Consider the following 55,633-nt stretch of genomic DNA (forward strand, 5'->3'; position numbering starts at 1 on the left):
GCCCACCTCCCCGCCGCCCCGGGGGGGCGCCCCCCCCCCCACCCCCCCCCCGCCCCCCCCCCCCCCCCCCCCCGCGGGGGGGGCGGGCCGCCCCCCCGCCCACCGCAGTGAGGCACCCGGGGCAGGAGGCGGTCAGGCCTTGACGACGGACTCGGCGGGGGCCGGTTCGTGCGAGGCCGCCGCCGGGGCGTGGGACGCCGGCTTCGACTTCAGGGCGACCTCCTTGATGAACACCACCAGGACCAGTCCGAGCAGCGCGAACGGGGCGGCGTAGAGGAAGACGTCGCCGACGCCGTGCCCGTACGCGGACTCGATGACCTCACGGAACGGAGCGGGCAGCTTGTCGAGGTCGGGGATCCCGCCCCCGGCGGTGCCGCCGTGGCCGAGGGCCGCGGCCTTCGGCCCGAGGGCGGCGAGGCCGTCCTGGACGTAGTGCGTGACCCGGTTGGCCATGACGGCGCCCAGTGCGGAGACGCCCATGGCGCCGCCGAGGGAGCGGAAGAAGGTGACGACCGAGCTGGCCGCGCCCAGGTCCTCGGGGGCCACCTGGTTCTGGGTGGCGAGGACCAGGTTCTGCATCATCATGCCGAGACCGAGGCCGGTCACCGCCATGTAGATCGCGATGTGCCAGTACGGGGTGTCGTAGCGCAGGGTGCCCAGCAGACCCAGACCGGCCGTCAGCAGGACGCCGCCGGAGACGAGCCAGGCCTTCCACCGACCGGTCTTGGTGATCACCTGACCGGAAACGGTGGAGGAGACGAAGAGGCCGGCGATCATCGGAATCGTGAGGATTCCGGACATCGTCGGGGACTCACCGCGGGCCAACTGGAAGAACTGGCTGAAAAACACGGTCCCCGAGAACATCGCGATGCCCACGAACAGGGAGGCCGCCGAAGCCAGGGTGATGGTCTTGTTGCGGAACAGCCGCAGCGGGATGATCGGGTCGCTCGCACGGGACTCGACGAGGACGAAGAGCAGGCCGAGCAGCACCGCGCCGCCCGTCATAGCCCAGGTCTGCCAGGAGATCCACTCGTAGGAGTCGCCGGCCTGCGTGACCCAGATCAGCAGCAGCGAGACCGCGCCGCTGATCAGGGAGGCGCCCAGCCAGTCGACCTTGACGTCGCGGCGCACGACCGGGAGGTGCAGGGTGCGCTGGAGCACGATCAGGGCGATGATCGCGAACGGCACGCCGGCGTAGAAGCACCAGCGCCAGCCCAGCCACTCGGTGTCGGTGATGACACCGCCGAGCAGCGGGCCGCCGACGGTGGCGACGGCGAAGACCGCGCCGAGGTAGCCGCTGTACCGGCCGCGCTCGCGCGGGGAGATCATCGCGGCCATGACGATCTGCGCCAGGGCCGAGAGGCCGCCGACGCCGATGCCCTGGACCACGCGGCAGGCGATCAGCATGCCGGTGTTCTGGGACAGGCCGGCGACCACGGAGCCGAGGACGTAGATCACCAGGGATATCTGGACCAGCAGCTTCTTGCTGAACAGGTCGGACAGCTTGCCCCACAGGGGGGTGGCCGCCGTCATCGACAGCAGGGCGGCGGTGACCACCCAGGTGTACGAGGCCTGGGTGCCGCCGAGGTCGCTGATGATCTGGGGCAGGGCGTTCGAGACGATCGTGGACGACAGGATCGCCACGAACATGCCGAGCATCAGCCCGGACAGCGCCTTCATGATCTGGGGGTGGGTCATGGTCACGGAGGTGGCCACGGACGCGGGTGGGTTGTCGGTTGTCGTCTCCGACTGGGCCATGTCTTTCCTTACCTCTAGAAGCTCGATCGGAGTCGGGCCAGCAGGGTGTTGAGTACGTCGATGTCCTGGGGGGACCAGTCGCGGAGGGCTCTCTCCAGCGAGGTCGTGTACCGGTCGCCGAGCTCGGTGAGGAGCGCCCGTCCGGCCGGGGTGAGCCGCAGGATGCGGCAGCGTCCGTCGACCGGGTCGGTCTCGCGCTCGATCCAGCCGCGGTCGGCGATGTGCGTGACGTGCCGGCTGGTCACGGAGATGTCGACGGCCATGAACTCGGCCAGCCGGCTCAGCCGCATCTCACCGTGCCGGTCGAGCACGGTGAGGACGGCGGCCGCGCCGGGCGGGCAGTCCGGGGGGAGGCTGCGGGCGAGCTCGCGCTTGACCGCGCCGATGCCGGTGAGCTGGCGGGCCAGCTCCGCGTACGGGGTGGTCGCAGTCGTCGGAGTGCGCTGAGTCGGCGGTGCCGTCTGCGGTGCCGCTTGCGGTGCGGTCTGCGGTGCGGTCTGCACGGTCACCGGGTTCCCCCATCTTGTTGCTTGAGGCAACCATAGAAGCGAATGGTTGCTACAGGCAAATTAATCCGGGGGTGGGGCGGTAAAGGAATCGGAAAACCGGCTAGGGTCCTGCTCCATGGCTGACAACCACAACTCACAGGTCCCCGAGGGCAACTACGACCCCGCGGGCAGCACGCAGATGTTCAAGGCCTTCGTCGAGGAGGCCGCCCCGGCCCGGCAGGCGGGTCCGGGAGCGCGTCAGCAGCGCCGCGCCGAGCAACAGCAGCGGTCCGGTTCCTCGAACCCGGCCCTGAAGATCGGGCTGGCCCTGGCGGTCGTGCTCGTGATCGGCGTGGCCGCCTGGATGATCCTCGTCTGACGGTGCCCGGGAAAGGCCTTCAGGTCCCTCAGGCGCCTCAGGCGGCTCAAGGGCCTCAAGGGCTCAGGCTCCCCGGGCACCTCAGTTCCAGGTCGCGGTGACCTTCTGCGTGTCCACGTGCATGCCCAGCGGTACCCGCCAGGCCTCCACGCAGACCGTGTAGGTCTGCGTCTTCGAGGCCCCGCCCGCCAGGGGCGCCGGCAGCGGCTGGGCCGTGGTGATCGTGGCCCAGTCGACGCCGAGGGCGCCGATGATGTGCGTCGCGAAGCTGACCGTGCCCGCGCGGGCCGCGGTGGTTCCGGTGTTGGCGAAGGTCACGGTGACCCGCTCGCACCAGCGGTCGGCCGCGGCCGACCTGACCGGCGCGGACAGTGTGATCCGGGCCGGTGTGGAGGCGGGCGGTGCCGGCGGCGTCGTGCCGGGTTTGGTGGGCGGGCTCGTCGGTGTGCCCGGTGGGTTCGGCGCGCTCGGTGAACCCGGCCCGCCCGGCGTGCTGGGTGTGCCGGGGGACGGTGGGGTCCGGCCCGGGCCCGCCGGGGTGCCGGGGGCGTTCGCGGAGCCGCCGGGGCCGGTGGTCGTGGCTCCGCCCGGGGTGGAGCCGCCAGAGGTCCCGGATCCCGCGGGACCGGACGTCGTACCGGAGGACTCGGAGGACTCGGTGGATCCGCCCGCCGCGTCCTGGCCGCCGAGCTGCTGGAACTCCACCTGACCCCGCGGCGCCACGTTCTCCCCCGCGCCCCGTTCGGGGCCCGGGGCCGCTGCGCCCACGGCGACGTAGCCGTCCCGCGCCGGGCCGCCGCAGCCGGTGAGGGCGGCGACGGCCGTGCAGCACACGGTGAGCAGGGTGGTGGCGGCAGCCGCTCGCGATCCCTTTCGCATCGCGCCAGTTTTCCTGACGGAGCGTCAATTGGGAAGCGGGAGGCGCCGGATCACTCCCCGATGAGGCCTACGCGCAGTTGCGCGAGGGTGCGGGTCAGCAGCCGGGAGACGTGCATCTGGGAGATGCCGACCTCCTCGCCGATCTGCGACTGCGTCATGTTGGCGAAGAACCGCAGCATGATGATCTGCCGCTCCCGGGGCGGGAGTTTGGCGAGCAGCGGCTTCAGGGACTCCCGGTACTCGACGCCCTCCAGCGCGGTGTCCTCGTAGCCGAGGCGGTCCGCGAGCGAGCCCTCGCCGCCCTCGTCCTCGGGGGAGGGCGAGTCGAGCGAGGAGGCGGTGTAGGCGTTGCCGACGGCGAGACCGTCGACGACGTCCTCCTCCGAGACCCCGAGCACGGCGGCGAGCTCCGGCACGGTCGGCGAGCGGTCCAGTTTCTGGGCGAGCTCGTCGCTGGCCTTCGTCAGCGCCAGGCGCAGCTCCTGGAGCCGGCGCGGGACGCGCACGGACCAGGAGGTGTCCCGAAAGAATCGTTTGATCTCGCCCACGACCGTCGGCATCGCGAACGTCGGGAACTCGACGCCGCGTTCGCAGTCGAAGCGGTCGATCGCCTTGATCAGGCCGATGGTGCCGACCTGGACGATGTCCTCCATCGGCTCGTTGCGGCTGCGGAATCGGGCGGCTGCGTAGCGCACGAGAGGCAGGTTCAGCTCGATCAGGGTGTCGCGTACGTACGCCCGGTCGGGGCTGTCCGCATCCAGGGCGGCAAGTCGCTGGAAGAGGGAGCGGGAGAGGGTGCGGGTGTCGATGGCTTCCGAGCGGTCAGACGCTACAGGTGCTGTCGGCGCAGGCGCGCTCTTGACGAGCGTGAGCACCTTGGAGCTGCCCTGGTCTACGGACATGCCACCCCCTTGAGGTCGCGGACGGTCGCGTACGGCGCGCCCGTCGGAGGAACGCAGCCTCCACCTGAATACCGGAGGCGGGGCTGCGGCAAACGCGGTTCCAGCAGAATGTCACATGTCGGCAACGCGCTGTAGCGCCATGTCGACATATATCTCCAGCGACAGAAGAGGTCAGAGGCCGATCAGCCCGATCTGTCGGGAAACGCGTGAATGATCTCCACTCGTTCCGGTTACGCCTCGATCCTGTTTGCGGATCTCAGTCGGGCGAAGCTCCGGGCGAGGAGTCGGGAGACGTGCATCTGGGAGACGCCGAGCTCCACGCTGATCTGCGACTGCGTCAGATTGTTGTAGTACCGCAGGAGCAGGATCCTTTGCTCACGTTCGGGCAACTGTACGAGGAGATGGCGGACGAGGTCGCGGTGCTCGACCCCGGCCAGCTCCGGGTCCTCGTAGCCGAGGCGGTCCAGCAGCCCGGGCATGCCGTCGCCCTCCTGGGCGGCCTCCAGGGAGGTCGCGTGGTAGCTGCGCCCGGCCTCGATGCAGGACAGCACCTCGTCCTCGGAGATGCGCAGCCGCTCGGCGATCTCCGCGGTGGTCGGGGTGCGGCCGTGGAGGGTGGTGAGGTCCTCGGTGGCGGCGTTGACCTGGACCCACAGCTCGTGGAGGCGGCGCGGCACGTGGACCGTGCGGACGTTGTCGCGGAAGTACCGCTTGATCTCGCCCACGACGGTCGGCATCGCGAAGGTCGGGAACTGCACGCCGCGGTCCGGGTCGAACCGGTCGATGGCGTTGATCAGGCCGATGGTGCCGACCTGGACCACGTCCTCCATCGGCTCGTTGCGGCTGCGGAATCGGGCGGCCGCGTACCGGACGAGCGGGAGGTTGGCCTCGATGAGGGCCCCGCGCACCCGGCTGTGCTCGCTGGTGCCCACCTCCAGGCCCTTCAGCTGTCCGAAGAGCACCTGCGTGAGCGCCCGGGTGTCCGCGCCCCTGCTCGGAGGTCTCGGCGCGACCGGGGGCTCCTCGGGGGGCTCCTGGCGGGGCTCCTGGAGGTGTTCCCGCGGGGGCTCCGGCTGGGGCGGTACCTGGGGGTCCTGCTGGGGTGGTACTTGAGGTGCAGTACTGGCCGGCACGGTCACGCCACCCCTTCAGTCAACTCATCCATCAAAAGCGGTCATAGCATCACAAGAGATGTGCACTGTGTGCAAGCACCGTATATCGCCGTGTTGAAGGCAAGTTGGGCATAAGGGGGCATTATGCCCAGTGGTGGGTATGCAAAAAGCCCCCCACCCGTCGGAGTGGGGGGCCGGAAGTCCGGGAACCGCTTCAGCGTACGGGTCAGCGCACCAGTTCGGTCATGAACTCGCCGATGCCGGAGGCGGCATCCGATATCCCCTGGAAGCCTATTTCCACGATCTCGGCCGCTCTCTTCGGCTGGGTGATGATCACGAAGAGGGCGAACACGGTGAGGGCACCCGTGATGAGTTTCTTGGTGTCCACGAGCGGGCGGCCTCCCCAACCGGTCCTTGCAAGTCGGGTGAGTCTAACCGGTCAAGATTGGACACTCACCTGCCCTTTAAGGACCAATGACCCGGTACTCCGGGCCCTTTGCCGTGGCGTGGGGGGTTGCGGCGCGCGCAGGATTGGTGTGAGCCCACCGGTTCTGGCAGGAAACCGGTGGGTGAGGGACAGGGCCTCACTGCAGGGTCCGGGCCGCCGGCTTCCCCCTGACTGCGGCCCGGACCGGCAGGTCCGTCCTCATCGGGGAAGTGGCTTTGTCCCCCGATGCCGCTTCCCCCGTCCAGCGTCGAAGGTCCCGGCCCACCGGTCGGGGCCTTCTTCGCGTCGTCCCAGGGGCCTGCGGGCCCACGGGCGCCTATTCGAGGCCGCCGGCCAGGTCCGTGAGGGGCTGTACGGGCGCGATGACCGGGGCCAGATGGTTGGGCAGCTCCATCAGCGCGTTGAGCTGGTTGGCGCCGGCGCTGAGCTGCGACCCGATCTCCTGGACGGACGCGGGCTGCGCCCCGGCCGGCATCCCCGGGGCGGCCGCCGGCAGGTCCGGGAGGGTGAGGGGGGAGATCGGGGCGGCCGAGGCGGCGGGTGCGGCGAGGCCCGCGGCGGCCCCCGCGAGGGCGATGGCGGCGAGCATGCGCTGGGTCTTGGTCATGCCGTGACAACGGCCGAGGGGGCGGCCGGTCACGCGCGTGTCCTCCGGAGAGCCGATCGCCGGCGGCCCGGAACCCGCCCGGAACCCGCCCGGAACCCGCCCCGGAACCCGCCCCGGAACCCGCCCGGAATACGCCGAGAGCCCCGACCCTTGCGGGGCGGGGCTCTCGATCGAAGCGGTAGTGGAGGGATTTGAACCCCCGATGGGTTGCCCCATACTCGCTTTCGAGGCGAGCTCCTTCGGCCACTCGGACACACTACCGAGATGGATCCTAGCCTAAGGAACCCCATCCGCCGAAATCGGTGAGTCCGGTGCCGCCGCAGCGCCCGTACGCAGGGCTTTCCGGGCCAACCCGGGCGCCCGGAAGGCGCCCCGCCCGGAGCCCGCCCGGCTCCCGCCCCGGCTCCCGCCCCGGCTCAGAGGTCGCGGAAGAAGTCCGTCAGCTGCCGCGCGCACTCGTCCGCGAGGACGCCGCGGACCACCTCGGGGCGGTGGTTGAGCCTGCGGTCCCGTACGAGGTCCCACAGCGACCCCGCCGCGCCCGCCTTCTCGTCGTCCGCGCCGTAGACCACCCGGGCGACGCGCGACTGCACGAGCGCGCCCGCGCACATCACGCACGGCTCCAGGGTCACCACGAGGGTGCACCCCGGAAGCCGCCATTCCCCGAGTGCGGCGGCCGCCCGCCGCAGCGCGACCACCTCGGCGTGCGCCGTGGGGTCGCCGGTCGCCTCGCGTTCGTTGTACCCGGTGGCGAGGACCTTCCCGTCCGGGCCCAGCACGACGGCGCCGACCGGCACATCGCCGGCCGGCACCGCCCGGGCGGCCTCCTGGAGCGCCAGGCGCATGGAGTCCCGCCACGGGCCCCTCACGGGATCGTCGGTGTGCGCAGGGAGCACTAGCGGACGGCCTCCAGTACCTCGGTGGCGCCGAGGGACTCGGCGATCTCCGAGAGGGCGTCCCCGTCCAGGGTCATCAGTTGTTTGTTGGTCACCCCGAGATCGTCCAGCAGCAGGGGGTCGCCGAGCGGACCGGCCGGTACCGGTTCCGCACCGGCCCCGCCCACCTCGTCCTCGTCGGTGTCCTCGTCCGTGAACGCGGCGACGGCATCCTCCTCGCCGTCCTCGGTGCCGTCCAGGTCCAGGTCGTCGAGTTCGTCGTCCTCCTCGTCGCTGCCCAGCAGCTCTTTGGTCAGCATCGAGCCGTAGGAGCTGCGGGAGGCCGCGGAGGCGTTCGACACGAAGTACCGCGGGTCCTCCTCGCCGTCCACGCGGACGACGCCGAACCAGGCGTCCTCCTGCTCGATGAGGGCGACCACCGTGTCGTCGTCGACAGCGGCGGACCGGGCGAGATCGATCAGATCACTGAGGGACTCGACGTCGTCGAGTTCCATGTCGCTCGCTTCCCACCCGTCTTCGGTGCGCGCGAGCAGTGCGGCGAAATACACCGTGACTCTCCCACTGGTCTTAGGCGTGCCGGTTGGAGGTCCCCCCGGCCGGAGGTTGGGGCAAAGCGGCCGTGCTGCTCGCCGCCCGTACCCCGCCCAATCGGCATCGTGGCAGAAACAGCGGCTCTGCGAGAGGTCTTCCGCGCTTGCGTCGTGCCGCGCCGTGCCCTGGCAGGGGGTGTGCGGGGTTGCGGCGCGGGGGCGGCGGGGCCGTGCCGGGGTGTGTGGGGCGGGCGGTGCGTCCCGGACGTGTCGCGGCGTGCGTCCCGGACGTGTCGCGGCGTGTGGCGCTGCGCGTGTCACGGCGTGCCGGGGCCGGAGGCCGCAACGGACACGTCTGCCGGGCGGTTCCGGCCCGCGCGGCCGGAACGCTTCCGCTTACCAGCGGAAGGTGCGCATGCGCATCTGCTGGCGCATTCGGGCCGCACGGGCGCGGCGGGGCTGGACGCGATCGCGCAGCTCGCGCGCCTCCATCAGGTCGCGCAGGAACTGCGCGCGGCGGGCTCGGCGCTGCGCCGCGGTCTCCGGCGCGTCGTCGCTCGGCTGCGTGTCGGGCATCGGCCACCACCTGGGCTGGTCGGTCGTCCCCCCTGCACCCACCTTCCCCCGTCCGGGCCGTTTGATGCCACCCCGCCGCAGGTCAGGCGTCGTCCGTGAGGGTCGGGACCACGGCGACCGGGCCGTGCGCGTGGTGGAGCACGGCATGGGCCACGGAGCCGATCAGCAGGGACATCGCGGTGCGCCGCGGGTGGTGGCGGCCCACCACGACCAGCGCCGCCGCCCGGGAGGCGGTGACCAGCCGGCCCGCCGGGTCCCCCGGCACCGCGGCCTGCTCGACGGGGACGTCCGGAAACCGCTCACGGAAGGGCGCCAGCCGCTCGGTCTGCGACCGCAGCATCTCCCTTTCGGCCGGTACGCCGTCCCCCTCGTCGGCCAGCCCCTCCGGCGGGATCACCGCGAAGGGGGCGTCGATCATCAGGTTCGGCGAGGGCGGGATGGCGTACGCGGAGACCACCTGGACGGTGGTCCCCCGCACGGCCGCCTCCGTGAACGCGAAGGTCAGCACGTCGTCGGGGGTCTCGGCGGCGTGCAGCCCGACCACCACCCGCCCGGCCGACTCCTGCGCGTCGACGTCGGGGTCGGCTGCGGCGCTGCGTTCCTCGTGCGGGACCACCACCACCGGGCAGGGGGCCGTGCTCGCCACGGCCCGGCTGTTCGAGCCGAGGAGCAGGCTGGCGAAGCCGCCGCGGCCGCGGGAGCCCATCACCAGCATCCGGGACTCCGCCCCGATCACCCGCAGCGCCTCGGGTACGGAGCCCTCCAGGGCCTCGTACGTGACTCCCTCGGGCAGTGCGGAGCCGTCGCCGAGCAGGGACCGGATCCAGTCGCGCACGGGGTCGGCGAACTCCGCCGGCTGCGACGCGTCGTGCAGCGAGGCCCGGCGCCCGGCGTACAGCTGGGCGTGGTCGGGCAGGACGTGGGCGACCAGCAGTCCGCTGCCGTGCCGGGCGGCCTCGGCCCGCGCCCACTCCAGGGCCTTGAGGCTGTGTTCCGATCCGTCGACGGCCGCGATCACCGGTGTGTTGCTCATCAGTCCAGCCTGCTCGGCGTCCGTGCGGGCCGCATCCGCAGGTCCGCGGCGGGCGTGGCCGCGGCTTCGGACGCGAAGGGGGCGCGTCAGCGCGTAGCCTTTTGGGTGCAGGTCGCGTCGTGCGACCGTTTTTGCCGGTCGCAGGCTGAGTTTTGGAGGATGTTGTGCGTTTGCAGGTCGTCGATCACCCCTTGGTGGCGCACAAACTCACCACCCTGCGCGACAAGCGCACCGACTCCGCCACCTTCCGGCGGCTCGCCGACGAGCTGGTGACCCTGCTCGCCTACGAGGCCACCCGGGACGTGCGCACGGAGCAGGCCGACATCGAGACCCCGGTCGCCCCGACCACCGGCGTGAAGCTCTCGCACCCGCGCCCGCTGGTCGTCCCGATCCTGCGCGCCGGCCTCGGCATGCTCGACGGCATGGTGCGGCTGCTGCCGACCGCCGAGGTGGGCTTCCTGGGCATGGTCCGCAACGAGGAGACCCTGGAGGCCTCCACGTACGCGACGCGCATGCCGGAGGACCTCTCGGGACGTCAGGTCTACGTCGTCGACCCGATGCTCGCCACCGGCGGCACGCTGGTCGCGGCGATCCAGGAGCTGATCAAGCGCGGCGCCGACGATGTCACGGCCGTGGTGCTGCTGGCCGCGCCCGAGGGCGTCGAGATCATGGAGCGCGAACTGGCGGGCACGCCGGTGACGGTGGTGACGGCCGCGGTGGACGAGCGGCTCAACGAGCACGGCTACATCGTGCCGGGCCTGGGTGACGCGGGTGACCGGATGTACGGCTCGGCCGAGTAGGAGAGCCGTACGGCGGTCCGGCGCGCCGGGTGCGCCCCGCGCGGTGGAGCGCGGTGCGCGTCCGTCGGGTCAGCAGTTCTTGGGCGCGGGCACGGGGTTGGCCAGCAGGGCCAGCGCCTTGTCCGCGCTCTCCTTCGTGTTCAGCTCCTTGAAGGCGTCGCCCAGGATCAGGTCGACGTCCGCGCTCTCGCGGGTGTCGGTCTGCTGGGTGGTGCCGGCGAGCTGCGTGCCGAGTACGGAGAAGACGGCCTTGTCGGTCGTGGGGGAGCCCAGCAGTATCCCCGTGCCGGGGACCTTCTTGTCGAAGGTGGCGGGGGCGTTGCCCACGTTGCCGATCACGAAGCCGCGTTTGGCCAGCTCGTCACCGACGGCCTTGGCCAGACCCGCGCGCGGGGTCGCGTTGTAGACGTTGACCGTGATCTCCCCGGGAGGGGGGAGCACGACCGCGGGTTTGGCGGCGGCCGAGGCCGTGGAGGCGGCGGCGGGGCCGCCCTTGGAGGCGGCCTCGGGAGGCGTCGTCGGGCAGTCCTTGGCACCCGCAGCCGTGTTCCGCTTGGGGCTGTCGCCCCGGAACACGTCGATGAGCTGCAGGGCCCCGTAGCCGACCAGGGCCAGCGCAAGGATCGAGCCGAGCACGGCGAGGATGATCCGAGGACGGCTCCGCTTACGGCTCATACGGGGGTAGGCAGCTCCCGTGACGCGGTACTTTCCGCCCATGCCGGGGGGAGTGAGCATGCTCATGGGCGCAGCGTAGTGCGACCCGGTGTCGATGCCTACTAAATGATCTGCTGATAGGTCAATGGTGACCCGAAAGGCGCAATCCAGACGAACTCGTCAGTCCATCTCGAGGACCCGCGCGTGCAGAACCTGGCGCTGCTGCAGGGCGGCGCGCACGGCGCGGTGCAGTCCGTCCTCCAGGTAGAGGTCGCCCCGCCACTTCACGACGTGGGCGAACAGGTCGCCGTAGAAGGTGGAGTCCTCGGCGAGCAGCGTTTCGAGGTCCAGCTGCCCCTTGGTCGTCACGAGCTGGTCGAGCCGGACCGGGCGCGGCGCGACGTCCGCCCACTGCCGGGTGGTTTCCCTGCCGTGGTCGGGGTAGGGCTTTCCGCTTCCGATGCGCTTGAAGATCACACGGAAAGCCTACCGGGCCGGTGCGTGCGGGCGCAGCCTCGCGACGGTGGTGCAAAAGTGGCGAACAGCGCTATTTGGGGAGTGATGCATGAGCGAGAGCACCGACCCCGCCGTCCCGGCGGACCAGACGGGCCCGGCCGGGGAGATCGCCGCCGGGTACGCGTTCACCGGACCCGCGCTCGACCTCGGGGCCCTCCTGTGGGACGGCGACTGCCTGCCCGACCGTCAGATCCGCATCCCCCTGGCGATGCTCAACCGCCACGGACTGGTCGCCGGAGCCACCGGAACCGGCAAGACGAAGACGCTCCAGCTCATCGCCGAACAGCTGTCGGCGGGCGGCGTCCCCGTCTTCCTCGCGGACGTCAAGGGGGACATCTCGGGGATCTCGGCGCCCGGGACGGCCAACGAGAAGGTCGGCGAACGGGCCCGGGACGTCGCCCAGTCGTGGGAGCCCACCGGATACCCCTGCGAGTTCTACTCGCTGGGCGGGATCGGCCCCGGGATCCCGCTCCGGTCCACGGTCACCAGCTTCGGCCCGGTGCTGTTGTCGAAGGTGCTCCAGCTCAACCAGACGCAGGAGCAGTCCCTCGGCTTGATCTTCCACTACGCCGACACCAAGGGCCTGGAGCTGATCGACCTCAAGGACCTGCGCGCGGTCGTCGCCTTCCTCGTCTCCGACCAGGGCAAACCCGAACTCAAGGGGATCGGCGGACTGTCCACCGTGACGGCCGGGGTGATCCTTCGGGCGCTGACCGCCTTCGAGCAGCAGGGCGCCGCGGAGTTCTTCGGCGAGCCCGAGTTCGACACCGGCGAGTTCCTGCGGACGGCCGCGGACGGGCGCGGACTGGTTTCCGTACTGGAACTCCCGGCGGTTCAGGACAAGCCGCAGCTCTTCTCCACCTTCCTGATGTGGCTGCTGGCCGACCTCTACAACGACCTGCCGGAGGTCGGCGACCTGGAGAAGCCCAAGCTCGTCTTCTTCTTCGACGAGGCGCACCTGCTCTTCAACGGGGCCTCGAAGGCCTTCCTCGCGTCCATCACCCAGACGGTCCGGCTCATCCGCTCCAAGGGCGTCGGCGTCTTCTTCGTCACGCAGACCCCCAAGGACGTGCCGGCGGACGTGCTCGCCCAGCTCGGCAACCGGGTGCAGCACGCGCTGCGCGCCTTCACCCCCGACGACGCCAAGGCGCTGAAGGCGACCGTGAAGACCTTCCCCCACTCCGCGTACGACCTGGAGGAGCTGCTCACCGGGCTGGGGACCGGCGAGGCGGTCATCACCGTGCTCAGCGAGAAGGGCGCGCCGACCCCGGTCGCGGCGACCCGGCTGCGCGCCCCGCAGTCGCTGATGGGGCCGATCGCGGCGGCGGACCTGGAACAGGCGGTGAAGTCCTCGCTGCTCCACGCGCGCTACGCGGAGCCGATCGACCGCGAGTCGGCGTACGAGAAGATCAGCGCCGAACAGGCCGCCGCGGAGGCGCGGGCGGAGGCCGCCGCGGCCGAAGCCGAGGCCGAGAAGCAGGCCGGGGCAGCGGAGAAGGAGGCGGCGCGGGCCGCGCGCAGCGCCCCGAAGCCGGATCCGTCGCTGGCCGAGCAGGTGGTGGGGAGCGGGCTGTTCCGCTCGCTGGCCAGGTCGATCGGGACCCAGCTGGGCCGGGAGATCTCCCGCTCGATCTTCGGGACTGCGCGCAAGCGCAGGTGACGCGGTGACAGACTCGGGTGCATGCGGACCGAACTCACCGACACCACGTCCAGCAAGGTCAACCGGGCCCTGCTCGAAGCCCGCCGGGCGATAGGCAGCCCGACCATGGGGCTGGTGCTGACCCTTGTGATCGTCACCGACGAGGAGAACGCCTACGACGCCGTACGCGCGGCCTCCGAGGCCTCGCGCGAACACCCGTGCCGCATCATCGCGGTGATCAGGCGGACTTCGCGCGGCCCGCTCAAGCTCCGCGCGAACCGGGTCGACGCCGAGCTGCGGGTCGGTTCGGACGCCGGGACCGGAGAGATCGTGCTGCTGCGCCTGCACGGGGCGCTGACCGGGCAGGCCGGCTCGGTCGTCCTGCCGCTGCTCCTGCCGGACGCTCCCGTGGTGGCCTGGTGGCCGGCCGACGCTCCCACCGACCTGGCGGGCGACCCGCTGGGCGCGCTCGCGCAGCGCCGGATCACGGACGCTGCCGCCGCCGCCGACACGATCGGCGTGCTCGACGAGCGGGCCGCGGGCTACCAGCCCGGTGACACCGACCTGGCCTGGACCCGCATCACGTCGTGGCGGTCGCTGCTGGCCGCCGCCCTGGACCAGAAGCCGCTCCCGGTGACCGGCGCGACGGTGGAGAGCGAGCCCGACAACGCGAGCGCGGAGCTGCTGGCGCGCTGGCTGGAGGACCGGCTGGGGGTGCCGGTGGCCCGGATCGCGAGCGAGGGCCCGGTGATCACCCGGGTCGGTCTGCAGACCACGGGCGGGGAGATCCGGGTGGACCGGCCCGCGGGCGTGCTGGCCACCCTGAGTCTGCCGGGCAGCCCCGACCGCAAGGTGGCCCTGAAGATCCGCAGCAGCGCCGAACTGATCGCGGAGGAACTGCGCCGCCTCGACGCGGACGTGGTCTACGGCTCGGCGCTGCGGCGGCGGCCGCTCCAGGCGGAGCTCTCCGCGTAGTGGTTGTCGTAGGTCGCCGAGCTGTCCTTGATGTCCTGCACGGTGGCCTCGCCCGCGTTGACCCGGCCCAGGAGCCGGTAGTAGTCGAAGCGGCCCATGCCGGGGGTGAAGCCGACGAAGACGCTCGCGGTGTGACCGGCGGCGGGGGCGAAGGCGTGCTTGACCCCCGGCGGGACGGCGATGAAGTCGCCGGCCTCCAGCGTGTGGATCTCGTCGTCGACGAGGACGTCGAGCCGTCCGGCGGTGACGTGGAAGAACTCGGTGGCCTTGGTGTGGAAGTGCACTGGGGCGCCCGCCGCGCCCTCGTCGAAGGCGGCGGTGTTGCAGGTGAGCTCGGCGGTGTCGGTGAGCAGGGTGATGAGGCTGCCGGGGGCGTCGTAGATGGCTTCGGCAGTGGCGGCGCGGGTCGCGATCTCGTTCATGTCCACCAATCTACGGTCCCGATAGACCGCAATCAGGGGTCAATCCGCGGCCTGAATCGCCGGTCAATTCGGCGCCGCTCCACCGCCTGACCAGGCAGGAACTAGCCGGCCTTGTCCGCCTTGGCGGCCTTGGCCGCGGCCTTCATCTCCTGCTTGTGCGCCCGCACCCTGGCCAGGGACTCCGGGCCCGTGATGTCGGCCGCCGAACGGTAGACGTTCGCCGGGCCGTACCCGCCGGCCGCCTCCCGCCAGCCCGTCGGACGTACGCCGAAGCGCTTGCCCAGCAGGGCGAGGAAGATCTGTGCCTTCTGCTCCCCGAAGCCCGGCAGCGCCTTGAGGCGCTTGAGCAGTTCCCGACCCGTCGGGGCGTCGGCCCAGACCGCCTCCGCGCTCCCGCCGTAGTGCTCCACGAGGTACGCGCACAGCTGCTGGATCCGCGTCGCCATCGACCCCGGGTACCGGTGGACCGCGGGCTTCTCGGAGAGCAGCGCGGCGAAGGCCTCCGGGTCGTACGCGGCGATGGTGTGCGCGTCGAGGTCGTCGGCGCCCAGCCGCCGGGCGATCGTCCAGGGCCCCGAGAACGCCCACTCCATCGGCACCTGCTGGTCCAGCAGCATCCCGACGAGGGCGGCGAGCGGGCTCCGGCCGAGCAGCGCGTCGGCCTCCGGCTGCTGTGCAAGCCGGATGGTGATGTCCTTGTCCATGGCTCCAGCGTCCCGCCTGGGCGCGCTCCCCGCGCGGTCGGCACACCGCGCGCCTAGCGTGAGTACGACGACGACATCGTGAGTACGACGACGACATGCAGACGACAGGGACGAGACGAGGAGCCGATCGATCATGCTTGAGTTCTCCGAAGGTGCGCCGTGCTGGGTGGACGCGATGTTCACCGACGTGGAGGGGGCCAAGACCTTCTACGCGGACGTGCTGGGCTGGACCTTCGGCGAGGCCAGTACCGAGTACGGCAACTACACGCAGGCCTACTCCGACGGCAAGGCCGTCGCGGCCGTCGTCCCGCCGATGCCGGGGACCGACGCGCCCTCGCAGTGGTGTCTGTACTTCGCCTCGCCCGACGCGGCGGCCACGGCCGAGAAGGTCACGGCGAACGGCGGCGAGGTCCTGATGGGCCCGATGCAGGTGGGCGCCTTCGGCACGATGCTGATCGCGAAGGAGCCGAGCGGCGCGGTCTTCGGCGTCTGGCAGCCGGGCGAGCACAAGGGCTTCGAGAAGATGGGCGAACCGGGCTCCTACGCCTGGGCGGAGGTCTTCACGCGGGAGCCGGCCAAGGCGGACGCCTTCCTGCCGAAGGTCTTCCCGTACGGCGCCCAGCAGATGGACGCCGGCGACGACCCCGAGGCGGCCGGCATGGACTTCAAGGTCTTCAGCGTCGGCAGCGGCGGGAACCCGGTCCTGGGCCGGATGAACATGGGCGACGAGTTCCCGCCCGAGATCCCGTCGTACGTCCAGATCTACTTCGGTGTGCCGGACTGCGACGAGGCGGTGTCGAAGACGCAGAAGCACGGCGGAAAGCTGCACTTCGGGCCGATGGACAGCCCGTTCGGCCGGTTCGCGGCGGTGACCGACCCGCAGGGCGCCGCCTTCGCAGTGATCGACATGTCGACAACGGTGGGTGAGATGCCGAGCTTCGGCTGAGCCCTGGACCTGCCCCCGAGCCCCCGAGCCCCCGCGAAATCCTTTTTCGCGGGGGTTGTCACATGTGGGGGGTGGGGCGGGTCAGTGGAGTGAGGGTGGCGGGAACGAGACCGGGGCGAGGGCGCTCCGGGGCCCGCCCGAAGGGGAGCGTCTGATGTCCACCACTGCTGTTGTGTTCGCCCTGGTCGGTGCGTTCATGGTCGGTTTCTCGGCTGCGTCGGTGTTCCTGAAGGCGAAGTGGGTCGTGGAGCCGCTGCTTGAGTACGGGGTTCCGCGGTCGTGGTGGACCTGGCTCGGTGTGGCGAAGGCGGCGGGGGCGGTGGGTCTGGTGGTGGGGGTGTTCGTGCCGGTGGTCGGGATCGCGGCGGCGGTCGGGGTGGGTCTGTACTTCCTGGGGGCCGTGGTCACGGTGCTGCGGGCGAAGTCGTACGCCCACGTGGCCTTCCCGGTGATCTACGCGGCCCCGGCGGTCGTCGCCCTGGTCCTCGGCTTCAACGGCTGAGAGGAACCCGCGCCTGTACGGGTGACCGTAAGGCTCCCATCGAGGGTATTCAGCCCACGCGGTGACTATTTGTCACATATCCGTAAATACCTTCGCCGTGGTTCCATCATCGCCGCGGCAGCTCCTGCCGGGCACGGCAGGAGAGAGGTGCCATGAGGCACGCGCCCCGAAACGACCATGAGAAGCCACCGGCCGGCCGGCCGGTGCGGCGTGCGGGATGGCGGCGTCTGGCCGTCCTCGCCGTGGCCTCTCTGCTGGCCCTGGTGGCCCCGTCCGCGACGGCGCAGGGCATCTGGGTGACCGTCCCGGCGATGCCGACGGCCCGAGCGGCCCACGGGGTCACGGCGGCCCACTGCCCGGAGGGCCTGCGCGGCACCTGTGTGTACGCCGCCGGCGGAGTGACTCCCACGGGCATCGCCCCGTTCGAGGCGTACAGCCCGCGGACCAACGCGTGGGCCACGCTGGCGCAGATGAAGACACCTCGGTTCGTGGTCGCCTCCACGACGGCCCCCTGTCCCTCGGGGGTGCGGGGCGACTGCGTGTACGCCGTCGGGGGGGCGACCTTCGCCGCACCGGGTACGGCCCTGGCCACGGCGGAGGCGTACAGCACGGAGACCAACACCTGGCTCACCCTGCCGAACATCCCGACCGCCCGGGTCGGCGCCGCAGCGGCCACCGCGCCGTGTGCCGAGGGGCTGGGGCTCAAGGGCACGTGCGTGTACGTCTTCGGCGGCAGCAGCGGCGCCGCCTCCGCCCTCACGACGGTGGAGGCGTACAGCCCGGCCACCAACACCTGGGCCACCGTGACGCCCTTGCAAACGGCCCGTATCGGCCACGCCGGGGCGTCAGGCCCCTGCCCCGGAGGACTGGGGCTCAGGGGCACGTGCGTGTACGCACTGGGCGGGTCGAACACCGTCTCCGCTGGGCTGGCTTCGGCGGAGGTCTACAGTCCCGTCCTCAACGCCTGGGTGTACCTGCCCGACATGCCGACCAGACGCTGGGACGCCTTCGGGGCGACATCGGCGCCCTGCCCCGAGGGTCTGAAGGGCGACTGCGTGTACGCCCTGGGCGGTCTCGACGAGAACCTCGTGACCTTGGACAGCATGGACGCCTACAGCCCCGTCGCCGGCACCTGGGTGACCCTGCCCTCGATGCCCACGGCTCACCGGGAATTCGGCGCGGCCCACGCGCCGTGCCCCAAGAACGCCCAGCAGCACTGTGTGTACGCGGTGGGCGGACTGCCCGACAACGGTGGCACCGCCACCGGGGTGACCGAGGCGTTCTCCATCGAGCTTGCGAGGGTCACGCAGGACTCGAAACCCCAGCCGGGTCAGCAGCAGCCGGGTCAGCAGCAGCCGGGCCAGCAGCAGGACCAGCCGTCGGAGACGAAGCCGAAGCCGGACACCGTGTCCGAGCCGGCGCAGGCCTCCGGGACCCGGGTCCAGGCGCCGTCCGACGAGCCCGCCACGGCCAACACCCCGACCCCGGCCCCGTCCTCGACGCCCAAGCCGGCGGCGTCCGAACCGGCCAAGCCCGCGCCGGCCAAGCCCGAACAGGCCAAGCCCGCGCCGGCCAGGCCCGAACCGGCCAAGCCCGAACCGGTGATCGCCATCGGTCTGCGCCCCTGATCCACCGCGACACCCCGCCGCCCGGCCCGAGGCCGGCGTGACAGGCGAGAGGCCCCGCTGCGAGCAGCGGGGCCTCTCGCCAACGCGGATGCCTCTGTCCCAACGGACCTGCGACCGCTGCCGGCCTCCTTGCCGGCCTCCGGGCCGTACCACTGGAGGGGCTGACCAGTCACTGCCGCGATGCACTCGAAGTCGTGGTCGCGATGAGGCCGGCGGCTGCCGCCTGGCCCCAGCCGTACTGCTCCGCATCCCCGCGCATGTTCACCGCCGGTAGTTCCTCTTGTTCTCGAACAGCTCCAGGTCGACGGGCATCACGCCGTGGATCCCGGAGAGGGCGAAGACGCGCTCGGCGTCCCGCAGGTGGCACCAGGCTTCGAGATAGGGCGGGTCGAGGGCGAGGCGGTCGAGGGTGCGTACGGTGCGGCCTCCTGACGTGGCGACGTAATCGACCGTGACGGCTGTGCCGGTGTCGATGGCGTGCGCCAGTTGGCGGACATCGCTGTACGACAGCTGCTCCGCGTACCCGGCGACGATCTCTTCGGTGTCCGTGCCGAAGGGGATTCCGCCGGGCCCGAACGGGTCGGGTTCCGGCGTGGTCGGCGGGGCGGCCAGGAGCTGGGCGGCCAGGACGTTCAGGTCGGCGGGGTGGGCCTTCGCCGTATGGGGAGCCCTCGTGCCTCGGAGGCCGATCTGCGCACGGGCCTTCCGCGCGGCCGGTACGGGGGCGGCGGCCCGCTGGGGCCGGGGCGTCTCGACGCGTACGGTTCCGTCGGCCGTCTCGGCCACGGGAGCGTAGCCCTCGGCACGCAGTGCGGCGAGGGTCTGGTCGATTGGGCTGCGGCTGACGAGGACCGTCGGGGCGAGCCGCCGCAGGCCGAGCTCGGCGAGCTTGCTGTGGACGGCGATTTCGGCCAGGAGTGCGGGTTCCTCGCCGTGGATGACGCAGGCGGCGGGGGCGATGCGTACGCGGCCGTGGCTGCGGGCGGTGTCGGCGATCAGATACGCCAGGGGCTGGGGCAGGGGCCCGGCGGCGATGGCGGACAGGTCGGCTGTGATCTCGTCCGGGGTGCGTCCGGAGTCCAGGGCGCGACGGATGCTGCCGGCGCTGAACCGCCATACCGAGGCCGTGCCGCGGGTCTCCCGGTCCGCGGCGGAATCCAGGAGCGCGTCCAGCCGCGCGGTCGGTGTTCCGGTGACGACGGCGGTGAGGTCGGCGCCGATCCGGGCCGTGCCGGTGGCCGCGGGCAGCAGACGCCGGCACACGGCGGCCAGTTCGTCCGTGCCGTCGGCTCGTAGGGCGGTGCCGAGGGGCGACAGGGCGCCTCGGGCGAGCACGCCGAGCAGCTCGGCCTCGCGGATCGCGGTGGCGAACGGTGTTTCGCCCTGAGGTGTCGGGTCGGCGAGCGGGCGGTGCCATGCCACGAGCGTCCCCAGGTCCGAGGTGGTTCGCGCTCCCTGTCCTGCCGGGAGGCGCGCCGCGGCAGCGAGCAACCCGTGCCGGGTCTGCAAGCAGCCGCCGCAGGGCGGCGCCCCGGAGACTGCGGGGAGTGCCTTGTCGTCCTCGTCGCGTGACTGGGAGGGGGTGAGGGGCAGGTTCCGCCATGCCTGGATCAGCGCGGCGAACCGTTCCCCAGGTTCCTGCGCCGCCCAGGCGTCGTATGCCCGGGTGGGGGCGACGCGGTCGCCGTCCCGGGCCAGTAGCCCTGCCGCGTACGCGGCCTCCAGCGTGATGCGTACGACGACGTCATCGGCTTGCGCGACCTTGCCGATGCGGGCCAGTTCACGTGAGCCGACACCGCCGGACTTCAGCCTGGCCGGCGGCGCCGCCGAGCACGCCGACAGGACCGAGGCGGCGTGCGCTGCGAAGGCCGTGGCTGCGGCTGCCGTCTCCCGGTCCACTTCTGCCGCAGTGACGGACACCAACCGCACGGCGGGCGGTTCGGGTTCGAACGGCGCGTGCCAGGCGGGCCCGCGCAGTGCGAGTGCCACCTCGACGGGCATCCGGGCGGGGCCGTACCAGCGACGGTCCCGGATCAGAAGCCCTCGGTCCAGCGCCCATCGCTCGCCCGGTTCGGAGTCGGCGCCGGGAGCCCCGAACAGGATGGACCCGGGCTGCGGCGACACGGACGTCGCTCGACGCTCCAGCAGCTCCCGGGCTGCCGCAGGAGCCTTCCCGACCACCGAGGCAATCGCTTCCGGATCGCTGTGGTGTGCGACCAGCGCCGCCATGCGCTGCTGCTTGGTGGCGGGCGGCTTGACGCCCAGCGCCGCCAACGCGCCGCGCAGTTCGTCGGAGGTCACGTCCGCCAGCAGCTCCGCCAGTGGGGCGTCCAGCCCGAGCGGCGCCTCCCAGGCCTTCCGCAACGGTGCGGCCATGTGGAGCCTTCCGCTGCGGTCCGGCCAGACCAGCGCGTGTCCGGCCAGTTTCTCCAGGGTTGCCTCCAGGGCGAGGCCGGCCCCGCCGGCCGTCGCTCCCAGCAGCTCCGCCAGGGCCTCACGCGTGGCCGGTGCCCCCAATGCCGCCACGGCCTCGGCCACCTGCAGGTCGGGCAGGGTGAGCGGGGGCAGGGCCAGCGCCACCGACCCCGGCCGCTGAAGACGGTCGGCCAGCTCCCCCACCGAGCGCGGCTCCGGAGGGGACGCGGTGTCCTTCCGTGCCGCCAGCACGCGTGCCAGGCACGGCCCGTCGAGACCGCGCAGCCAGGCTGTCAGCGTTGATCCGGACGCCATGGAGAACCCTTCCTCAGGTCAAGGAACGCGCCGTGTCGGACCTCGGCCAGTCCGGCGCCGGGCTCAAGGATGGCCCATCCGGTGGGCCTGGACGTCTCGCACGGCAGAGGTTCCCGCCCACGGGTGGCGTCCTGCAACCGCGGAACGCAGAAGGCCCCGGCCGGTTTCCCGGTCGGGGCCTTCAAGTGCCCGGTGAGGCACTGGCGGAGGATACGAGATTCGAACTCGTGAGGGGTTGCCCCCAACACGCTTTCCAAGCGTGCGCCCTAGGCCACTAGGCGAATCCTCCGCCGCAAACAATACAAGACGTTGAGGGGTGCTCGCGAACGTGATCGTCGGGCGGAGAGCAGGTCGGGGTCCGGCTCGATTCCGGGGGCTTCCATCCGCTAGGGTGGGGCCAGCCCCTCACGTGGCGCTATCTCACCCAACTCCCCCAGGGCCGGAAGGCAGCAAGGGTAAGTGGGCTCTGGCGGGTGCGTGGGGGGCGCTTTGCGTTCCGGGGGCCTTTCGGGGACATCGGCGGGCCGCTGATGTCGGTGGGCCCGGATAACCTCGTATACGTGTCGTCCCTTGCGCTGTACCGCCGCTATCGCCCCGAGTCGTTCGCCGAGGTCATCGGGCAGGAGCATGTCACTGCCCCGCTGATGCAGGCCCTGCGGAACAACCGGGTCAATCACGCGTACCTGTTCAGCGGGCCGCGCGGGTGTGGCAAGACCACCAGCGCGCGCATCCTCGCCCGGTGCCTGAACTGTGAGCAGGGTCCCACTCCCACCCCCTGCGGGGAGTGCCAGTCCTGCCGGGACCTGGCCAGGAACGGGCCGGGGTCCATCGACGTCATCGAGATCGACGCAGCGTCGCACGGTGGTGTGGACGACGCCCGTGACCTGCGAGAGAAGGCCTTCTTCGGGCCGGCTTCCAGCCGCTACAAGATCTACATCATCGACGAGGCCCACATGGTCACCTCGGCGGGCTTCAACGCCCTGCTGAAGGTGGTCGAGGAGCCGCCGGAGCACCTGAAGTTCATCTTCGCCACCACGGAGCCGGAGAAGGTGATCGGGACCATCCGGTCCCGTACGCACCATTACCCCTTCCGTCTCGTGCCGCCCGGCACCCTGCGGGACTACCTGGGCGAGGTCTGCGGCCGTGAGGGCGCGAAGGTCGAGGACGGCGTGCTGCCGCTCGTCGTACGGGCCGGTGCCGGATCCGTGCGTGACTCGATGTCCGTCATGGACCAGCTGCTCGCCGGCGCGGCCGACGACGGTGTGACATACGCCATGGCCACCTCCCTCCTCGGCTACACCGAGGGGTCCCTGCTCGACTCCGTCATCGACGCCTTCGCCTCCGGGGACGGCGCCGCCGCCTTCGAGGTGGTGGACCGCGTGGTCGAGGGCGGCAACGACCCGCGCCGGTTCGTCGCCGACCTGCTGGAGCGGCTGCGCGACCTGGTGATCCTGGCCGCCGTGCCGGACGCCGGGGAGAAGGGGCTGATCGACGCCCCCGCCGACGTCGTGGAGCGGATGCAGGCCCAGGCGTCCGTGTTCGGGGCCGCCGAGCTGTCGCGCGCCGCCGATCTGGTCAACACCGGGCTCACCGAGATGCGCGGCGCGACCTCGCCCCGGCTGCAGCTGGAGCTGATCTGCGCCCGGGTGCTGCTGCCCGCCGCCTTCGACGACGAGCGGTCCTTCCAGGCCCGGCTCGACCGGCTGGAGCGCAGTGGGGCCGCCGCATCCTTCGCCGCGCCGCCGGCCACGGGTCCTGCCCTCGGGTACGTGCCGGGGCCGGAGGCGCATGCCATGGCGCCCGCCGGGCCCGGCGGGGGTGCCGCCGCCGCGCGCGCCGCCGCCCCGGTGCGGGCTCCCGAGCCGGTTCAGGCCGCGCCGGCGCCTGCTCCCGTCCAGCCGCCTGCTCCCGCCCCCGCCCCCGCCCCCGCGCCGGCCCCGTCTCCCGCCGCCCCCGCGCCCGGTGCCTGGCCCGGAGCGGCTCAGCCCGGGAGCGGTGCCCCCGGCGCCTGGCCGGGCGCTTCCGCCCCGGCCGCCGCAGCAGCCCCCGCCGCCGGTGCCTGGCCCAGCGCGGCCGCGCCCTCCGCGCCCGCCCCCGCACCCCCCGCTCCGGCCGCAGCCCCCGCTCCGGCCGCAGCCCCCGCTCCGGCCGCAGCGGCCCCCGCCCCCTCCCCCGGCATGGCCGCCGGCGCCGGGCAGGTGCAGGCGATGTGGCCCGGCGTCCTGGAGGCCGTCAAGAACCGCCGCCGCTTCACCTGGATCCTGCTCAGTCAGAACGCCCAGGTCACCGGCTTCGACGGGACCACCCTCCAGCTGGGCTTCCCCAATGTCGGCGCCCGCGACAATTTCGCCAGCAGCGGCAGCGAGGACGTGCTCAAGGCGGTCCTGGCCGAGCAGTTCCAGGTCAACTGGAAGATCGAAGCCGTCATCGGCGGCGGATCCCCGGCCCCGCTGCAGACCTCCTCGTACGGCGCCCCGGCCGCGCCCGCCCCCTCGTACAGCCCTCCGCCCCCGGCTCAGCAGCAGTCCTCCGCGCCGCAGAACCCGCCCGCCCAGCAGTACGCGACGCAGCAGCAGCCGCCCCAGCAGTCGGTTCCCGCCCCGCAGCCGCCCGTACAGCAGGCGCCCCCGCCGGTCGCCCCCGAGGACGACTTCGCCGAGGAGGACGATCCCGACCTCGTCGAGAGCGCCCTGACCGGACACGACCTGATCGTGCGCGAGCTCGGAGCGACCGTTGTGGAGGAATACACGAACGAGTAAGCCGGTCCGGATTGGGTGGCCGCACGAAGCCGACCGCGCCGTCCCGGCTAGGCTGAGCAGCGTGAAGGTCCTCGTCATCGGCGGCGGCGCCCGCGAACATGCCCTGTGCCGCTCTCTGTCCCTCGACTCCGCCGTCTCCGCGCTGTACTGCGCTCCCGGCAACGCCGGCATCGCCGACGTGGCCACGCTGCGTCCGGTCGACGCCCTCGACGGCGAAGCCGTCGCCCGTCTCGCCACCGAACTCGCTGCCGACCTGGTCGTCGTCGGCCCGGAGGCCCCGCTGGTCGCCGGGGTCGCCGACGCCGTCCGCGCGGCCGGCATCCCCGTCTTCGGGCCGTCCGCCGAGGCGGCGCAGCTCGAAGGCTCCAAGGCCTTCGCCAAGGACGTGATGGCCGCGGCCGGGGTCCCGACCGCGCGCAGCTACGTCTGCACCACCCCCGAAGAGGTGGACGCGGCCCTCGACGCCTTCGGCGCCCCTTACGTCGTCAAGGACGACGGCCTCGCGGCCGGCAAGGGCGTCGTGGTCACCGAGGACCGGGCCGCCGCCCGCGCGCACGCGCTCGGCTGCGACCGCGTGGTCATCGAGGAGTACCTCGACGGCCCCGAGGTCTCCCTCTTCGCCATCACCGACGGCGTCACCGTGGTCCCGCTCCAGCCGGCGCAGGACTTCAAGCGCGCCCTGGACGGCGACGAGGGCCCCAACACCGGCGGCATGGGCGCGTACTCCCCGCTGCCCTGGGCCGACCCGAAGCTGGTCGACGAGGTCATGGAGCTGGTCCTCCAGCCCACCGTCGACGAGCTCCGCCGCCGCGGCACCCCCTTCTCGGGGCTGCTCTACGCCGGCCTCGCGATCACCGGCCGCGGTACCCGGGTCATCGAGTTCAACGCCCGCTTCGGCGACCCCGAGACGCAGGTCGTCCTGGCCCGGCTGGCCACCCCGCTCGCGAACGTGCTGCTGAACGCCGCCAACGGCACCCTCGACGCCGTTCCCCCGCTGGTCTGGCGCGAGGACGCGGCCGTCACCGTGGTCATCGCCTCGCACAACTACCCCGAGACCCCCCGCACCGGGGACCCGATCGAGGGCCTGATCGAGGTGGCCGCCGAGGACGAGCCCGACGCCTACGTGCTGCACGCCGGGACCCGGCGCGAGGGCAACACGGTGGTCAGCGCGGGCGGCCGCGTGCTGTCGGTGACGGCGACCGGTTCCGACCTGGCGCAGGCCCGTGCGAAGGCGTATAAGGCGGTGGCGCGGATCCGTCTCGACGGCTCGCAGCACCGTACGGACATTGCCGCGAAGGCGGCCGAGGGCCGCTGACCAGCGGCTCCGCAGACCCGCGGGCCCGGTGCGCACATCGTGCGCCCGGGCCCGCGGGCGCGTTCGCGTGCGACTGCATCCGGCCGCGTTCGAACGCATCCACCTTTGCCCAAAGCCATTCCATCGGGTGATCGTCACCCGGTCTGCCTGACGCCCGTGCGTGCCCCAACTAGGGTGCGGCGCAAGCATTCCGGCACTTGGCCCACCGGCATTGCGATGTCAGTGGCGGGTGTCACAGTGGGGGAGTGAGCAACGTCGCCGCAGGGCAGAGGGGGTGAGGTCCGGCCGTGTCCGGAACCGGTTCGATCATGGAAGCTGGCGTGCCGTCCGCGCGTTCCCGCGCTCTGGCCGTGCTGCGCGTGCGCAGCAGGGCCTCGGCCGTCGGACTGCTGCCCGCCGCCCTCGCGGTGGTGCTGGTGGCCGCCCGGATGACGGGCCGACTGGCCGGTGATCCCTGGCCCACGGTGACCCTCGTCGTGTGCGTGGTCGCCGCGCTGGTGCTCCTCGTCGGCGGTGCCTTCGCCGCTGTGGTGCTGCGGGCGAGCCCCGCCGTGACGCCGACGGTGCCCCTCTCGGAGGCCGCCGCGCCCGATCTCTACCGGCTGGTGCGGGACCTGGCCGACCGGATGGACGTGCCGCCGCCCTCCGCCATAGCCCTGACCCCGGACTGCGACAGCTGGCTGGAGGACCGCACGCACGTGGCCCACCGCCGCGGCGCCGCCCGCCGGTCCGCCGGCACGGCCGGCCCGGTCGGGCCGGAGTCCGAGCCGGGCGCCGCCCCCGTGCTGGTCATCGGCTCGCCCTTCCTGTGGTGGATGCGGGTCGCGGAGCTACGGGCGGTCCTCGCGCCCGTCGTCGCGGGTACGGGACCCTCCGCGCACCCGGACATAGCCGACGCGCGCGGCTTTGTGCGGGGCCTGGACGCGGCCGTGGACGTGGGCGGCCGGCGCGGCCTCGGCTGGATCGCCCCGCCGGCCCGGCTGCTGCTGCGGCTGTGCCGGACGGACGCCGCCGAGATGGAGCGCGGGGTGGCCGCGGCCGCCTCGGATCGTGCACAGGGTGTGGACTACGGGCTGCGCATCGTCGCCCAGGAGCAGGTCGGCCTCGCGTACGCGGGCTGGGACCGGCTGCTGACCCGGGTCGCGCTGCCCGCCTGGCGGATGGGCCGCTGGCCGGCGCACCTCGACGCCGGGGTGGTCTCTGCGCTGACCGAGCTGTCCCGGCGGGACCGGCTGGCCGAGGGGTTCACCTCGCGGCTCGGCGAGCGCCCCGCCTGTGACCTGCTGGAGCAGCCCGGGCTGATCGACGAGGCGACGTCGCTGCTGGCCGCACGGCTCTTCCACGGCGGTCCGGCGAAGGCCGGACCGGACTGGTCCCCGGTGGACTGGGCGGCGTATCCGGAGGAGGTAGTGGACCGCAAGTGGCGGACGGAGGCGGCCCGCCTGCACGCGGCGCTGGACGCCCTGGCCGTTCCGGCGGGGCTGCCCGCGGGCCCTTCGGGATCCACCGCCCCGGCCCCGTCGAGCGGCTCCCCCGGAGCGGCCGTCCTGCCCGGCCGGTCCCGTGGATCCGCCGGCACGGCCGGACCCGCCACGCTCGCGGCCGCCGACTCCCCGTCGCCCACCGCGGACGGCTTCGCCGGGCCCACCCTGGAGCGGGTCCTGCGCTACCTCACGGAGCTCGGCGGCGAGGCCGCGGCCGGCGAGGCGCTGGCCGGCCGGCTCAGCGGTGAACTGGCCCGCGAGGAGCGGGCCGCCGGCCCGGCCGCCGGGTCGGGGAAGGCGCGCGGCGCGGACGCCGTACCGCTGTTCCCGCTCCAGCCGCCACGCAGCGGCCGGGACCTGCTGGCCGACCACGTCACGGCGATGGTGTGCTGTGCGGCCGTGGACTCGGCCGGGGCCACCCCCGGGCTGGACTGGCTCGACGGGCCGGTCCTGCTGGTGGGCGGCGACCGCCGCTCCGACCTGGCACCGCGCGTGCTGTCCCTGGTCGAGGAGGGGAACCCGGAGCCGCTGCGGGACTGGCTCTCGGCCCTCGGCGTCCGCCCGGAGAAGCCGGTCCGCCTGGTCTGAGGCGGGTCGCGGCCCGGTCGTGGCGTGGTCGCGGGTGGCCGCGTCGCGGTCGCGGGGCTCCCCCGGGAGGGCTACGGCTCGTACGGACAAGCGGATGCGAATGTTCCGGTCCCGTCAATTCGCGACGAACAGTGACGGACTGCGTGCGTTATGTGATGTGCTGGGACCGGTCGCGGCTGGACGTCCCGAAGCGGGGTCCCGAAAACGCCGTCTCAGCTCAGCCACGAGCCGCGCACCGGGGCGATGTACGTCGGTTCGGGGGAGCGAGGGAGGGGAGCGGTTATGGGTGCGGACCAGATCCGGCGTTGGGAGTCAGGTGCGCTCGCGCACGCGGTGACCGACCCCTTCGGGCAGGGGCCCCTGCCCTGGTTCCGGGGCAGCGAGCTCTACTTCGACGACACCGGCCAGGTCGTGCCCTGGTACGTGGACCCGGCCGCCGCGGCCGCCGGCACCGGGCAGATCCCCCGCGCCCGCGGCAACGGCGGTCCCCGTACCGCCGACGACGTGCACCGCCAGATCAAGGGCTTCGCCTCCACGGGCGCCGTGACCCCCGGCGAGGCCATCGACTTCCACATCACCGTCGACCCGCCCCAGCAGTTCTCCGTCGACGTCTACCGGATCGGCCACTACGGCGGCGACGGAGCCTCCAAGATCACCACCAGTCCCCGCCTGTCCGGCATCGTCCAGCCGGCCCCGCTCGCGGCCGACCGCACCGTCTCCTGTCACCACTGGTGGCTGTCGTGGCGCCTCCAGGTGCCCTCCTACTGGAGCGTCGGCGCGTACGTCGCGGTCCTCACCACCGCCGACGGCTACCGCTCCCACATCCCCTTCACGGTCCGCGACGACCACCCCGCCGACTTCCTGCTCCTGCTCCCGGACATCACCTGGCAGGCCTACAACCTCTATCCGGAGGACGGCCGCAGCGGCGCCAGCCTCTACCACGCCTGGGACGAGGAGGGGCGGCTGCTCGGCGAGCGGGACGCGGCCGTCACCGTCTCCTTCGACCGTCCCTACGCGGGCGCGGGCCTGCCCCTGCACGTCGGCCACGCCTACGACTTCATCCGCTGGGCCGAGCGCTACGGCTACGACATCGCCTACGCCGACACCCGCGACCTGCACGCCGGCCGCGTCGACCCCACCCGCTACCGCGGCCTGGTCTTCCCCGGCCACGACGAGTACTGGTCGGCCCCCATGCGCCGCACCGTCGAGCGCGCCCGCCGGCACGGCACCTCGCTCGTCTTCCTCTCCGCCAACACCATGTACTGGCAGGTCGAGCTCGGCCCGTCCCCCTCCGGGGTCGCCGACCGGCTCCTCACCTGCCGAAAACGCCGCGGCCCGGGCCGCCCCAGCCTCTGGCGCGAGGTCGACCGCCCGGAGCAGCAGCTGCTCGGCATCCAGTACGCGGGCCGGGTCCCCGAACCGGCCCCGCTGATCGTGCGCAACGCCACGCACTGGCTCTGGGACTCCACCGGCGCCGGTGAGAAGGACGAGCTGCCCGGCCTGGTCGCCGGTGAGGCCGACCGGTACTTCCCGCGCACCCAGCTCCCCGAGCACCAGGACCGGATCCTGCTGGCGCACTCCCCGTACCTCGACAGCGAGGGGCACCGCCGCCACCAGGAGACCTCCCTCTACCGGGCGCCCAGCGGCGCGCTGGTCTTCGCCTCCGGCACCTTCGCCTGGTCCCCGGCCCTCGACCGCCCCGGCCACGTGGACGAGCGGGTGCAGCGGGCCACGGCCAACCTCCTCGACCGGATCTGCAAGCGCGACTGACCCCGCGACCGCCGCCCACCGGCCACGCGACCGACCCGCGGCGCGCACCCCTGTCCACAGGAGGGGACACAGGTGCGCGAGAATCGGGGTGCGCTTCATACAGAACCACAGGGAGACCCCGTGTCCGGATTCGTCGAAAAGCCCGAGCCGGTTCAGGTTCCGGGCCTCGTCCACCTCCACACCGGCAAGGTGCGCGACCTCTACCGCGACGAGGACGGCCGCCTCGTCATGGTGGCCAGCGACCGCATGTCCGCCTTCGACTGGGTGCTGCCCACCGAGATTCCGGACAAGGGCCGCGTCCTGACCCAGCTCTCCCTGTGGTGGTTCGACCAGCTCGCGGACCTCGTCCCGAACCACGTCATCTCCACCGACCTGCCCGCCGGCGCCCCCGCCGACTGGGCCGGCCGCACCCTGATCTGCCGCAACCTCGACATGGTCCCGGTCGAGTGCGTGGCCCGCGGCTACCTCGCGGGCTCCGGCCTCGCCGAGTACAAGGAGACCCGTACGGTCTGCGGCCTCGGCCTCCCCGAGGGGCTCGTGAACGGCTCCGAGCTGCCCGCCCCGATCTTCACCCCGGCCGCCAAGGCCGCCGTCGGCGAGCACGACGAGAACGTCTCCTACGAGGAGGTCGCCCGCACCACCGGCGCCGAGACGGCGGCGCTGCTGCGCCAGACCACCCTGGCCGTGTACGGCCGCGCCCGGGACATCGCCCGCGAACGCGGCATCATCCTGGCCGACACCAAGTTCGAGTTCGGTTTCGACCCGAAGGACGGCACCCTGATCGCCGCCGACGAGGTCCTGACCCCGGACTCCTCCCGCTTCTGGCCCGCAGACGAGTGGGAGCCGGGCCGTTCGCAGCCCTCCTTCGACAAGCAGTACGTCCGCGACTGGCTGTCCTCCCCGGCCTCCGGATGGGACCGCACGGGCGAGCTCCCGCCGCCGGCCCTGCCGGCGGAGGTCGTCGCCCGCACCCGCGCCAAGTACGTCGAGGCCTTCGAGCGCCTCACCGGCCAGTCCTGGTCGTAGGAACGAGAGAAGCCCCCCGGTCCGAGGACCGGGGGGCTTCTTCGTTACAGAGCGGACAACGCGACTCGAACGCGCGACATCCACCTTGGCAAGGTGGTGCTCTACCAACTGAGCTATGTCCGCAGGTGCGCCGTAACGCGAGAACTACTATACCCAACCCCGCTCGCGGGCGAGACGCACTGCCGTGTGCCGGTTCTCCGCACCCAGCTTCGTCGCCGCCGAGGACAGGTAGTTCCGTACGGTCCCCTGCGACAGCGAGGCCCGCTCGGCGATCTCCGCGACCGGTGCCCCGTCCGCCGCGAGTTCGAGCACCTCCGCCTCCCGCGCGGTCAGCGGCGAATCCCCCGCGCTGATCGCGTCGGCCGCCAACTCCGGGTCCACATAACGGCCTCCTGCGTGCACGGTCCTGATCAGCTCGGCCAGCCGCTGCGCCGAAACGGTCTTCGGGGCGAAGGCCCGCACCCCCGCGGCCAGGGCCCTCTTCAGGTGTCCCGGACGGCCGTGACTGGTCACGATCATGGTCTTGCAGCCGGGGAGTTCGGCCCGCAGGGATGTGGCGACACTCACACCGTCCGCCCCCGGCATCTGCAGGTCCAGCACCGCCACGTCCGGGCGGTGCGCCCGTGCCATGGCCAGCGCCTCGGGGCCCGAGGCCGCCTCCGCGACGACGAGCAGGTCGTCCTCCAGCGCCAGCAGCGCCGCCAACGCGCCCCGGATCAGATGCTCGTCATCGGCGAGCAGTACGCGTACGGGGCTCACGCCCGCACCTCCAGTCCTTGCAGTCGTCGGTCCGGGATCTCCGCCAGCAGCCGGAACCGGCCGTCGCCGACCAGTCCCGCCTGCAACGTCCCGTCCAGGGCCGCGAGTCGTTCCCGCAGCCCGGCCAGCCCCGAGCCCGGCGGCCCGGCGGGGGCCTCGGGAGCCCCGTCGTTCTCGACCACCAGCGTCACCGGTCCCGCGTCCGGGGCGGTCAGCCGGATCCGGCAGCGCTGTGCGTCCCCGTGCCGCAGCACGTTCGTCGTGGCCTCCCGCACCACCCAGCCGAGCGCCGACTGGACGTCGGAGGCCAGCTCCCGGTCGGTCCGGAAGTCGACCCGGCAGTCCATCCCGGCTGCGCTCAGCACCCCGCGCGCGCCCTCCAGCTCCACCGCGAGGTCCGCCTGCCGGTAGCCGCGCACCACGTCCCGTACCTCGCGCTGGGACTCCTGGGCTATCCGCTGCACCTCGATCATCTGCTCCACGGCCTCCGGGCGTTCGCGCCGGGCCAGCTGGACGGCGAGCTCGCTCTTGAGGGCGATCACGGCCAGGTTGCGGCCCATCACGTCGTGCAGGTCGCGGCCGAACCGCAGCCGCTCCTCCGCCACCGCCAGCCGCGCCTGGACCTCGCGGGAGCGGTCGAGCTCGTAGACGGTGGTCAGCAGCCAGGCGGAGAACCCGCAGGTGGCGCCGAAGAACAGGCCGCCCAGCAGCACGCCGACGGCGTACCCGAGGGCGGTCGCGGCCGGAACGCCGAAGCCGAGCGCGGCCAGCCCGGTGGCGACGGCCGCGGTCGCCACGACGTACCACATCCGCCGCACCGACCTCAGACACAGGACGAGCGATCCGGAGGTGAACCAGGTCAGTCCCGCCACCAGGGTCGGTGCGATGGTCGTCTGGGATATGTGGCCCGTCGCCCGGAGCGTGAAGACGGCCAGGATGCACGCTGCCGTCACGAGGGCGGTGGCGACCGCCAGCCGGGTGGGGCGTTCGCGCCGCCCCACCACCCAGTGCAGCGCCTTGGAGGACAGCACCCCGCACAGCACCGCGTGGGCGCACATCATCACGAAGAGCGAGAGGGGCACCACCAGGGAGGTCCGCTCGGCGGCCGCGGCGGCCATCGGGGTCAGCGAGAAGGAGAGGATCTCCAGGATCACGAAGAGATGGAACGACCCCCGCGTGTACAGCTCGATCTTCCCCGCACTGCTGCGGTTCTTCCACCACCCCGTCATGGTCGACACGGTCCCCGTCCCCCGACTCGCTCTACCGGCGCGGTTCCCAGCGGAACCACCGCTGAACAGCAAACACCGTGTTCACGATCCAGGCCAGCGTGACCAGGGCGGCCCCCAGCAGGTCACCGCCCGCCGAGCCGCCGCTCCAGCCGGCCCGCACGAGGGTCATCACCCCGCTCAACGGCAGGAGTTCGCACAGCGAGGCCACCAGGCCGGGCAGCGAGTCCACCGGTACGAACAGCCCCGAGCCGAGCACGGTCGCCAGGAACAGCGGCAGCGTGGTGAGGCCCGCGGTCTCCACGGTGCGGGTGACGGAGCTGGTCAGCGCGGACAGTCCGGCCAGCAGCAGGATGCCGGCGAGGACGGCCGCGACGAGCAGCAGCGGGTTGCGCGGCATGCGCACGTCCAGGGCGATCGCCCCGGCCACGGCGAGGACGGCGATCTGCCCGAGGGCCAGGACGGCGGCGGGCAGCGCGGTTCCGGCGAGGATCTCCAGGTCGTTCGCCTCGCCGGTCCGCAGCCGCTTGAGGACGAGCTCCTCGCGCCGGGCGACGTAGGCGGAGACCAGGTTCATGTGGACGACGAGGATCAGCACCATGCCGATCCCGCCGGTCAGGGTGGCCTCGCCGACCGCCTCGGCGCCCTCGGCCCCGCTCAGCGAGGAGCGCAGGACGAACACCATCAGCAGGGGCATCAGCACGGCCAGGCTCAGTGCGGCCCGGTTGCGCACCAGCAGGGTGAGCTCGGAGCGGCCGAGCGCGGTGAGCCGCCCGGGGTTCAGGGTGAGCGTGTTCATCGCGGGGCCCCTGCCTTCATGTCCTCGGTACGGGTGCTGCCTGCGGTGCGGCGGTTCTCCGCGATCTCCAGGAAGGCTTCCTCCAGGGAGGCGGACCGGGCGTCGAGCCCGGCCAGTTCCACGCCGCTCTCCCGGGCCCAGCCCAGCAGTTCGGTCAGGTCGCTCTGGAGGCGCCCGGTCCGGATCTCCACGCGCTGCCCGTAGGCCGCCGCGCGCAGCGCCAGCGGGAGCCGGGCCGCGGGCACCCCGTCCGGCAGCGTGAAGCGGATCCGGGCGGGCCGGGTGGCGGTCACCTCGGCCGGGCTGCCGGAAAGGACGAGTTCGCCCTCGTGGAGGATGGCGAGGCGGTCCGCGAGCTCCTCGGCCTCCTCCAGGTAGTGCGTGGTCAGCAGCACCGTGGTGCCCTGCGCGCGCAGCTCCCGTACCAGCGCCCAGGTGTCCCGGCGGCCCTCCGGATCCATTCCGGTGGTCGGCTCGTCCAGGAACAGCACCTCGGGCCGGCCGAGCAGGGCCAGCGCCAGGTCCAGGCGCCGCCGTTCACCGCCCGAGAGCTGTTTGACGCGTACGGAGGACCGTGCGGCCAGGCCGACCAGCTCCAGCACCTCCGCCACCGGGCGGGCGCCGCTGGTGACCCCGCCCCACATCCGGACGGTCTCGGTCACCGACAGGTCGGAGGGGAAGCCGCCCTCCTGGAGCATCACTCCGGTGCGCGGGCGCACCTCGGCCCGCCGCGCGTACGGATCGAGCCCGAAGACGCGCACCTGGCCGCCGCTCGGTGCGGCCAGACCCTCCAGCAGTTCGACGGTGGAGGTCTTGCCCGCGCCGTTGGTGCCGAGCAGGGCGAAGATCTCGCCCCGGGCCACGGAGAAGGAGACGCCCCGTACGGCCTCGAACCCTCCTGCGTAGCCGCGGCGCAGGCCCTCGGCTTCGATCACGGTGTCAGTCATGGTCCAAGGCTCGCGGCGCCGGCCGGCCTTCGGCAGTGCGCGCTGTCACGGCCCGCGATGACATTTGTCAGGGCGTCCGGCGTCGGGGCGGGCAGCAAAGGCGGGGAACATGAAGAAGGCCCCGATCATAATGACCGGGGCCTTCTTCATACAGAGCGGACGACGCGACTCGAACGCGCGACATCCACCTTGGCAAGGTGGTGCTCTACCAACTGAGCTACGTCCGCAAGCACTGCACTGCCGCGAGGCAATGCATGCATCACTCTACCCGATCCACAGCAGTGGTCCGGAAGTCATGCAGAGCGGGTGACAGGAATCGCACACTGCGCCTTCCCTCTGGAAGAGGGATGTTCTGCTACTGAACTACACCCGCACGACCTCGGAGGCTTTGACCTGCGGTCTGGCCCCTTGGCGTGATCCACACACTAGCCGACGGATGGGGGTGCATGGCAAATCGACGCTCAGTGCGCCGCGTTGTAGGCCTCGTAGATCTTCTTGGGGATGCGGCCGCGCGGCGGCACCTCGTGCTGGTTCGACCGGGCCCACGCGCGGACGACCGCCGGGTCCGGGGCGATGGAGGTGTGCTTGAAGGCCTTCCCCGAGCGGGACTGGCGACGGCCGGCGGCCACGAAGGGGGCCAGGCCCTTCCGCAGTTTCTTTGCGTTCGCCACATTGAGGTCGATCTCGTACGACTTACCGTCCAGAGCGAACACGACCGTTTCCGCCGCTTCCCCGCCGTCGATGTCGTCGGAGAGCGTGACTACTACGCGCTGCGCCACGGATATCGGTCCCTTCGTGCGACGTCGCCACCTGCTGACGTGCGGTGATGTCGCCTGTGTGGATGTTTCGGGGCAATGCAACTTTCATCCGGAATCCGGAGTGATTCCTTTGTACCTCGATTCCCATTGCATTGCGAAGCCCAGTTAATTCTCTCCGCGTGTCCCGCCGCAATGCCGGGCACGTGGTTTTCCGGCGGATTTTGCGAAGCGTTGGTGAAGCCGAAACGGCCCGGTGATCACGACCCCGGGATATCTACCCGCGTAGAAATTTTGGCCGGGTACGCTGATGGAACCGCCTTCGCACCAACCACCACACGGGAGTGCCCGATGGCACGCGTCGTAGTCGACGTCATGCTCAAGCCGGAGATCCTCGACCCCCAGGGCCAGGCGGTGCAGCGTGCACTGCCGCGCCTGGGCTTCGAGGGGATCGCCGACGTCCGCCAGGGGAAGCGCTTCGAGCTCGAGGTGGAGGGACCGGTCGACCAGGCCGCCCTCGACCGCATCCACAAGATGGCCGAAACCTTCCTCGCCAACACCGTCATCGAAGACTTCACCGTGAAGGTCGAGGCCTGACGGTGACCACTCGCATCGGAGTCGTCACGTTCCCCGGAACGCTCGACGACCGTGACTCGCTGCGCGCCGTCCGCCTCGCGGGCGCCGAGCCGGTCTCGCTGTGGCACCGCGACAAGGACCTGCACCAGGTCGACGCGGTCGTCCTCGCGGGCGGCTTCTCGTACGGGGACTACCTGCGCGCCGGAGCCATCTCCCGCTTCTCGCCGGTGATGGAGACCATCATCGAGCAGGCCAAGGGCGGCATGCCCGTCCTGGGCATCTGCAACGGCTTCCAGGTCCTCACCGAGGCCCACCTGCTGCCGGGGGCGATGCTCCGCAACACCGACCTGCACTTCATCTGCCGCGAGCAGAAGCTGCGGGTGGAGCACGCGGAGACCGCGTGGACCGGCGACTACACCGCCGGCCAGGAGATCTCCGTACCGCTGAAGAACATGGACGGCCGGTACACCGCCGACGAGCGCACGCTCGACGAACTGGAGGCCGAAGGCCGAGTCGCCTTCCGCTACCTGGACGGCAACCCGAACGGTTCGCTGCGCGACATCGCCGGCATCACCAACGCCGCGGGCAACGTCGTCGGCCTCATGCCGCACCCCGAGCACGCGGTCGAGCCGCTGATCGGGACGGGCCGCACCGACGGCCTCCCGTTCTTCACCTCGGTCCTGAAGAAGCTGGTCAGCGCATGAGCCTCGACACCGTCAAGAACGCCACCGAAACCCCGGACGCCTCCCAGCCCTGGAAGGAACTCGGCCTCAAGGAGGACGAGTACGCCCGGATCCGGGAGATCCTCGGCCGCCGCCCCACGGGCGCCGAGCTCGCCATGTACTCCGTCATGTGGTCCGAGCACTGCTCGTACAAGAGCAGCAAGGTCCACCTGAAGCAGTTCGGTGAGAAGGCCCCGCAGAACGACGCCATGCTCGTCGGCATCGGCGAGAACGCCGGTGTCGTCGACGTCGGCCAGGGCTACGCGGTCACCTTCAAGGTCGAGTCGCACAACCACCCTTCGTACATCGAGCCCTACCAGGGCGCGGCCACCGGCATCGGCGGCATCGTCCGCGACATCCTCGCGATGGGCGCCCGCCCGGTCGCGGTCGTGGACCCGCTGCGCTTCGGCGCCGCCGACCACCCCGACACCCGGCGCGTGCTGCCCGGCGTCGTCGCGGGCATCGGCGGCTACGGCAACTGCCTGGGCCTGCCCAACATCGGCGGCGAGGTCGTCTTCGACGCCTGCTACCAGGGCAACCCGCTGGTGAACGCCGGCTGCATCGGCGTGATGAAGCACGAGGACATCCACCTCGCCAAGGCCTCCGGCCCCGGCAACAAGGTCATCCTCTACGGCGCCCGCACCGGCGGCGACGGCATCGGCGGCGTCTCGGTCCTCGCGTCCGAGACCTTCGACGACACCAAGCCCACCAAGCGCCCCGCCGTGCAGGTCGGCGACCCCTTCCAGGAGAAGCTCCTCATCGAGTGCACCCTGGAGATCTTCAAGGAGAAGCTGGTCGCGGGCATCCAGGACCTCGGCGGCGCCGGGCTCTCCTGCGCGACCTCCGAGCTCGCCTCCGCCGGCTCCGGCGGCATGCGGGTCGAGCTGGACACCGTCCCGCTGCGCGACGCGACGCTCTCGCCCGAGGAAATCCTCATGAGCGAGTCGCAGGAGCGCATGTGCGCGATCGTCGAGCCGCAGTACGTCGACCGCTTCATGGAGATCTGCGAGAAGTGGGACGTCATCGCCACCGTCATCGGTGAGGTGACCGAGGGCGAGCGCCTGGAGATCTTCTGGCACGGCGAGCAGATCGTGGACGTGCCCCCGGGCACCGTCGCCCACGAGGGTCCCGTGTACAACCGCCCGTACGCCCGCCCGTCCTGGCAGGACGCGCTGCAGGCGGACGACGCCGGCAAGCTGCCCCGCCCGCAGACCTCCGCGGAGCTGCGCGCCCAGGTCCTCGCGCTGGTCTCCTCCCCGAACCAGGCCTCCAAGTCCTGGGTCACCGACCAGTACGACCGCTTCGTGCAGGGCAACACCGTCCTGTCGCAGCCCGAGGACGCGGGCATGGTCCGCATCGACGAGGAGTCCAACCTCGGCGTGGCCATGGCCACCGACGGCAACGGCCGCTTCGCCAAGCTCGACCCGTACACGGGCGCGCAGCTGGCGCTGGCGGAGTCGTACCGCAACGTGGCGGCGACCGGCGCCAAGCCGCTGGCCATCTCCGACTGCCTGAACTTCGGGTCCCCCGAGGACCCGGACGTCATGTGGCAGTTCGCCGAGGCCTGCCGTGGCCTGGCGGACGGCTGCCTGGAGCTGGGTACCCCGGTGACCGGCGGCAACGTCTCCCTCTACAACCAGACGGGCGACATCGCGATCCACCCGACCCCGGTCGTGGCGGTGCTCGGTGTGATCGACGACGTCAACCGCCGTACGCCCATGGCGTTCTCGGAGGCCGGCCAGCTGCTGTACCTGCTGGGCGACACGGCCGGGGAGTTCGGCGGTTCGGCCTGGTCGCAGGTCGTCCACGACCACCTGGGCGGCATGCCGCCGAAGGTGGACCTGGGCCGCGAGAAGCTGCTCGCCGAGATCCTGATCTCCGCCTCGCGCGACGGCATGATCGACGCCGCGCACGACCTGTCCGACGGCGGCGTGATCCAGGCGCTCACCGAGTCCTGCCTGCGCGGCGGCAACGGTGCCCGGATCGTGGTGCCCGAGGGCCTGGACGCCTTCACCTTCCTGTTCTCCGAGTCCGCGGGCCGCGCCATCGTGGCCGTCCCGCGCAGCGAGGAGCTCCGCTTCACCGACATGTGCGGCGCGCGGGGTCTGCCGGTCGCCCGCATCGGTGTGGTGGACGGCGAGGAGATCGAGATCCAGGGCGAGTTCACCCTCCCGCTGGCCGAGCTCCGCGAGGCCCACGAGACGACGATCCCGGCCCTGCTGGCCTGATCCACCGTTTCCGTCCCGAGCCCCCGACCGGTCCTCCGGCCGGGGGCTCGTGGCGCCCAGTAGGGTCGGGTTCATGCCGCCCCGAGGGAAGAAGCCCCGTACCTACGAGCCCGCCCGGATCCGGGCGGCCGTCACCGCGCAGTTCGCGCATGTCGCGGAAGCCGTAGGGGAGTTGGGGCCCGAACAGCTGGCGCTGCCCAGCGGGCTCGGTGACTGGAGCGTCGCCGAACTCGCCGGGCACATCGCCTGGATCGCCGACTCGCTGGCCGCGGGGCTGGCCCGGCCGCCCGCCGCCGTCGCCGAGCTGCCGGCCGTCGAATGGCCCTTCGCCACCGCCTCCCTCGCCGGGAAGATCTCCGAGGCGGCCAGGGAAACCCTCACCGGGGCCCCGCTGCCCGAGCTCTACGGCCGGGCCGCCGCCCGGATGACCGAGGCGCTCGCGGCGCACCCGGACCACCGCGTGCTGGACCTGTGGATCGGGGACATGACCCTGGCCGACTTCCTGGTCACCCGGACCGTGGAACTGGTGGTCCACACCGACGACCTGAACCGGGCCGCCGGACTGGACATCCCGATCGAGCGGCAGGCGCTGGCCGCCTGCACCCGGCTGCTCGCCGACGCCCTCGCGCTCAAGGCGCCCGGCGGCTCGGTCGAGGTACGCGTCCCGCCCTTCGCGGTGGTCCAGTGCATCGAGGGCCCGCGGCACACCCGCGGCACCCCGCCGAACGTGGTGGAGACCGACCCGCTGACCTGGATCCGGCTCGCGACCGGCCGTACGGGATGGGCCGCGGCGCTCGACGGGGCGCAGGTACGGGCCAGTGGCGAGCGGGCCGACCTGTCGGCGCTGCTCCCGCTGATGAGCTGAGGGCGCCGGCACCGTGGAACCGCTGCGGCGCCCGGTCCGTCCCAGGGGCATGCGTACCTTCCGGCACGTCCACACCTCCGCGGGCCTGGCCCTCGTACTCGCCCTCGCCCTGGCCGGCTGCGGCCGGGACGAGGCGAGCGGGAGCGCCTCGCTCCCCGACCCCATGGGTTCCTGGGCCGTCGAGTCCCTGACCACGGGCGGTCGCACCCTGCACGCGCCCGAGAGCGCCCGTCTCGACATCAGCCAGAACCAGGCCAAGGGCAACTACGGCTGCAACGGATTCACGGCGGTGATGGCCTTCGCCGGACCCTCCGCGGTGACCGTCACGCCCGGCGTCTCGACCACCATGGCCTGCGCGGACATGGAGTTCGAGACGGCCTTCGCCAAGCTGTTCCAGGGCAAGCTGACGATCGACCGGGGGCCGGACCGGCTCACCCTGAAGACCGCCGACGGGAGCACGATCGCCATGACGTCGGCGCCCGCGGCCACGAATGCCCCGCTGACCACGACCGAGTGGTCCGTGGAGTCCCTGGTCAGCGGCGCAACCGCCGCCTCCGTGCCCGCCGAGGCGGCCGGGAAGGCCCGGTTCACCATCGCCCCGGACCTCGCCGTGAGCGGCAGCCTCGGCTGCAACCGGTTCAGCGCCAAGGCCACGGTCGAGGGCTCCACGGTCACCTTCGGGCCGCTGACCTCGACCCGGATGGCCTGCGAGGGCCCGGTGGGCGAGGTCGAGCGGACGCTGACCGAGCTGTTCGGCAGCGGTCCGCTCACCGCGAAGATCGAGGGGCGGACCCTCACCCTCAGCGCGGCCGACGGCAAGGGCCTGACCGCGAAGGCGGCCTCGGCCGCGGAGTGACCCGCCGCGCCCGGAGCCCGGGGCTCAGGCCGGGTAGGGCAGCAGCCCGGCGTCCACCTTCTCCCAGGCGGCCCGCAGCGCGGCCAGCCTGGCCGGCTCCACCGCGGCCTTGTCGGCCTGCTCGCGCACGTCCCCGGCCAGGTTGAACAGCTGGTCCCTGCCCGCCTTGCCGCGGTAGTACTTCCAGTCCCCGCGGCGCAGTGCCCGCTCGCCCCGCACCCGCCAGAACAGGTCCCGCTCGGCCACCTTCTCGCCGCGCAGCAGGTAACCGGCCAGGCTCACCCCGTCCAGCGGGTGGGCCCGGTCGGGCCGCGCCCCGGCCAGTTCCAGCAGCGTCGCCGTCCAGTCCGGGCTGAACACCGGGACGTGGCTGACCTGTCCGCCGTCCAGCCGGGCGGGCCAGCGCGCGATGTTCGGCACCCGGATCCCGCCCTCCTGGAGGGAGGCCTTGTTGCCGGACAGCGGCCAGTTGTACGAGAACCGCTCGCCGCCGTTGTCGCTGGAGAAGACCACGAGGGTGTCCTCCTCCTGGGCGGAGCGCTTCAGCGCCGCCAGCACCTTGCCGATCGACCGGTCGAGGTCCTCGACCATCTCCTTGTACTTCTCGACCGAGCCGCCGTCCTGGTGCCACAGGGCGCGCCCGTCGCCCGCCTTGATCCGCCGGACGATCTCGGCGCTCTGCCCGGTGTCCCCGTCGGCGATCCACGGCCAGTGCGGGGTGGTGAAGTTGAGGTTCAGCAGCCAGGGCTTGCCGTGGTGGTCGCGGGAGACGTACTCGCTCGCCCGCTCGGTGATGATCCGGGTGTAGTACCGCAGGTCCTTGTACTCGGCGTCGCCCTCGTAGAGGTCGTACTCGCCGCCCAGGCCCAGCTTGGAGTAGTACTCCAGGGCCCCGCCGAAGTTGCCGAAGAACTCGTCCCAGCCGGACCTGGTGGGGCTGTAGTCGGGCAGGTAGCCCGCGTGCCACTTGCCGATCAGCGCGGTGGCGTAGCCGGTCCCCTTCAGCAGCGAGGCCAGCGTCGGGTGCGTGGGGTCCAGGCCCACGGACTTGTCGGCGATCGGCTCGGCGAGCCCGCCCGCCGTACGGCCCGGGTAGCGCCCGGTGTACAGGCTGAACCGGGTCGGAGAGCAGGTCGCGGAGCCCGCGTAGGCGTCGGTGAACCGGACGCCCTGGCGGGCGAGTCGGTCCAGGTTCGGGGTCTTGATGTGCGGGGAGCCGTACGAGGAGAGGTCGGCCCAGCCGAGGTCGTCGCCGAGTACGAACAGGATGTTCGGCCGCCGGGACGGCTTGTGCGGCCCGGCCCGGAACTCCCGCTCCTGCGGCGCGTTCTGCTCGGCGGCCGCCGCCGCCCCGGGGGCCGGTGCGGCGGCTGCCGGTGCGGCGCCCAGCCCCACCGCCGCGGCGGCCGCGGTCACCCCGGCCGCGCCGCCGAAGGCACGCCGGGACAGGTTGGGTTCGTACGAGGTCACAGGTACTCCGAGGCACGGCCTGCCGGCCGGCCCCGGGCGGCGCGGGACGGCGCGCGGCACGGCGGGGCGGGCCCGGGCAGGACTCAGGAAAAGGAAAGGACGAAATGCGGCGTGTGACTACGCAGAACAGCGACAGATGGCGCTCGCGACACGGACAAGGTCCACGTGCCGGCGCTCGACGAGGGTGACCGTTCGGTCACCGAGAGGCTGCATGGGCCGAGAGCCTGTACGAATGCCCATGCGGCTGTCAACAAGGGCTTCCGGATACCGAGACGGAAGGGATCGGTCACCCTCTGTGCTGTGACATTTCCCGGCCGTCCCCAATTCGGACCAGTGGTCGATCTCGCCTACACTCGGAAGCGTGCCTCGTGGTGATGGACGACTCAACCACGACCTGCTCCCCGGCGAAAAGGGCCCCCAGGACGCTTGCGGCGTCTTCGGTGTCTGGGCTCCGGGTGAAGAGGTCGCCAAGCTCACCTACTTCGGACTGTATGCACTGCAGCACCGCGGACAAGAGTCCGCGGGAATCGCTGTGAGCAACGGTTCCCAGATCCTCGTCTTCAAGGACATGGGCCTCGTTTCCCAGGTCTTCGACGAAACCTCTCTCGGCTCGCTCCAAGGTCATATCGCGGTCGGTCACGCCCGCTATTCGACCACCGGAGCCTCCGTCTGGGAGAACGCCCAGCCCACTTTCCGTGCGACCGCCCACGGCTCCATTGCCCTGGGTCACAACGGCAACCTGGTGAACACCGCCGAGCTTGCCGAGATGGTCGCCGACCTCCCCCGTCAGGACGGCCGTGCCACCCAGGTGGCCGCCACCAATGACACCGACCTGGTCACCGCCCTGCTCGCCGGTCAGACCGACGACGAGGGCAAGCCCCTGACCATCGAGGAGTCGGCCGCCAAGGTCCTGCCTCAGGTCAAGGGCGCCTTCTCGCTCGTCTTCATGGACGAGGGGACCCTCTACACCGCCCGTGACCCGCAGGGCATCCGCCCGCTGGTCCTCGGCCGCCTGGAGCGCGGCTGGGTGGTCGCGAGTGAGACCGCGGCCCTCGACATCTGCGGCGCCAGCTTCGTCCGCGAGGTCGAGCCGGGCGAGCTCATCGCGATCGACGAGAACGGCCTGCGCACCTCGCGCTTCGCGGAAGCAAAGCCCAAGGGCTGTGTCTTCGAGTACGTCTACCTGGCGCGCCCGGACACCGACATCGCCGGCCGGAACGTCTACCTCTCGCGTGTCGAGATGGGCCGGCGCCTGGCCAAGGAAGCCCCGGTCGACGCCGACCTGGTGATAGCGACGCCGGAGTCCGGCACGCCCGCCGCCGTCGGATACGCCGAAGCCAGCGGGATTCCGTACGGCGTCGGCCTGGTCAAGAACGCCTACGTCGGCCGGACCTTCATCCAGCCCTCGCAGACGATCCGCCAGCTCGGCATCCGGCTCAAGCTCAACCCCCTCAAGGAAGTCATCCGGGGCAAGCGCCTGGTGGTCGTCGACGACTCGATCGTCCGCGGCAACACCCAGCGCGCCCTGGTCAAGATGCTCCGCGAGGCCGGCGCGGCGGAGGTCCACATCCGGATCTCCTCGCCGCCGGTGAAGTGGCCGTGCTTCTTCGGCATCGACTTCGCCACCCGGGCCGAGCTGATCGCCAACGGCATGACGGTCGACGAGATCGCCACGTCGATGGGCGCGGACTCGCTCTCGTACATCTCGCTCGACGCGATGATCGAGGCGACGACCATCCAGAAGCCCAACCTCTGCCGTGCCTGCTTCGACGGCGAGTACCCGATGGAGCTGCCCGACCCGCAGCTCCTGGGCAAGCAGCTGCTGGAGTCCGAGCTCGCGGGCGGCACGGACGCCGCCGACGCGCTCCGTCGCCCGTAGTCCTGGCTCAACCTGCGCCGGGCCCTGTCTTTGAGGCTTCTCCCAGGGCCCGGCACCACACGCAGTAACGACACGAAAGCTCTCTCCTGTCATGACAGAGAAGACCACCGGTGCCAGCTACGCAGCCGCAGGCGTGGACATCGAAGCGGGCGACCGCGCCGTCGAGCTGATGAAGGAGTGGGTGAAGAAGACGCAGCGCCCCGAGGTCCTCGGCGGCCTCGGCGGCTTCGCCGGCCTCTTCGACGCCTCCGCCCTCAAGCGCTACGAGCGCCCGCTGCTCGCCTCGGCCACCGACGGCGTAGGCACCAAGGTGGACATCGCCCGCCAGCTCGGCGTGTACGACACCATCGGCCACGACCTGGTGGCGATGGTCATGGACGACATCGTCGTCTGCGGCGCCGAGCCGCTCTTCATGACCGACTACATCTGCGTCGGCAAGGTGCACCCCGAGCGTGTCGCGGCGATCGTCAAGGGCATCGCCGAGGGCTGTGTCCTCGCCGGCTGCGCCCTGGTGGGCGGCGAGACCGCCGAACACCCCGGTCTGCTGGGCCCGGACGACTTCGACGTCGCGGGTGCCGGAACCGGCGTCGTCGAGTACGACCGCCTGCTCGGCGCGGATCGCATCCGTACGGGTGACGCCGTCATCGCGATGGCTTCGTCCGGCCTTCACTCGAACGGGTACTCGCTGGTCCGCCACGTCCTGTTCAACCGGGCCAAGATGTCGCTGGAGCAGCACGTCGAGGAGCTCGGCCGGACCCTCGGCGAGGAGCTCCTGGAGCCCACCAAGATCTACTCGCTGGACTGCCTGGCCCTCACCCGTACGGCCGAGGTGCACGCCTACTCGCACATCACCGGCGGCGGCCTCGCGGCGAACCTGGCCCGGGTCATCCCGGATCACCTGCACGCCACGGTCGACCGTACGACCTGGGCCCCCGGTGCCATCTTCGACCTGGTCGGCCAGGCGGGCCAGGTGGAGCAGCTGGAGCTGGAGAAGACCCTGAACATGGGCGTCGGCATGATGGCCGTCGTCCCCGCCGACTCGGTGGAGGTGGCCCTGACCGCGCTGGCCGACCGGGGCGTCGACGCGTGGGTCGCGGGAGAGATCCTGGACCGCGGCGACCACACCGAGGGTGCGACCCTGACCGGGTCCTACGCGAGCTGAGCAGCACTGAAACCCGGCCCGGGGCGATGCCCCGGACCGGGTTTCAGTCTTTGTGTCTGTCGTGCAGACGCCTCAGGGCGTCAAGCGCCGCGACGCTGTGCCGACGGCCCGGACTCTTCGTCCTCGTCGTCGTCATCGCTGTTGTAGAGCTCCGCGTACCGCGCGTACGGGTCGTCCTCGTCCAGCTCGTCGTCGTCAACTTCGACCGGCTCGCTGACAGGCAGCGGTTCCGCGGTCGATGCGCCCAGCTCGTTGGCCAGACGCGAGAGGTCAGTCCCGCCGCTGCTGTACTTCAGCTGGCGGGCGACCTTCGTCTGCTTGGCCTTTGCCCGGCCGCGCCCCATGGCTCGACCCCCTCGGTGACGGGGCTCGACGGCCCCAGAGTCTGACACGCGTTCATGGTTCGGAGCGGGCTCTCCGTGGAGAGACCGTCCGTAGGGGTTTAACGGTACCTGCTTCCGCGGCCATACGGTACGCCGCCCGCATGACGCGCCCCGGTGCAGAACCAGCAAGGCGCCCCGTCCCCGCTGGTCAGCTGCGATTTTAACCCTTTCCTGGCGGGCGACCCGCCGAAGTGCAGTGAGTTCCGTCTCGCCACACGCCGGCGGGCCCACCAGGAGCCCCGCGAAGTGCCTAGACCGCGCGCGCGGCGCGGCCGTCCGCCATCCGCTGCTCGGCGATCCGGTCGGCCGCCGCGGCCGGCGGGATGCCGTCCGCCTTCGCGCGAGCAAAGATCTCCAGGGTGGTGTCGAAGATCTTCGTCGCCTTGGCCTTGCAGCGGTCGAAGTCGAAGCCGCGCAGCTCGTCGGCGACCTGGATGACACCGCCCGCGTTGACCACGTAGTCCGGCGCGTAGAGGATCCCGCGGTCGGAGAGGTCCTTCTCGATGCCCGGGTGGGCGAGCTGGTTGTTCGCCGCGCCGCAGACGATCGTCGCGGTCAGCGCCGGGACGGTGTCGTCGTTCAGGGCGCCGCCGAGCGCGCAGGGGGCGTAGATGTCCAGGCCCTCGGTGCGGATCAGCGCGTCCGTGTCGGCGACCGCGGTGACCTTGCCCGGGTGCTTGTCCAGGATCCGGCGCACGGACTCTTCCCGTACGTCCGTGATGACGACCTCGGCGCCGTCCTCCAGCAGGTGCTCGACCAGGTAGTGGCCGACCTTGCCGACACCGGCCACGCCGACCTTGCGGCCGCGCAGGGTCGGGTCGCCCCACAGGTGCTGGGCGCTGGCGCGCATGCCCTGGAAGACACCGAAGGCGGTGAGGACCGAGGAGTCGCCGGCGCCGCCGTTCTCGGGGGAGCGGCCGGTCGCCCAGCGGGTCTCGCGGGCCACGACGTCCATGTCGGCCACATAGGTGCCGACGTCGCAGGCGGTCACGTAGCGGCCGCCGAGGGACTCCACGAACCGGCCGTAGGCCTCCAGCAGTTCCTCGCTCTTGAGGACGTCCGGGTCGCCGATGATCACGGCCTTGCCGCCGCCGAGGTCGAGACCGGCGAGGGCGTTCTTGTAGGACATGCCGCGCGAGAGGTTCAGCGCGTCCAGGACGGCCTCCTCGTCGGAGGCGTACGCGTGGAAGCGCGTACCGCCGAGGGCGGGGCCCAGGGCGGTGGAGTGGATGGCGATGACGGCCTTCAGGCCGGTGGCGCGGTCCTGGCACAGCACGACTTGCTCGTGGCCGCCCTGCTCCGTACGGAACAGGGTGTGCAGGACGCCGTCGGTCATTTCGGTCACGGTGGTGACTCCCATGGAAGAGATGCGGCGGAAAGACGCCCGCCCTGCGGGTGGGGGAGGGCGCGCTGGGAGCAGAGTAAGACCTGTCGGCCGCCTGTAGGTGACCTGTCCGAGGATCGAAACGCTCTCGTGGTACGCGGGGGCGGGGGCGCCCCGGAGGTGAACCGAGCCCTGGATGAGGGCAGTACGAGAGCGTGAGCGAATCCTCCGATCTCCCGCTGCCCTCCGCGCGCTCGGCGCCGACCGTCCCGTACGCCTCCTACCTGCGCGTCTACGAGCCCCTGGCCGCCTTCGCCGAGCCGGAGCGCACGCACTGGTCCGACTACGCCCGGCGCGGGACGACCCCGTCCGCCCAGGACGAACTGCGCCGGTCGCTGGCGGATTTGGTGCGGGTCCCGGTGGTGGGGGTGCCGGCGCACGAGAGTGCGGACGCCTTCACGGCGGTGGTCGACGGGGTGCTGCTCGTCTGCCCCTGGCGCACCAGGCTCCGCGGCTGGCTGGCCCTCCAGGAACTCGTCGAGTGGTTCCCGCGCCCGGTGCTGGACGCGGCGCTCCCGCCGGGGATGCGGCGGCAGGCGGCCGAGGACTACGAGCGCTGGCGCGCACGGAACCCGGACGCGCGCCCCTGGATCCGTACGGGCGTGTGGCAGATCCCGCTGCGCTGGTTCGTGCTGGTGGCCGACGACGAGCGGGACTACGTGCCGGGCGAGCGGCTGCGCTACCGCACGCCGATGGTGCAGGCGCGGCGGCGGCTCGCCAGGGCGCTGCGGACCCTACGGGCCGCGGAGGGGTACGGGATGCTCGCCGACGGGCTGGTGGAGGTGGGGAGCTGGCTGGAGGAGTTCCACCCGCGGTCGATGGTCGAGCTGGACTACGGCGGGCTGCTGCACGCACTGCCGGCGGACGGGCTGGCGGCCGACCGCTCGGCCGGGGACCTGGCGGCGGGCATCGCGGCCCTGCGGGCCGGGGACGCGGAGGGAGCGACCGAGGCGTACACGGAGCTGGCGGAGCGCTGGCGGGCGGTCCGGGAGCGACTTTTCGCGAATTAGGCCGAAAGTGTCATGTGTGGCCGGTTTCACCTTTGGGGGACCGTACGTATCGTGCGGTATCGGTCGATCGGTCAATACTGGCTGATCAGAGCCTTGATCATGGCATTTGGGACGTAGTGCCAGGACCTACGTCCCGATACGGGCCATTGGCCCAAGCGTGACGGACCGCACTAACTTCACCCTTGCGCCCTTCCCCTACCCTCGTGCCAAAATAGGACAAGGAGTCCGGGGAGGGTTCCTTCCGCCCAACTAAGGGCGGAATGCTCAGCATTGCACTCTACGGGGGGTCTGACGACTCCTGATCGCTCTGTGACTGATCGTCACAGTGGGGTGACTGTCCGTTATGGGACGGTCCATCGGCTTCCGCCGCTGATGAACACCTCGGAGGGCAATTCCGTCGGTTTGGCCGTCGAGGCTGGACGGATGGTGTAGTTGTAGTGCCGAGGACAAGCCGTTCGTCCTATAACCGACTCGGCCCGCGTATGTCCATTTCGGGCAACGCGGGCCAAGGTGCAGAATTTAGAGGAAAGAACCGAGATGGTTCGGTTCTCCCGAGGAGGCCGCTCATGACCGCTCGCACCCCTGATGCCGAGCCGCTGCTGACCCCGGCTGAGGTTGCCACGATGTTCCGCGTGGACCCGAAGACGGTCACCCGCTGGGCCAAGGCTGGCAAGCTCACGTCCATCCGCACCCTGGGTGGACACCGCCGGTACCGCGAGGCCGAGGTTCGCGCACTGCTCGCGGGAATTCCGCAGCAGCGCAGCGAGGCCTGAGGTCGCGCAAACACCCCGCTTTAACGGGTTTATATCGGGTCCCCCAATCCGATGACACCCACATGGCTTCATACGGCCGAGCCTGCCCCAACAGGTTCTCAGGTCGTTCGATCGCGCTGGACTCCGCCGGGTCCAGCGCGATCTTTTTTATGCCCAGGTCAGGGCGGTCCCGGAGTCGCGCGGGGGTGTCGGCGAGGTAGGTGCCATTGCACATATTCTATTGAGCGGGCGTATGGGTGCGATAAAAGTATGAGTCTCAAAAACTCATGCGGTGACTCCCGTCACAGATGATCACTCTTGTATATCCGGTAATCCACCCCGTAAAGGGGACGCGCCTCGCGAGGCGCCTCATGCGAACGGGGGATTCCGGCGGCAGGGCCCGCGGCGGCGGTAGGCGGAGGGGCCGCTGTCTGTCCGCACTCTGCCCGGGGAGGTTCCGCGCGCGGTGCGCGCACGGCGCGCAGGCGGCCTCCAGGGGCACCGGAGACGGGGCGGGCGCTGCCCGGAGGGGTTCACGGTGACGCGGGTGCTCCACGGGCCGCAGAGGGCTCCAAGGCCGCCCGGGCGGGATCACCCGCCAACGCGTCAGGGCCCGTATCCCCAGAGGGATACGGGCCCTGACGTTTCTGCGAACCTGACGGGACTTGAACCCGCGACCTCCACCTTGACAGGGTGGCGAGCTAACCAACTGCTCCACAGGTCCTTGATTTGCGGCCGCTCGGCGGCTGCGAATCAGACTGTACCGCAGCTCAGGGGGTGCAGTCGAACCGGAGCGCGCCGCCGGTCACGGGGCCGCCGCGTCCACCGCCTTCACGATCCGTTTGTCGGAGACCGGGTACGCCGTCCCGAGCGCGTGCGCGAAGTAGCTGACGCGCAGCTCCTCGATCATCCAGCGGATGTCGGTGACCGTGGACGGGACCGGCCGCCCCTTCGGCAACTGCTCCAGCAGCCACGCGTACTCGTCCTGCATCTCGTGGACCTTCTCCATGCGCGTGGTGTCGCGCTGGACGCCCGTGGGCATCTGCTGGAGCCGCCGGTCCACCGCCACCAGGTAGCGCATCAGGTCCGCCAGCCTGCGCAGCCCGGTGAGCGTCACGAAGCCGGCCGGCATGAGGGCCGCCAGCTGCGTCTTGACGTCCTGGATGTTGGCGACCAGCGCCAGGCTGCCGGTGGCCTTCAGCCGGCGCTCGCACGCCTGCCAGGCGGCCAGCACCTGCTGCACCTGGCCCACCGTCCGCACGGTCGTGTCTACCAGGTCGGCGCGGACGGCCTCGTAGAGCTTGCGGAAGCCCGCCTCGTCCCATGCCGGGCCGCCGTGGTCGGCGATCAGCTTGTCGGTCGCCGCGGTCGCGCAGTCGTCGAAGAGCGCCTGGATGGAGCCGTGCGGGTTCCTGGACAGGGCCAGCTTCTGCTGGTTGGTCAGGTGGTCCGAGGCGAACTTCGCCGGGTTCACCGGGATGTTCAGCAGGATGAGCCGGCGGGTGCCCAGCCACATGGCCTGCTGCTGCTCGGCCTCGGTGTCGAAGAGCCGTACGGAGACGGTCGAGCCCTCGTCCACCAGCGCCGGGTACGCCTTCACCGGCTGGCCCGCCCGGCGGGTCTCGAAGACCTTGGTCAGCGTGCCGATCGTCCAGTCGGTCAGCCCGGTCCGCTCCACCGACTCTCCGCCCGCCCGCTCGGCGGTCGCCGCGGCGGCCTGGGAGAGGGCCTGGCGGGCCTTCGGCTTCAGCCTGAGCCGCAGGGCTTCCAGGTCCTTGTCCTCGGCGAGGTTCTTGCGGCGCTCGTCGACGATCCGGAAGGTGATCTTCAGGTGGTCGGGGATCCGGGTGAGGTCGAAGTCCTCGGCCGAGACCGGCACCCCGACCATCCGCTGGAGCTCGCGCGCCAGCGTGACCGGCAGCGGCTCCTGCAAGGGCACCGCCGTGTCCAGGAAGCGGCCGGCGTAGTTCGGCGCGGGCACGTAGTGCCGGCGGATCGGCTTCGGCAGCGAGCGGATCAGCTCGGTGACGACCTCCTCCCGCAGGCCCGGGATCTGCCAGTCGAAGCCCTCGTCGGTGACCTGGTTCAGCACCTGGAGCGGGATGTGGACGGTCACGCCGTCGGCGTCCGCGCCCGGCTCGAACTGGTAGGTCACCCGGAACTTCAGCTGCCCCTGCCGCCAGGAGTCCGGGTAGTCGGCCTTGGTGACCCCGGCCGCCTTCTCGGTCAGCAGCATCTCGCGCTCGAAGTCGAGGAGTTCGGGCTCCTCGCGCTTCTTGTGCTTCCACCAGGAGTCGAAGTGCGCCCCGGAGACCACGTGAGCGGGGATCTTCTGGTCGTAGAAGTCGAAGAGGGTCTCGTCGTCCACCACGATGTCGCGGCGCCGGGCCCGGTTCTCCAGCTCCTCCACCTCGGTGAGGAGCTTGCGGTTGTCGGCGTAGAACTTGTGGTGCGTCCGCCAGTCACCCTCGACCAGCGCGTTGCGGATGAACAGCTCGCGCGAGACCTCGGCGTCGATCCGTCCGTAGTTGATCTTCCGCTGGGCGACGATCGGTACGCCGTACAGCGTGACCTTCTCGTACGCCATCACGGCCGCCTGGTCCTTCTCCCAGTGCGGCTCGCTGTACGTGCGCTTGATCAGGTGCTGGGCCAGCGGCTCCACCCACTCGGGCTCCACCTTGGCGTTCACCCGGGCCCACAGCCGCGAGGTCTCCACCAGCTCGGCCGACATCACGAACTTCGGCTGCTTCTTGAACAGCGAGGAACCCGGGAAGATCGCGAACTTGGCGCTGCGGGCACCGAGGTACTCGTTCTTGTCGGTGTCCTTGAGCCCGATGTGCGAGAGCAGACCGGCCAGCAGCGAGACGTGGACGACCTGCTCGGGGGCATCGGCCTCGTTGACGTGGATGCCCATCCCCTTGGCGACCGTGCGCAGCTGGGAGTAGATGTCCTGCCACTCCCGGATCCGCAGGAAGTTCAGGTACTCCTGCTTGCACATCCGGCGGAACGAGGACGAGCCGCGCTCCTTCTGCTGCTCGCGCACGTAGCGCCACATGTTCAGGAACGAGAGGAAGTCGCTGGTCTCGTCCTTGAAGCGGGCGTGGTGCTGGTCGGCCTGGGTCTGCTTGTCCGAGGGCCGCTCGCGCGGGTCCTGGATGGACAGGGCCGCCGCGATGACCATGACCTCGCGGACGCAGTTGTTCTTGTCGGCCTCGATGACCATGCGGGCCAGGCGCGGGTCCACGGGCAGCTGGGAGAGCTGGCGGCCCATCGGCGTGAGCCGCTTCTTGTGGTCCTTCTCGGCCGGGTCCAGCGCGCCGAGCTCCTGGAGCAGCTGCACGCCGTCGCGGATGTTGCGGTGGTCCGGCGGGTCGATGAAGGGGAACTTCTCGATCTCGCCGAGCCCGGCCGCGGTCATCTGGAGGATGACGGAGGCCAGGTTGGTGCGCAGGATCTCGGCGTCCGTGAACTCCGGGCGGGCCAGGAAGTCGTCCTCCGAGTACAGCCGGATGCAGATGCCGTCGCTCGTACGGCCGCAGCGGCCCTTGCGCTGGTTGGCGCTGGCCTGCGAGATCCGCTCGATGGGCAGGCGCTGGACCTTGGTGCGGTGGCTGTAGCGGGAGATCCGGGCGGTGCCCGGGTCGATCACGTACTTGATGCCGGGGACGGTCAGCGAGGTCTCGGCGACGTTGGTCGCGAGAACGATCCTGCGGCCGGTGTGCTGCTGGAAGACGCGGTGCTGCTCGGCGTGCGAGAGGCGTGCGTAAAGGGGGAGAACTTCGGTGAAGCGCAGGTTCCGTTTGTTCAGGGCGTCCGCGGTGTCGCGGATCTCGCGCTCGCCGGAGAGGAAGACCAGGATGTCTCCCGGCCCCTCGGACTGGAGCTCGTCCACGGCCTCGCAGATCGCCGTGATCTGGTCCCGGTCGGAATCCTCGGCCTCCTCCCCTTCCTCCAGGAGGGGCCGGTAGCGCACCTCCACCGGATAGGTGCGCCCGCTGACCTCGACGATCGGCGCCTCGCCGAAGTGGCGGGAGAAGCGCTCGGGGTCGATGGTCGCCGAGGTGATGACGACCTTGAGGTCGGGACGCGCCGGCAGCAGCGTGGCCAGGTAGCCCAGCAGGAAGTCGATGTTGAGGGACCGCTCGTGCGCCTCGTCGATGATGATCGTGTCGTACGCGCGCAGCTCGCGGTCCGTCTGGATCTCGGCGAGCAGGATGCCGTCGGTCATCAGCTTCACGAAGGTCGCGTCCTGGTCCACCTGGTCGGTGAACCGGACCTTCCAGCCGACCGTCTGGCCGATCTCGGACTTGAGCTCCTCGGCGATCCGCTCCGCGACCGTGCGGGCCGCGATCCGGCGGGGCTGGGTGTGCCCGATCATGCCGCGGACGCCGCGGCCCAGCTCCATGCAGATCTTGGGGATCTGCGTGGTCTTGCCGGACCCGGTCTCGCCCGCGACGATCACGACCTGGTGGTCGCGTATCGCCTCGGCGATCTCGTCCTTCTTCTGGCTGACGGGCAGGTTCTCGGGATACGTGACCTCCGGCATCCGCGAGGCACGGCCGGCCAGTCGCTCGGCGGCCTTGGTGGCCTCCGCGGCGATCTCGTCGAGCACGGCCTGCTTGGCCTCGGGCTTGCGGATACGGCGGGCGCCCTCGAGGCGGCGGCCGAGGCGGTGCGCGTCACGGAGGGAGATCTCACCGAGAAGCGTCTGCAGGGCGGCGAAGGAAGTAGACATACCTGATCGAGGATCTCACCTGGGCCCTCCGGGTGGCGAACGCATTTGTCGGGTGGACCCGTACCATTTCGGGACGAGTCCGTCGGTCGCACGAATGAGAGGCAGCCCACCTTGTCCCGCCCCCGTCACGTCTGGAGCCTGCTCGGCGTGGTCCTGGCGGTACTCCTGGGCTGCGCGGCCCCGGCGGCGGCGGTCGGTTCGGTCCGGACGGCGCCGGCCCCGATCCCGATCCCGGCCTCGGCCCCGGTCCTGATCTCCGACGCGGCCCCGGCCCGGGCTCAGCCCCACGCGGCCGCGTTCACCGAAGGCGAGGGGCCCGCCTGTGCGCCGCGGGCCCCCGAGCGCGGCGGTACGCCCGCGGTCCCCCCGCGCGCCGCGGGCGAGCACGCGCAGGTCCCGCCCGCCCGGCCGGTGCCCGACGAGGCCGGCCCGCCCGCGGCCATGCCCGTACGAAGCCCCGTACGCGGCCCCGGCCGCCCGGCGCCCGACCGGCTGGAGCTGTGCGTGATGCGGGTCTAGGGAGCGCCTTGCCGATCAGCAAGACAACCCCTGGGAAGCCGGAGCCGGTCCCCCGGTCCCGCCTCGTCACCCGCAGCACTGGAGCACCCGCATGCCCTCTTCCAAGACCTCCACCAAGCCCCTGCAGATCTCCGCCGGGGTCGCCCTCGCCGCGATCACCCTCGGGATCGTCTCCTGGCAGGCCAGCGCCCCCGCCGATTCCGGCTCGGCCGGCTCGGGCTCCGGCGCCGTGGCCGCGCCCCGGGCCGATCCCGCCGCCGAGCTCAAGGCGCTGGCCCGCCGCGAGGCCGGCGACAAGCTCGCCGTCGGCCGCGCCGACGCGCCCGTCGTGCTCATCGAGTACTCCGACTTCAAGTGCGGCTACTGCGGCAAGTTCGCCCGGGACACCGAGCCCGAACTGGTGAAGAAGCACGTCGCCGACGGCACCCTGCGCATCGAGTGGCGCAACTTCCCGATCTTCGGCGCCGAGTCCGAGGCCGCCGCCAAGGCCGCCTGGGCGGCCGGGCAGCAGGACCGCTTCGACGCCTTCCACGCCGCGGCGTACGCCGACGGCTCGAAGGAGAAGGGCTTCGCCGAGCCGCGGCTCCTGGAGCTGGCCCGGGAGGCCGAGGTCCCCGATCTGGAGCGCTTCACGGCGGACATGGCCGGCGAGCAGGCCGCTGCGGCACTGAAGAAGGACCAGGAGGAGGGCTACCGCATCGGCGTCACCTCCACCCCGTCCTTCCTGCTGAACGGCAGGCCGATCGCGGGCGCCCAGCCGCTCGACGCCTTCACGGCCGCCATCGCCAAGGCGAAGGCGGAGGCGGCGAAGCAGTGACCGACATCGGATACCTGGCCGCCCTGCTGGGCGGCCTCCTCGCGCTGCTCAGCCCGTGCAGCGCCCTGCTGCTGCCCGCCTTCTTCGCGTACTCCATCGACTCCACCTCGCGGCTCCTGGCGCGCACCGGGATCTTCTACGCGGGCCTCGCGAGCACCCTCGTACCGCTCGGGGCGGCCGGCTCGTACGCCGGGCGGTTCTTCCACAGCAACCGCGACCAGTTGGTCCTCGCCGGCGGCTGGCTGATCATCGGGCTCGGCCTCGCACAGATCCTGGGCCTCGGCTTCGCCTCGAAGCGGATCTCGGCGCTGTCGGGCCGGATCCGGCCGACCACCGCCCTGTCCGTGTACGCGCTCGGCGCGGTCTACGGGCTGGCCGGTTTCTGCGCGGGCCCGATCCTGGGCAGCGTCCTCACCGTCGCCGCGGTCAGCGGCAGCCCCGTCTACGGCGGCCTGCTGCTCGCGGTCTACGCCCTGGGGATGGCCGTCCCGCTCTTCCTGCTGGCCCTGCTCTGGGAGCGGTTCGAGCTGGGCGGGCGGCGCTGGCTGCGCGGCCGGGCCTTCGCGGTCGGCCGCTTCGAGCTGCACACCACCTCGCTGCTGTCCGGGCTGTTCTTCATCACCCTGGGCGCGCTGTTCCTCGCGTACGACGGGGCGAGCGCGCTGCCGGGGCTGCTGGACGTGGACGACTCGTTCGCGGTGGAGCAGTGGGTCGGCTCGCTGGCGGACGCGGTGCCGGACTGGGCGCTGCTCGGGCTGGTCGCGGCCGGGGCGGCGGCCGTCGGCGTCGTGCAGTGGCGCCGGCGCTCCAGCCCCACGGGCGAGACGGAGTAACCCCAGAAGGCCCCGTCCGATGGACGGGGCCTTCTTGATGGTGGCTGGGGCCGGGGTCGAACCGGCGACCTATCGCTTTTCAGGCGATCGCTCGTACCAACTGAGCTACCCAGCCACGAAACCGTTTCCGGCTTCAGCGATCCTGACGGGACTTGAACCCGCGACCTCCACCTTGACAGGGTGGCGAGCTAACCAACTGCTCCACAGGACCTAGCAGTGTGCGAGACCAAGTCTTGCACACGGTAATGCGTACCCCCAACGGGATTCGAACCCGTGCTACCGCCTTGAAAGGGCGGCGTCCTGGGCCACTAGACGATGAGGGCTAAAGGCCCGCCGGGCACTTCTTCAGCGCGTCGGGGACGTGAGAAGCATATGGGATCCGGGGAGCTATCGCCAAAACGGTTTCCCCCGGAGCGACAATGGCCGGGTGCTGGAGATGACGCGCGAGGAGTTCGAAGAGCTCGTCGCAGAGGCCCTGGACCGGATCCCGCCCGAGCTGACGCGGCTGATGGACAACGTGGCGGTGTTCGTCGAGGACGAGCCGCCCGCCGACGACCCCGAGCTGCTCGGTCTGTACGAGGGGACTCCGCTGACGGACCGCGGCGAGTGGTACGCCGGGGTGCTGCCGGACCGGATCACCATCTACCGGAATCCCACGTTGCGGATGTGCGAGGACCGGGAGGGCGTGGTCGCGGAGACGGAGGTCACCGTGGTGCACGAGATCGCCCACCACTTCGGCATCGACGACGACCGGCTGCACGCGCTGGGGTACGGGTGACCCGGCTGCCCGTCCCCGGTGACGAGGCGGCGGAGGCGATCGATCCGGACGTCGACCTGCACGTACCCGCGCAGCGTGCCGAGCCGCAGGGCCGGGTGCTCGCGGCGGTGGC

General features: G+C 71.5%; 52 protein-coding genes, 9 tRNA genes and 1 other RNA gene (1 of these 62 cut by a window edge). 27 read left to right on the forward strand and 35 right to left on the reverse strand.

Annotated features, from left to right (window positions below):
* Positions 1-132 precede the first annotated feature (132 nt).
* Together ACGFZK_RS30890 and ACGFZK_RS30895 are read right to left on the reverse strand one after the other, a co-directional pair.
* A complete protein-coding gene (locus tag ACGFZK_RS30890) occupies positions 133-1,758 on the reverse strand; it encodes an MDR family MFS transporter (RefSeq protein ID WP_393852157.1) in 1,626 nt (541 codons plus the stop codon).
* Positions 1,759-1,772: 14 nt separating this feature from the next.
* A complete protein-coding gene (locus ACGFZK_RS30895; RefSeq protein WP_393852228.1) occupies positions 1,773-2,165 on the reverse strand; it encodes a MarR family winged helix-turn-helix transcriptional regulator in 393 nt (130 codons plus the stop codon).
* A 217-nt stretch (positions 2,166-2,382) separates the two neighbouring features.
* On the opposite strand from ACGFZK_RS30895, the gene ACGFZK_RS30900 reads away from it, so the two are divergent.
* Positions 2,383-2,625, forward strand: a complete 243-nt coding sequence (locus ACGFZK_RS30900; RefSeq protein WP_393852158.1) for a hypothetical protein — start codon at positions 2,383-2,385, stop codon at positions 2,623-2,625.
* Positions 2,626-2,706: 81 nt separating this feature from the next.
* Here ACGFZK_RS30900 and ACGFZK_RS30905 read toward each other — a convergent pair whose 3' ends face one another.
* The 10 genes from ACGFZK_RS30905 to ACGFZK_RS30950 all read right to left on the reverse strand — a co-directional run bounded on the left by ACGFZK_RS30905 (position 2,707) and on the right by ACGFZK_RS30950 (position 9,608).
* Complete coding sequence (locus ACGFZK_RS30905) at positions 2,707-3,504, reverse strand: hypothetical protein (protein WP_393852159.1); 798 nt, start codon at positions 3,502-3,504, stop codon at positions 2,707-2,709.
* 50 nt (positions 3,505-3,554) lie between these two features.
* Positions 3,555-4,406 (reverse strand): RNA polymerase sigma factor SigF, encoded by an 852-nt coding sequence (locus ACGFZK_RS30910; protein ID WP_393852160.1) that lies wholly within the window; start codon positions 4,404-4,406, stop codon positions 3,555-3,557.
* Between the two features lie 230 nt (positions 4,407-4,636).
* The gene (locus ACGFZK_RS30915) at positions 4,637-5,539 is read right to left on the reverse strand and encodes an RNA polymerase sigma factor SigF (RefSeq protein ID WP_393852161.1); all 903 of its coding nucleotides are present in this window, start codon (positions 5,537-5,539) and stop codon (positions 4,637-4,639) included.
* Between the two features lie 205 nt (positions 5,540-5,744).
* Complete coding sequence (locus tag ACGFZK_RS30920; RefSeq protein WP_167745563.1) at positions 5,745-5,906, reverse strand: hypothetical protein; 162 nt, start codon at positions 5,904-5,906, stop codon at positions 5,745-5,747.
* A gap of 376 nt (positions 5,907-6,282) precedes the next feature.
* Positions 6,283-6,606, reverse strand: a complete 324-nt coding sequence (locus ACGFZK_RS30925) for a hypothetical protein (RefSeq protein ID WP_393852162.1) — start codon at positions 6,604-6,606, stop codon at positions 6,283-6,285.
* A 143-nt stretch (positions 6,607-6,749) separates the two neighbouring features.
* Positions 6,750-6,834, reverse strand: a tRNA-Ser gene (locus tag ACGFZK_RS30930).
* 155 nt (positions 6,835-6,989) lie between these two features.
* On the reverse strand, positions 6,990-7,418 hold the full coding sequence (gene tadA / locus ACGFZK_RS30935) for a tRNA adenosine(34) deaminase TadA (RefSeq protein WP_393852163.1): 429 nt from the start codon (positions 7,416-7,418) through the stop codon (positions 6,990-6,992).
* A gap of 50 nt (positions 7,419-7,468) precedes the next feature.
* A complete protein-coding gene (locus ACGFZK_RS30940; protein ID WP_393852164.1) occupies positions 7,469-8,017 on the reverse strand; it encodes a hypothetical protein in 549 nt (182 codons plus the stop codon).
* 378 nt (positions 8,018-8,395) lie between these two features.
* A complete protein-coding gene (locus tag ACGFZK_RS30945) occupies positions 8,396-8,575 on the reverse strand; it encodes a hypothetical protein (protein ID WP_361590131.1) in 180 nt (59 codons plus the stop codon).
* Positions 8,576-8,657: 82 nt separating this feature from the next.
* Positions 8,658-9,608, reverse strand: a complete 951-nt coding sequence (locus ACGFZK_RS30950) for a universal stress protein (protein WP_393852165.1) — start codon at positions 9,606-9,608, stop codon at positions 8,658-8,660.
* 164 nt (positions 9,609-9,772) lie between these two features.
* On the opposite strand from ACGFZK_RS30950, the gene upp reads away from it, so the two are divergent.
* Positions 9,773-10,408 (forward strand): uracil phosphoribosyltransferase, encoded by a 636-nt coding sequence (gene upp, locus ACGFZK_RS30955; RefSeq protein ID WP_030010426.1) that lies wholly within the window; start codon positions 9,773-9,775, stop codon positions 10,406-10,408.
* 69 nt (positions 10,409-10,477) lie between these two features.
* Here the strand turns inward: upp and ACGFZK_RS30960 are convergent, their stop codons facing one another.
* Positions 10,478-11,149 carry a LytR C-terminal domain-containing protein gene (locus tag ACGFZK_RS30960; RefSeq protein WP_393852166.1) on the reverse strand — a complete coding sequence of 224 codons (672 nt, stop codon included), beginning with the start codon at positions 11,147-11,149 and terminating at the stop codon, positions 10,478-10,480.
* A gap of 93 nt (positions 11,150-11,242) precedes the next feature.
* Positions 11,243-11,539: a type II toxin-antitoxin system VapB family antitoxin gene (locus tag ACGFZK_RS30965; RefSeq protein WP_030726217.1), complete on the reverse strand. Its 297-nt coding sequence runs from the start codon at positions 11,537-11,539 to the stop codon at positions 11,243-11,245.
* Between the two features lie 88 nt (positions 11,540-11,627).
* Here ACGFZK_RS30965 and ACGFZK_RS30970 point away from each other — a divergent pair, with 88 nt between their 5' ends.
* Positions 11,628-13,238 carry a helicase HerA-like domain-containing protein gene (locus ACGFZK_RS30970; RefSeq protein ID WP_393852167.1) on the forward strand — a complete coding sequence of 537 codons (1,611 nt, stop codon included), beginning with the start codon at positions 11,628-11,630 and terminating at the stop codon, positions 13,236-13,238.
* Positions 13,239-13,259: 21 nt separating this feature from the next.
* The gene (opcA, locus tag ACGFZK_RS30975) at positions 13,260-14,192 is read left to right on the forward strand and encodes a glucose-6-phosphate dehydrogenase assembly protein OpcA (protein ID WP_393852168.1); all 933 of its coding nucleotides are present in this window, start codon (positions 13,260-13,262) and stop codon (positions 14,190-14,192) included.
* Here opcA and ACGFZK_RS30980 read toward each other — a convergent pair.
* Positions 14,141-14,614: a cupin domain-containing protein gene (locus ACGFZK_RS30980; RefSeq protein WP_393852169.1), complete on the reverse strand. Its 474-nt coding sequence runs from the start codon at positions 14,612-14,614 to the stop codon at positions 14,141-14,143. The genes opcA and ACGFZK_RS30980 overlap by 52 nt on opposite strands.
* 101 nt (positions 14,615-14,715) lie before the next feature.
* Complete coding sequence (locus ACGFZK_RS30985; RefSeq protein WP_393852170.1) at positions 14,716-15,318, reverse strand: HhH-GPD-type base excision DNA repair protein; 603 nt, start codon at positions 15,316-15,318, stop codon at positions 14,716-14,718.
* Positions 15,319-15,451: 133 nt separating this feature from the next.
* Between ACGFZK_RS30985 and ACGFZK_RS30990 the strand changes: the two genes are divergently transcribed.
* From ACGFZK_RS30990 to ACGFZK_RS31000, 3 genes are all read left to right on the forward strand, one after another.
* Positions 15,452-16,264, forward strand: a complete 813-nt coding sequence (locus tag ACGFZK_RS30990; protein ID WP_393852171.1) for a VOC family protein — start codon at positions 15,452-15,454, stop codon at positions 16,262-16,264.
* A gap of 154 nt (positions 16,265-16,418) precedes the next feature.
* Positions 16,419-16,766: a DoxX family protein gene (locus ACGFZK_RS30995; protein ID WP_393851359.1), complete on the forward strand. Its 348-nt coding sequence runs from the start codon at positions 16,419-16,421 to the stop codon at positions 16,764-16,766.
* A gap of 152 nt (positions 16,767-16,918) precedes the next feature.
* Entirely contained in the window at positions 16,919-18,394 is a 1,476-nt protein-coding gene (locus ACGFZK_RS31000) for a kelch repeat-containing protein (RefSeq protein WP_393852172.1), read from the forward strand.
* Positions 18,395-18,655: 261 nt separating this feature from the next.
* Here the strand turns inward: ACGFZK_RS31000 and ACGFZK_RS31005 are convergent, their stop codons facing one another.
* Entirely contained in the window at positions 18,656-21,124 is a 2,469-nt protein-coding gene (locus tag ACGFZK_RS31005; RefSeq protein ID WP_393852173.1) for a helicase C-terminal domain-containing protein, read from the reverse strand.
* Between the two features lie 201 nt (positions 21,125-21,325).
* Positions 21,326-21,413, reverse strand: a tRNA-Ser gene (locus ACGFZK_RS31010).
* 107 nt (positions 21,414-21,520) lie between these two features.
* Between ACGFZK_RS31010 and ffs the strand changes: the two genes are divergently transcribed.
* The 6 genes from ffs (at position 21,521) to ACGFZK_RS31040 (ending at position 30,066) form a co-directional block, all read left to right on the forward strand.
* Positions 21,521-21,619: signal recognition particle sRNA small type (gene ffs / locus ACGFZK_RS31015), an RNA gene on the forward strand.
* A gap of 65 nt (positions 21,620-21,684) precedes the next feature.
* Entirely contained in the window at positions 21,685-23,883 is a 2,199-nt protein-coding gene (locus ACGFZK_RS31020; RefSeq protein WP_393852174.1) for a DNA polymerase III subunit gamma and tau, read from the forward strand.
* Positions 23,884-23,944: 61 nt separating this feature from the next.
* On the forward strand, positions 23,945-25,198 hold the full coding sequence (purD, locus tag ACGFZK_RS31025; RefSeq protein ID WP_393852175.1) for a phosphoribosylamine--glycine ligase: 1,254 nt from the start codon (positions 23,945-23,947) through the stop codon (positions 25,196-25,198).
* Positions 25,199-25,506: 308 nt separating this feature from the next.
* Positions 25,507-27,270, forward strand: a complete 1,764-nt coding sequence (locus ACGFZK_RS31030; RefSeq protein WP_393852176.1) for a hypothetical protein — start codon at positions 25,507-25,509, stop codon at positions 27,268-27,270.
* 282 nt (positions 27,271-27,552) lie between these two features.
* On the forward strand, positions 27,553-29,040 hold the full coding sequence (locus ACGFZK_RS31035; RefSeq protein WP_393852177.1) for a N,N-dimethylformamidase beta subunit family domain-containing protein: 1,488 nt from the start codon (positions 27,553-27,555) through the stop codon (positions 29,038-29,040).
* Positions 29,041-29,160: 120 nt separating this feature from the next.
* Positions 29,161-30,066 carry a phosphoribosylaminoimidazolesuccinocarboxamide synthase gene (locus ACGFZK_RS31040; protein ID WP_393852178.1) on the forward strand — a complete coding sequence of 302 codons (906 nt, stop codon included), beginning with the start codon at positions 29,161-29,163 and terminating at the stop codon, positions 30,064-30,066.
* Between the two features lie 50 nt (positions 30,067-30,116).
* On the opposite strand, the gene ACGFZK_RS31045 is transcribed toward ACGFZK_RS31040, so the two are convergent.
* The 8 genes from ACGFZK_RS31045 to ACGFZK_RS31080 all read right to left on the reverse strand — a co-directional run bounded on the left by ACGFZK_RS31045 (position 30,117) and on the right by ACGFZK_RS31080 (position 34,576).
* Positions 30,117-30,189 (reverse strand) — tRNA-Gly (locus tag ACGFZK_RS31045).
* Between the two features lie 24 nt (positions 30,190-30,213).
* Positions 30,214-30,825, reverse strand: coding sequence for a response regulator (locus ACGFZK_RS31050; protein ID WP_393852179.1), 612 nt, complete (start codon positions 30,823-30,825; stop codon positions 30,214-30,216).
* Positions 30,822-32,054, reverse strand: coding sequence for a sensor histidine kinase (locus ACGFZK_RS31055; protein WP_393852229.1), 1,233 nt, complete (start codon positions 32,052-32,054; stop codon positions 30,822-30,824). Before ACGFZK_RS31055 ends, ACGFZK_RS31050 begins: the two co-directional genes overlap by 4 nt.
* Positions 32,055-32,085: 31 nt before the next feature.
* Positions 32,086-32,850, reverse strand: a complete 765-nt coding sequence (locus tag ACGFZK_RS31060; RefSeq protein WP_393852180.1) for an ABC transporter permease — start codon at positions 32,848-32,850, stop codon at positions 32,086-32,088.
* Positions 32,847-33,797 (reverse strand): ABC transporter ATP-binding protein, encoded by a 951-nt coding sequence (locus tag ACGFZK_RS31065; RefSeq protein ID WP_393852181.1) that lies wholly within the window; start codon positions 33,795-33,797, stop codon positions 32,847-32,849. Before ACGFZK_RS31065 ends, ACGFZK_RS31060 begins: the two co-directional genes overlap by 4 nt.
* Before the next feature lie 154 nt (positions 33,798-33,951).
* Positions 33,952-34,024, reverse strand: a tRNA-Gly gene (locus tag ACGFZK_RS31070).
* A gap of 74 nt (positions 34,025-34,098) precedes the next feature.
* Positions 34,099-34,170, reverse strand: a tRNA-Gly gene (locus ACGFZK_RS31075).
* An 88-nt stretch (positions 34,171-34,258) separates the two neighbouring features.
* A complete protein-coding gene (locus tag ACGFZK_RS31080) occupies positions 34,259-34,576 on the reverse strand; it encodes an Lsr2 family protein (RefSeq protein ID WP_393852182.1) in 318 nt (105 codons plus the stop codon).
* Positions 34,577-34,903: 327 nt separating this feature from the next.
* Between ACGFZK_RS31080 and purS the strand changes: the two genes are divergently transcribed.
* The 5 genes from purS to ACGFZK_RS31105 all read left to right on the forward strand — a co-directional run bounded on the left by purS (position 34,904) and on the right by ACGFZK_RS31105 (position 39,799).
* Positions 34,904-35,149 carry a phosphoribosylformylglycinamidine synthase subunit PurS gene (purS, locus tag ACGFZK_RS31085; RefSeq protein WP_030009438.1) on the forward strand — a complete coding sequence of 82 codons (246 nt, stop codon included), beginning with the start codon at positions 34,904-34,906 and terminating at the stop codon, positions 35,147-35,149.
* Positions 35,150-35,151: 2 nt separating this feature from the next.
* Positions 35,152-35,832 carry a phosphoribosylformylglycinamidine synthase subunit PurQ gene (gene purQ, locus ACGFZK_RS31090; RefSeq protein WP_393852183.1) on the forward strand — a complete coding sequence of 227 codons (681 nt, stop codon included), beginning with the start codon at positions 35,152-35,154 and terminating at the stop codon, positions 35,830-35,832.
* Positions 35,829-38,078 (forward strand): phosphoribosylformylglycinamidine synthase subunit PurL, encoded by a 2,250-nt coding sequence (gene purL, locus ACGFZK_RS31095; protein ID WP_393852184.1) that lies wholly within the window; start codon positions 35,829-35,831, stop codon positions 38,076-38,078. Before purQ ends, purL begins: the two co-directional genes overlap by 4 nt.
* A gap of 73 nt (positions 38,079-38,151) precedes the next feature.
* A complete protein-coding gene (locus tag ACGFZK_RS31100) occupies positions 38,152-38,943 on the forward strand; it encodes a sterol carrier family protein (protein WP_393852185.1) in 792 nt (263 codons plus the stop codon).
* A gap of 49 nt (positions 38,944-38,992) precedes the next feature.
* Positions 38,993-39,799: an META domain-containing protein gene (locus ACGFZK_RS31105; protein ID WP_393852186.1), complete on the forward strand. Its 807-nt coding sequence runs from the start codon at positions 38,993-38,995 to the stop codon at positions 39,797-39,799.
* A gap of 24 nt (positions 39,800-39,823) precedes the next feature.
* Here the strand turns inward: ACGFZK_RS31105 and ACGFZK_RS31110 are convergent, their stop codons facing one another.
* Complete coding sequence (locus ACGFZK_RS31110; RefSeq protein ID WP_393852187.1) at positions 39,824-41,269, reverse strand: sulfatase-like hydrolase/transferase; 1,446 nt, start codon at positions 41,267-41,269, stop codon at positions 39,824-39,826.
* A gap of 117 nt (positions 41,270-41,386) precedes the next feature.
* The gene (locus ACGFZK_RS31115) at positions 41,387-41,509 is read right to left on the reverse strand and encodes a putative leader peptide (protein ID WP_351150916.1); all 123 of its coding nucleotides are present in this window, start codon (positions 41,507-41,509) and stop codon (positions 41,387-41,389) included.
* A 121-nt stretch (positions 41,510-41,630) separates the two neighbouring features.
* Between ACGFZK_RS31115 and purF the strand changes: the two genes are divergently transcribed.
* Together purF and purM are read left to right on the forward strand one after the other, a co-directional pair.
* Positions 41,631-43,148 carry an amidophosphoribosyltransferase gene (gene purF, locus ACGFZK_RS31120; protein WP_393852188.1) on the forward strand — a complete coding sequence of 506 codons (1,518 nt, stop codon included), beginning with the start codon at positions 41,631-41,633 and terminating at the stop codon, positions 43,146-43,148.
* A gap of 91 nt (positions 43,149-43,239) precedes the next feature.
* Positions 43,240-44,310 carry a phosphoribosylformylglycinamidine cyclo-ligase gene (gene purM, locus ACGFZK_RS31125; RefSeq protein ID WP_393852189.1) on the forward strand — a complete coding sequence of 357 codons (1,071 nt, stop codon included), beginning with the start codon at positions 43,240-43,242 and terminating at the stop codon, positions 44,308-44,310.
* An 80-nt stretch (positions 44,311-44,390) separates the two neighbouring features.
* Here purM and ACGFZK_RS31130 read toward each other — a convergent pair whose 3' ends face one another.
* Positions 44,391-44,654: a DUF3073 domain-containing protein gene (locus tag ACGFZK_RS31130; protein ID WP_393852230.1), complete on the reverse strand. Its 264-nt coding sequence runs from the start codon at positions 44,652-44,654 to the stop codon at positions 44,391-44,393.
* Between the two features lie 289 nt (positions 44,655-44,943).
* Positions 44,944-46,038, reverse strand: a complete 1,095-nt coding sequence (locus ACGFZK_RS31135) for a Leu/Phe/Val dehydrogenase (RefSeq protein WP_393852190.1) — start codon at positions 46,036-46,038, stop codon at positions 44,944-44,946.
* A 194-nt stretch (positions 46,039-46,232) separates the two neighbouring features.
* Here ACGFZK_RS31135 and ACGFZK_RS31140 point away from each other — a divergent pair, with 194 nt between their 5' ends.
* Both ACGFZK_RS31140 and bldC read left to right on the forward strand, forming a co-directional pair.
* Positions 46,233-47,087, forward strand: a complete 855-nt coding sequence (locus ACGFZK_RS31140; RefSeq protein ID WP_393852191.1) for a hypothetical protein — start codon at positions 46,233-46,235, stop codon at positions 47,085-47,087.
* A gap of 566 nt (positions 47,088-47,653) precedes the next feature.
* Positions 47,654-47,860, forward strand: coding sequence for a developmental transcriptional regulator BldC (gene bldC / locus ACGFZK_RS31145; RefSeq protein ID WP_003949541.1), 207 nt, complete (start codon positions 47,654-47,656; stop codon positions 47,858-47,860).
* 629 nt (positions 47,861-48,489) lie between these two features.
* On the opposite strand, the gene ACGFZK_RS31150 is transcribed toward bldC, so the two are convergent.
* A tRNA-Asp gene (locus ACGFZK_RS31150) sits at positions 48,490-48,563 on the reverse strand.
* Positions 48,564-48,644: 81 nt separating this feature from the next.
* Positions 48,645-52,574, reverse strand: a complete 3,930-nt coding sequence (hrpA, locus tag ACGFZK_RS31155) for an ATP-dependent RNA helicase HrpA (protein WP_393852192.1) — start codon at positions 52,572-52,574, stop codon at positions 48,645-48,647.
* A 111-nt stretch (positions 52,575-52,685) separates the two neighbouring features.
* Between hrpA and ACGFZK_RS31160 the strand changes: the two genes are divergently transcribed.
* The 3 genes from ACGFZK_RS31160 to ACGFZK_RS31170 all read left to right on the forward strand — a co-directional run bounded on the left by ACGFZK_RS31160 (position 52,686) and on the right by ACGFZK_RS31170 (position 54,743).
* Positions 52,686-53,093, forward strand: a complete 408-nt coding sequence (locus tag ACGFZK_RS31160) for a hypothetical protein (protein ID WP_393852193.1) — start codon at positions 52,686-52,688, stop codon at positions 53,091-53,093.
* Between the two features lie 91 nt (positions 53,094-53,184).
* On the forward strand, positions 53,185-53,910 hold the full coding sequence (locus tag ACGFZK_RS31165; protein WP_393852194.1) for a DsbA family protein: 726 nt from the start codon (positions 53,185-53,187) through the stop codon (positions 53,908-53,910).
* Entirely contained in the window at positions 53,907-54,743 is an 837-nt protein-coding gene (locus tag ACGFZK_RS31170) for a cytochrome c biogenesis CcdA family protein (RefSeq protein ID WP_393852195.1), read from the forward strand. Before ACGFZK_RS31165 ends, ACGFZK_RS31170 begins: the two co-directional genes overlap by 4 nt.
* Positions 54,744-54,781: 38 nt before the next feature.
* On the opposite strand, the gene ACGFZK_RS31175 is transcribed toward ACGFZK_RS31170, so the two are convergent.
* From ACGFZK_RS31175 to ACGFZK_RS31185, 3 genes are all read right to left on the reverse strand, one after another.
* Positions 54,782-54,858 (reverse strand) — tRNA-Phe (locus ACGFZK_RS31175).
* Between the two features lie 22 nt (positions 54,859-54,880).
* Positions 54,881-54,954: transfer RNA gene (locus ACGFZK_RS31180), tRNA-Asp, on the reverse strand.
* Positions 54,955-54,993: 39 nt separating this feature from the next.
* A tRNA-Glu gene (locus ACGFZK_RS31185) sits at positions 54,994-55,066 on the reverse strand.
* A gap of 104 nt (positions 55,067-55,170) precedes the next feature.
* Between ACGFZK_RS31185 and ACGFZK_RS31190 the strand changes: the two genes are divergently transcribed.
* Positions 55,171-55,521: a metallopeptidase family protein gene (locus ACGFZK_RS31190; protein ID WP_393852196.1), complete on the forward strand. Its 351-nt coding sequence runs from the start codon at positions 55,171-55,173 to the stop codon at positions 55,519-55,521.
* Positions 55,518-55,633 carry the beginning of a CrcB family protein gene (locus tag ACGFZK_RS31195; RefSeq protein WP_393852197.1) on the forward strand. The gene runs 397 nt beyond the window's last position, so only the first 116 of its 513 coding nucleotides appear in the window; its start codon is at positions 55,518-55,520; the stop codon falls past the right edge of the window. Before ACGFZK_RS31190 ends, ACGFZK_RS31195 begins: the two co-directional genes overlap by 4 nt.

The organism is Streptomyces sp. NPDC048257 (assembly GCF_043201855.1).
Classification (GTDB): Bacteria; Actinomycetota; Actinomycetes; order Streptomycetales; family Streptomycetaceae; genus Streptomyces.

Coding starts and splice junctions, on each gene's coding strand:
- ACGFZK_RS30890 (WP_393852157.1), bottom strand. CDS start 1,758: ATGGCCCAGTCGGAGACGACAACCGACAACCCACCCGCGTCCGTGGCC.
- ACGFZK_RS30900 (WP_393852158.1), top strand. CDS start 2,383: ATGGCTGACAACCACAACTCACAGGTCCCCGAGGGCAACTACGACCCC.
- ACGFZK_RS30905 (WP_393852159.1), bottom strand. CDS start 3,504: ATGCGAAAGGGATCGCGAGCGGCTGCCGCCACCACCCTGCTCACCGTG.
- ACGFZK_RS30910 (WP_393852160.1), bottom strand. CDS start 4,406: ATGTCCGTAGACCAGGGCAGCTCCAAGGTGCTCACGCTCGTCAAGAGC.
- tadA (WP_393852163.1), bottom strand. CDS start 7,418: ATGCGCCTGGCGCTCCAGGAGGCCGCCCGGGCGGTGCCGGCCGGCGAT.
- ACGFZK_RS30945 (WP_361590131.1), bottom strand. CDS start 8,575: ATGCCCGACACGCAGCCGAGCGACGACGCGCCGGAGACCGCGGCGCAG.
- ACGFZK_RS30950 (WP_393852165.1), bottom strand. CDS start 9,608: ATGAGCAACACACCGGTGATCGCGGCCGTCGACGGATCGGAACACAGC.
- ACGFZK_RS30960 (WP_393852166.1), bottom strand. CDS start 11,149: ATGAGCATGCTCACTCCCCCCGGCATGGGCGGAAAGTACCGCGTCACG.
- ACGFZK_RS30970 (WP_393852167.1), top strand. CDS start 11,628: ATGAGCGAGAGCACCGACCCCGCCGTCCCGGCGGACCAGACGGGCCCG.
- opcA (WP_393852168.1), top strand. CDS start 13,260: ATGCGGACCGAACTCACCGACACCACGTCCAGCAAGGTCAACCGGGCC.
- ACGFZK_RS30980 (WP_393852169.1), bottom strand. CDS start 14,614: ATGAACGAGATCGCGACCCGCGCCGCCACTGCCGAAGCCATCTACGAC.
- ACGFZK_RS30985 (WP_393852170.1), bottom strand. CDS start 15,318: ATGGACAAGGACATCACCATCCGGCTTGCACAGCAGCCGGAGGCCGAC.
- ACGFZK_RS30990 (WP_393852171.1), top strand. CDS start 15,452: ATGCTTGAGTTCTCCGAAGGTGCGCCGTGCTGGGTGGACGCGATGTTC.
- ACGFZK_RS30995 (WP_393851359.1), top strand. CDS start 16,419: ATGTCCACCACTGCTGTTGTGTTCGCCCTGGTCGGTGCGTTCATGGTC.
- ACGFZK_RS31000 (WP_393852172.1), top strand. CDS start 16,919: ATGAGGCACGCGCCCCGAAACGACCATGAGAAGCCACCGGCCGGCCGG.
- ACGFZK_RS31005 (WP_393852173.1), bottom strand. CDS start 21,124: ATGGCGTCCGGATCAACGCTGACAGCCTGGCTGCGCGGTCTCGACGGG.
- ACGFZK_RS31030 (WP_393852176.1), top strand. CDS start 25,507: ATGGAAGCTGGCGTGCCGTCCGCGCGTTCCCGCGCTCTGGCCGTGCTG.
- ACGFZK_RS31035 (WP_393852177.1), top strand. CDS start 27,553: ATGGGTGCGGACCAGATCCGGCGTTGGGAGTCAGGTGCGCTCGCGCAC.
- ACGFZK_RS31055 (WP_393852229.1), bottom strand. CDS start 32,054: ATGACGGGGTGGTGGAAGAACCGCAGCAGTGCGGGGAAGATCGAGCTG.
- ACGFZK_RS31060 (WP_393852180.1), bottom strand. CDS start 32,850: ATGAACACGCTCACCCTGAACCCCGGGCGGCTCACCGCGCTCGGCCGC.
- ACGFZK_RS31065 (WP_393852181.1), bottom strand. CDS start 33,797: ATGACTGACACCGTGATCGAAGCCGAGGGCCTGCGCCGCGGCTACGCA.
- purS (WP_030009438.1), top strand. CDS start 34,904: ATGGCACGCGTCGTAGTCGACGTCATGCTCAAGCCGGAGATCCTCGAC.
- purL (WP_393852184.1), top strand. CDS start 35,829: ATGAGCCTCGACACCGTCAAGAACGCCACCGAAACCCCGGACGCCTCC.
- ACGFZK_RS31100 (WP_393852185.1), top strand. CDS start 38,152: ATGCCGCCCCGAGGGAAGAAGCCCCGTACCTACGAGCCCGCCCGGATC.
- ACGFZK_RS31105 (WP_393852186.1), top strand. CDS start 38,993: ATGCGTACCTTCCGGCACGTCCACACCTCCGCGGGCCTGGCCCTCGTA.
- ACGFZK_RS31115 (WP_351150916.1), bottom strand. CDS start 41,509: ATGGGCATTCGTACAGGCTCTCGGCCCATGCAGCCTCTCGGTGACCGA.
- purM (WP_393852189.1), top strand. CDS start 43,240: ATGACAGAGAAGACCACCGGTGCCAGCTACGCAGCCGCAGGCGTGGAC.
- ACGFZK_RS31130 (WP_393852230.1), bottom strand. CDS start 44,654: ATGGGGCGCGGCCGGGCAAAGGCCAAGCAGACGAAGGTCGCCCGCCAG.
- bldC (WP_003949541.1), top strand. CDS start 47,654: ATGACCGCTCGCACCCCTGATGCCGAGCCGCTGCTGACCCCGGCTGAG.
- hrpA (WP_393852192.1), bottom strand. CDS start 52,574: ATGTCTACTTCCTTCGCCGCCCTGCAGACGCTTCTCGGTGAGATCTCC.
- ACGFZK_RS31165 (WP_393852194.1), top strand. CDS start 53,185: ATGCCCTCTTCCAAGACCTCCACCAAGCCCCTGCAGATCTCCGCCGGG.